This is a genomic window from Psychrobacter faecalis (genome assembly GCF_016107575.1).
Classification (GTDB): domain Bacteria; phylum Pseudomonadota; class Gammaproteobacteria; order Pseudomonadales; family Moraxellaceae; genus Psychrobacter; species Psychrobacter faecalis.
On sequence record NZ_JABAST010000024.1, the window covers coordinates 1 to 46,293 of the forward strand.

Annotated in this window: 39 protein-coding genes; 24 read left to right on the top strand and 15 right to left on the bottom strand. The window is 44.0% G+C overall.

The features are described 5' to 3' along the window. Positions 1 to 216: 216 nt before the first annotated feature. Complete coding sequence (locus JFC07_RS08565; RefSeq protein WP_068403769.1) at positions 217 to 456, top strand: DUF2789 domain-containing protein; 240 nt, start codon at positions 217 to 219, stop codon at positions 454 to 456. A gap of 105 nt (positions 457 to 561) precedes the next feature. On the opposite strand, the gene ribF is transcribed toward JFC07_RS08565, so the two are convergent. After that, positions 562 to 1,575, bottom strand: coding sequence for a riboflavin biosynthesis protein RibF (ribF, locus tag JFC07_RS08570; RefSeq protein WP_068403847.1), 1,014 nt, complete (start codon positions 1,573 to 1,575; stop codon positions 562 to 564). Between the two features lie 253 nt (positions 1,576 to 1,828). Between ribF and JFC07_RS08575 the strand changes: the two genes are divergently transcribed. After that, positions 1,829 to 2,464, top strand: a complete 636-nt coding sequence (locus JFC07_RS08575) for a GNAT family N-acetyltransferase (protein WP_082894233.1) — start codon at positions 1,829 to 1,831, stop codon at positions 2,462 to 2,464. 81 nt (positions 2,465 to 2,545) lie between these two features. Here JFC07_RS08575 and JFC07_RS08580 read toward each other — a convergent pair whose 3' ends face one another. The 3 genes from JFC07_RS08580 to ampD all read right to left on the bottom strand — a co-directional run bounded on the left by JFC07_RS08580 (position 2,546) and on the right by ampD (position 5,665). Next, positions 2,546 to 3,202 (bottom strand): hypothetical protein, encoded by a 657-nt coding sequence (locus tag JFC07_RS08580; protein WP_068403771.1) that lies wholly within the window; start codon positions 3,200 to 3,202, stop codon positions 2,546 to 2,548. A 143-nt stretch (positions 3,203 to 3,345) separates the two neighbouring features. Beyond that, complete coding sequence (murJ, locus tag JFC07_RS08585; protein ID WP_068403772.1) at positions 3,346 to 4,896, bottom strand: murein biosynthesis integral membrane protein MurJ; 1,551 nt, start codon at positions 4,894 to 4,896, stop codon at positions 3,346 to 3,348. A 154-nt stretch (positions 4,897 to 5,050) separates the two neighbouring features. Then, entirely contained in the window at positions 5,051 to 5,665 is a 615-nt protein-coding gene (gene ampD / locus JFC07_RS08590) for a 1,6-anhydro-N-acetylmuramyl-L-alanine amidase AmpD (protein ID WP_068403774.1), read from the bottom strand. 208 nt (positions 5,666 to 5,873) lie between these two features. On the opposite strand from ampD, the gene JFC07_RS08595 reads away from it, so the two are divergent. The 12 genes from JFC07_RS08595 (at position 5,874) to lpxC (ending at position 21,606) form a co-directional block, all read left to right on the top strand. After that, positions 5,874 to 8,135 (top strand): Lnb N-terminal periplasmic domain-containing protein, encoded by a 2,262-nt coding sequence (locus JFC07_RS08595; RefSeq protein ID WP_227514908.1) that lies wholly within the window; start codon positions 5,874 to 5,876, stop codon positions 8,133 to 8,135. A gap of 81 nt (positions 8,136 to 8,216) precedes the next feature. Beyond that, on the top strand, positions 8,217 to 9,074 hold the full coding sequence (locus tag JFC07_RS08600; protein WP_068403776.1) for an NAD-dependent epimerase/dehydratase family protein: 858 nt from the start codon (positions 8,217 to 8,219) through the stop codon (positions 9,072 to 9,074). Between the two features lie 61 nt (positions 9,075 to 9,135). Then, entirely contained in the window at positions 9,136 to 10,122 is a 987-nt protein-coding gene (locus tag JFC07_RS08605; RefSeq protein WP_068403778.1) for a hypothetical protein, read from the top strand. A gap of 76 nt (positions 10,123 to 10,198) precedes the next feature. Continuing rightward, positions 10,199 to 10,930 (top strand): orotate phosphoribosyltransferase, encoded by a 732-nt coding sequence (pyrE, locus tag JFC07_RS08610; RefSeq protein ID WP_068403780.1) that lies wholly within the window; start codon positions 10,199 to 10,201, stop codon positions 10,928 to 10,930. A 134-nt stretch (positions 10,931 to 11,064) separates the two neighbouring features. After that, entirely contained in the window at positions 11,065 to 12,036 is a 972-nt protein-coding gene (gene gshB, locus JFC07_RS08615) for a glutathione synthase (protein WP_068403781.1), read from the top strand. Positions 12,037 to 12,436: 400 nt separating this feature from the next. Next, the gene (murG, locus tag JFC07_RS08620) at positions 12,437 to 13,522 is read left to right on the top strand and encodes an undecaprenyldiphospho-muramoylpentapeptide beta-N-acetylglucosaminyltransferase (protein WP_068403783.1); all 1,086 of its coding nucleotides are present in this window, start codon (positions 12,437 to 12,439) and stop codon (positions 13,520 to 13,522) included. 77 nt (positions 13,523 to 13,599) lie between these two features. After that, the gene (gene murC / locus JFC07_RS08625) at positions 13,600 to 15,057 is read left to right on the top strand and encodes a UDP-N-acetylmuramate--L-alanine ligase (RefSeq protein ID WP_068403785.1); all 1,458 of its coding nucleotides are present in this window, start codon (positions 13,600 to 13,602) and stop codon (positions 15,055 to 15,057) included. An 11-nt stretch (positions 15,058 to 15,068) separates the two neighbouring features. Beyond that, on the top strand, positions 15,069 to 16,190 hold the full coding sequence (locus tag JFC07_RS08630; RefSeq protein ID WP_227514909.1) for a D-alanine--D-alanine ligase: 1,122 nt from the start codon (positions 15,069 to 15,071) through the stop codon (positions 16,188 to 16,190). A 479-nt stretch (positions 16,191 to 16,669) separates the two neighbouring features. Beyond that, a complete protein-coding gene (locus JFC07_RS08635) occupies positions 16,670 to 17,467 on the top strand; it encodes a cell division protein FtsQ/DivIB (RefSeq protein WP_068403787.1) in 798 nt (265 codons plus the stop codon). Between the two features lie 195 nt (positions 17,468 to 17,662). Further along, complete coding sequence (ftsA, locus tag JFC07_RS08640) at positions 17,663 to 18,955, top strand: cell division protein FtsA (RefSeq protein WP_197488851.1); 1,293 nt, start codon at positions 17,663 to 17,665, stop codon at positions 18,953 to 18,955. Between the two features lie 242 nt (positions 18,956 to 19,197). Beyond that, positions 19,198 to 20,394: a cell division protein FtsZ gene (gene ftsZ / locus JFC07_RS08645; protein ID WP_068403791.1), complete on the top strand. Its 1,197-nt coding sequence runs from the start codon at positions 19,198 to 19,200 to the stop codon at positions 20,392 to 20,394. 294 nt (positions 20,395 to 20,688) lie between these two features. Continuing rightward, the gene (lpxC, locus tag JFC07_RS08650; RefSeq protein ID WP_068403793.1) at positions 20,689 to 21,606 is read left to right on the top strand and encodes a UDP-3-O-acyl-N-acetylglucosamine deacetylase; all 918 of its coding nucleotides are present in this window, start codon (positions 20,689 to 20,691) and stop codon (positions 21,604 to 21,606) included. 298 nt (positions 21,607 to 21,904) lie between these two features. Here lpxC and JFC07_RS08655 read toward each other — a convergent pair whose 3' ends face one another. Next, complete coding sequence (locus JFC07_RS08655) at positions 21,905 to 22,420, bottom strand: hypothetical protein (protein ID WP_068403795.1); 516 nt, start codon at positions 22,418 to 22,420, stop codon at positions 21,905 to 21,907. 164 nt (positions 22,421 to 22,584) lie between these two features. On the opposite strand from JFC07_RS08655, the gene JFC07_RS08660 reads away from it, so the two are divergent. Beyond that, positions 22,585 to 23,310: a CHAP domain-containing protein gene (locus JFC07_RS08660; RefSeq protein ID WP_068403797.1), complete on the top strand. Its 726-nt coding sequence runs from the start codon at positions 22,585 to 22,587 to the stop codon at positions 23,308 to 23,310. A gap of 125 nt (positions 23,311 to 23,435) precedes the next feature. On the opposite strand, the gene JFC07_RS08665 is transcribed toward JFC07_RS08660, so the two are convergent. Continuing rightward, complete coding sequence (locus JFC07_RS08665) at positions 23,436 to 24,266, bottom strand: DOMON domain-containing protein (protein WP_068403799.1); 831 nt, start codon at positions 24,264 to 24,266, stop codon at positions 23,436 to 23,438. 158 nt (positions 24,267 to 24,424) lie between these two features. Then, positions 24,425 to 24,736 carry a YhbY family RNA-binding protein gene (locus JFC07_RS08670; RefSeq protein WP_068403801.1) on the bottom strand — a complete coding sequence of 104 codons (312 nt, stop codon included), beginning with the start codon at positions 24,734 to 24,736 and terminating at the stop codon, positions 24,425 to 24,427. Between the two features lie 400 nt (positions 24,737 to 25,136). Here JFC07_RS08670 and JFC07_RS08675 point away from each other — a divergent pair, with 400 nt between their 5' ends. The 7 genes from JFC07_RS08675 to JFC07_RS08705 all read left to right on the top strand — a co-directional run bounded on the left by JFC07_RS08675 (position 25,137) and on the right by JFC07_RS08705 (position 33,009). After that, positions 25,137 to 25,769: an RlmE family RNA methyltransferase gene (locus JFC07_RS08675; RefSeq protein WP_068403803.1), complete on the top strand. Its 633-nt coding sequence runs from the start codon at positions 25,137 to 25,139 to the stop codon at positions 25,767 to 25,769. A gap of 450 nt (positions 25,770 to 26,219) precedes the next feature. Then, complete coding sequence (gene ftsH, locus JFC07_RS08680) at positions 26,220 to 28,115, top strand: ATP-dependent zinc metalloprotease FtsH (RefSeq protein ID WP_068403805.1); 1,896 nt, start codon at positions 26,220 to 26,222, stop codon at positions 28,113 to 28,115. Positions 28,116 to 28,306: 191 nt separating this feature from the next. Next, positions 28,307 to 29,212 carry a dihydropteroate synthase gene (gene folP / locus JFC07_RS08685; protein WP_068403807.1) on the top strand — a complete coding sequence of 302 codons (906 nt, stop codon included), beginning with the start codon at positions 28,307 to 28,309 and terminating at the stop codon, positions 29,210 to 29,212. Between the two features lie 153 nt (positions 29,213 to 29,365). Continuing rightward, entirely contained in the window at positions 29,366 to 29,659 is a 294-nt protein-coding gene (locus JFC07_RS08690) for an FAD assembly factor SdhE (RefSeq protein ID WP_068403808.1), read from the top strand. 82 nt (positions 29,660 to 29,741) lie between these two features. Continuing rightward, the gene (locus tag JFC07_RS08695) at positions 29,742 to 30,113 is read left to right on the top strand and encodes a hypothetical protein (RefSeq protein ID WP_227678281.1); all 372 of its coding nucleotides are present in this window, start codon (positions 29,742 to 29,744) and stop codon (positions 30,111 to 30,113) included. A gap of 383 nt (positions 30,114 to 30,496) precedes the next feature. Next, complete coding sequence (locus JFC07_RS08700; protein WP_068403810.1) at positions 30,497 to 31,225, top strand: YidB family protein; 729 nt, start codon at positions 30,497 to 30,499, stop codon at positions 31,223 to 31,225. A gap of 326 nt (positions 31,226 to 31,551) precedes the next feature. Then, positions 31,552 to 33,009 (top strand): anion permease, encoded by a 1,458-nt coding sequence (locus tag JFC07_RS08705; protein ID WP_068403812.1) that lies wholly within the window; start codon positions 31,552 to 31,554, stop codon positions 33,007 to 33,009. Between the two features lie 49 nt (positions 33,010 to 33,058). Here JFC07_RS08705 and JFC07_RS08710 read toward each other — a convergent pair whose 3' ends face one another. The 3 genes from JFC07_RS08710 to trmB all read right to left on the bottom strand — a co-directional run bounded on the left by JFC07_RS08710 (position 33,059) and on the right by trmB (position 37,154). Continuing rightward, positions 33,059 to 34,147 carry a regulatory protein RecX gene (locus tag JFC07_RS08710; RefSeq protein WP_068403814.1) on the bottom strand — a complete coding sequence of 363 codons (1,089 nt, stop codon included), beginning with the start codon at positions 34,145 to 34,147 and terminating at the stop codon, positions 33,059 to 33,061. Between the two features lie 40 nt (positions 34,148 to 34,187). Then, positions 34,188 to 35,246, bottom strand: coding sequence for a recombinase RecA (gene recA / locus JFC07_RS08715; RefSeq protein WP_068403815.1), 1,059 nt, complete (start codon positions 35,244 to 35,246; stop codon positions 34,188 to 34,190). Between the two features lie 1,092 nt (positions 35,247 to 36,338). Beyond that, the gene (trmB, locus tag JFC07_RS08720) at positions 36,339 to 37,154 is read right to left on the bottom strand and encodes a tRNA (guanosine(46)-N7)-methyltransferase TrmB (RefSeq protein WP_068403853.1); all 816 of its coding nucleotides are present in this window, start codon (positions 37,152 to 37,154) and stop codon (positions 36,339 to 36,341) included. Between the two features lie 389 nt (positions 37,155 to 37,543). Here trmB and JFC07_RS08725 point away from each other — a divergent pair, with 389 nt between their 5' ends. Continuing rightward, entirely contained in the window at positions 37,544 to 38,473 is a 930-nt protein-coding gene (locus JFC07_RS08725; protein WP_068403817.1) for a DUF2628 domain-containing protein, read from the top strand. Between the two features lie 24 nt (positions 38,474 to 38,497). Here the strand turns inward: JFC07_RS08725 and JFC07_RS08730 are convergent, their stop codons facing one another. Both JFC07_RS08730 and JFC07_RS08735 read right to left on the bottom strand, forming a co-directional pair. After that, positions 38,498 to 40,384, bottom strand: coding sequence for a monovalent cation:proton antiporter-2 (CPA2) family protein (locus JFC07_RS08730; RefSeq protein ID WP_068403818.1), 1,887 nt, complete (start codon positions 40,382 to 40,384; stop codon positions 38,498 to 38,500). Between the two features lie 75 nt (positions 40,385 to 40,459). Then, positions 40,460 to 41,164, bottom strand: a complete 705-nt coding sequence (locus JFC07_RS08735) for a hypothetical protein (RefSeq protein ID WP_068403819.1) — start codon at positions 41,162 to 41,164, stop codon at positions 40,460 to 40,462. Positions 41,165 to 41,344: 180 nt separating this feature from the next. Here JFC07_RS08735 and JFC07_RS08740 point away from each other — a divergent pair, with 180 nt between their 5' ends. Then, the gene (locus JFC07_RS08740) at positions 41,345 to 41,659 is read left to right on the top strand and encodes a hypothetical protein (RefSeq protein WP_068403821.1); all 315 of its coding nucleotides are present in this window, start codon (positions 41,345 to 41,347) and stop codon (positions 41,657 to 41,659) included. Between the two features lie 164 nt (positions 41,660 to 41,823). Here JFC07_RS08740 and JFC07_RS08745 read toward each other — a convergent pair whose 3' ends face one another. The 3 genes from JFC07_RS08745 to JFC07_RS08755 all read right to left on the bottom strand — a co-directional run bounded on the left by JFC07_RS08745 (position 41,824) and on the right by JFC07_RS08755 (position 46,093). Further along, positions 41,824 to 43,029, bottom strand: a complete 1,206-nt coding sequence (locus JFC07_RS08745) for a cation diffusion facilitator family transporter (protein ID WP_068403822.1) — start codon at positions 43,027 to 43,029, stop codon at positions 41,824 to 41,826. A gap of 235 nt (positions 43,030 to 43,264) precedes the next feature. Continuing rightward, entirely contained in the window at positions 43,265 to 45,562 is a 2,298-nt protein-coding gene (locus tag JFC07_RS08750; protein ID WP_198328866.1) for a primosomal protein N', read from the bottom strand. Positions 45,563 to 45,712: 150 nt separating this feature from the next. Further along, on the bottom strand, positions 45,713 to 46,093 hold the full coding sequence (locus JFC07_RS08755; protein WP_068403824.1) for a RidA family protein: 381 nt from the start codon (positions 46,091 to 46,093) through the stop codon (positions 45,713 to 45,715). Positions 46,094 to 46,293: the final 200 nt, after the last annotated feature.

The window sequence follows — 46,293 nt, forward strand, 5'->3', positions numbered from 1 at the left end:
AAACCACAAAAATATCCCAAAAAAAATACCAGTCAGCGTTAACTGACTGGCATTACTCTTATTAGAGGGCTTTTTTGTGGCTTAAATAATAGACAATACAATTGATAACGTTAGCTAAACGTTGATTTACAGCTATTCAAATAAAGCTTGCTACAATAAAGTGGTAAATCCAAACAATAAACACAATTAAATCTGTATCATTTAAGGAGAAAAGGTATGTTGGGTGAACCTGAATATAGTATGAATGAACTTTTTGCGCAATTAGGGCTGGATAGCTCGGACGAAGCAATAGATGCATTTATTGAAAAGAATCAATTAGCCAAAGAAGAAGAGCTCACCGATGCGCATATTTGGAACGACAATCAACGCGCTTTTTTAAAAGAAGAATGGTTTAAGGATGCCGCTTGGGTAGAGACTATTGACGAATTAAATGTACGTCTGCACCCTGACGCCTAAAAACAATAAAGTATAGACATAAAAAGTAGTACCGTAAATAAAACCCACAAACGTTATGAACGCTGTGGGTTTTTTATTATCGGTCTGATAATGATAGCTATCTATTTAATCAGGCTGCTGGGCACGCCATTCGAGTAAATCAATCACGTCATTATGAATGCCTGCTTTTAACGCCTCTAAACTTTCATAATGGCGCTCACCATGCAAATAATGCAAAAAGCGTACCTGCAAGGTTAAGCCGTATAAGTCTGCTTGCAGCTTAGGAAAGTGTACTTCTAAGCGCCAATCATGTTCTTTATCTACCGACGGTCTGATACCAAGATTGGCAGTACCAAATAAGCTATGCGGACGTAGACCTTTCACCCCTGGATTTTCATTATCAGTGAGTGCGGTTAGACCATTTGGTATGACATTGCCATTGTCATCGAGACTAACAACATCGACAGCAAAAATACCATGTAAGGCAGGTTTGATGCGTTTTAAATCGACATTGGCAGTGGGGAAGTCCATGGTACGACCGATTTTATCACCACCAATGACGACGCCTGTCATCGCATAGTCGCGTCCCAGTAGGGCGTTAGCTGCGTCAATATCGCCAGCCATCAATAAGTCTCGGATACGCGTCGAGCTAATGCGCGCGCCTTTACCTTTATCGTCGATAACGGTGTGCAGATTGGTCACATCTAAGCCATAATCGCGTAGAAACTGACTGTCACCAGTACGGTCATGACCAAATTTAAAGTCATCACCCAATACCAAAGCTTGGACGTTTAAGCGCAGTGCCAAAATATCGGCGAATGCCTGCGCTGATAGGGAGCGAAAATCGCTATCGAAGCTGGCGACAATTAGTGTCTCGATGCCGTATTCTGCCAGTAAAGCTTGCTTTTCGGCAAGGTTGGTGAGGCGAGCAGGCGCGGTCGCTGGCGCAAAGAACTCACGCGGCTGTGGCTCAAATATCATGACAGCTGAGCCAAGATTTTGCGCTTTGGCAAGCTCACGCACTTGCGACAGCATCGCTTGATGACCTAAATGGACGCCATCAAAGTTACCGATAGTCAGTACGCAGGGCGGCAACGCTACTGGGATAGTATTGGCCGGTAAAGCGTTTGGCGACGCCATCAGTTGCTCAAGAAAATAGGTGTTCATAAATGTCAGCTATGATAGATAAGACCAATAAAAAATGAAAAACACACTGCGATTAAAACAAACTTTTAAAACAGATGTGTTTAAAAGCAGCCATTATAAAGTAAAATAGCCCTACTAACATCCTATAGTCTGTTGTTAATCAAACAACCATGCTAACAGCTAAACGTCTATTAATCACTTATCCCTATTTTTATTATTATCTATGAATATTCATGATGGAAACGCTATGCCTGCTGCTATCTCTACGACGGATTATGATAATGGCTATGACTCTATACAGCCTACATCATCCGTCTATAAACTTAACGAGCGCTTTATAGTGCAGCGTGCCATTCAAGACGACTTACCCGCAATTTTAGCCATTTATAACCAAAGTATCGCCGGCAAGCAAGCAACCGCCAATCTCACACCCGTGACTTGCGCAGAGCGGCAAGATTGGTTTGATGAACATCTAAATAGTGACACGCGGCCGATTTATATTGTTAGAGCTGTGCTTGAAGATGCAGATATGAGTGTCGAAAAAATGGTTTTGCCAATCGTCGCTTGGGGTAGCTTTAGCGATTTGTATACACGGCCCGCTTATCATATCAGCACGGAGATTAGTATCTACTTGCATCAAGAGCATCATGGTCAAGGATTGGGCAGCTTATTGACCCGCTGGATGCTGACGCAAGCGCCGAGCTTAGGTATCCATAACGTGGTTGCGCTTATCTTTGCCCATAATCAGCCAAGCTTAGGATTGTTCCGTAAACTTGGCTTTGAGCAGTGGGGCTATATGCCAAAGGTTTGCGATATGCAGGGATTTATCGCCGATGTCGTGATGCTTGGTAAAGCGGTCATTGCCGATAGTAATGATCAATGAAGATAGCGATGACTAATAAAAATAGTAATGACCAGTAATAACGCCAAATGAAGCAAGGTTAGAGAATGGCAGCTAGATGCCTTATCCTAAAATCTTCCATTTGCCGTCGATTTTTTGTAGCTCATAAGTCAATGGCGCAGGCTTACTTTGACCTCTTAACATAATCTCACCCATGATGGTGGCACGGGTTTTATCATCGTTGTATTTAGTATCAGTAAAAGTCACCCCATCAACGGTTTGCTGAAACGCGGATTGCGTTTTGGCAAGCTCTTCCTCAAAGTTTGTCATATCAACTTTATAATACGTTGCAGCTTGTTTGGCGTCGCCATAATACAAACTGTCTAACGCTTTTTTAACCGTATCTTCTGGCGTGCCATTTTGAGTTGGATTGGTCACCAAGCTTTTTTGCTTAGCGTCATCGTTCACTGAGGCCACTGGATTGATAGTATCGCTCGTGATGATGGTTTTATCTTGAGTGCTATCTGTTACTTGCGCATCTTCACTCATATTATCCGTACCCACTGATTTTGCTTCGTCAGTCACAGTGTCATTAGATGTTTCAGCGATTGCTGTAGTGTCTTCATTATTATTGACAGCAGTCTCAGTGTCGCCCTTATCATTATTGCTACAACCACTTAAAAGTAGTCCAGTAGACAAGATGCCAACAGTCAGTAGGCTTGGTAAGCGTGACAAGGTTGTTGATAAAGCTGTCTGTGAAGCTGATGATTTAATCGTCATGTTAGTCCCCAAAATTATGTATTTAGTAGTAATTATGGCAACTATCAGCCGCATTCACTGTCAATTCTCATACCTAGCTTGTTTTGGTTTGGTAAGTTACAGCCCTACTCAGGGCTTAACAATAAATGCTTAATAATAAGTGCTTAACCATGCTTTAGCTGGCGCGGCCGGAAACCTGTTGCTAGTAGCACGACGCCATAAACCACCGCACCAACGACGCACATAATCAGCAGCGCAACGATACGTTTCCACTGCGCATCATTGGTTGGGAAATAGGGCAGCATGACATAAAGCACCGCAACCATAGAGGCGGTAGAAAGCCCAAACTGGCCAAACAGCTTTTTCCAATGACTGCCAAAGCGGAAAATCTCGCGCTTATGCAAGAAGTAATATAACAAGCCTGCGTTCACAAATGCCGCACCCGTCGTTGCCAATGCCAAACCACCATGTAGCGGCATATCTAAGAAATAAAAGATACCGATAAAAATCACACTAAAAATCATATTGGCAAAGACGGAGATAATACCGATTCTGACTGGCGTTCTGGTGTCTTGACGGGCAAAAAAGGCGGGCGCGAAGATTTTAATTAACATAAAACCTAAGATGCCGCCTGCCATGCTTTTTAGCGCCAGTGAGCTCATTTGTGCATCGCGTAGGGTAAATTCGCCACGTAAAAACAGCGCTTGCATGAGTACGTCAGAGAGTATAAACAGTGCTGCCGATGCCGGTACGCCGACCAAAATAATTAAGCGCGCTGCCCAGTCGATGGTCTTTTTGAAGCTGACGTCGTCTTTTTGCGCTTCACTTTTCGATAGACTTGGTAAAATAACCGTACCGATTGCCACCCCAATTAAGCCAAGTGGCAACTCGCTCATACGCTCAGCAGCATATAACCAAGAAACCGAACCGCCAATCATTAATGAGGCAAATACGGTGTTGAGCAGCAAATTAATCTGGGTGACAGAAACGCCAAAAATAGCCGGCAGCATCAATTTCAAAATACGGCGCACGCCTTCGTGTTGAAAGTCTATTTTTGGGGCGACCAGTAGTTTTTGTTGCGAGAGCTGTGGTAGTTGTATCAATAACTGCAATAAACCTGCGATAGCGACGGAATAACCCAGCGCCATAATAGGCACATCAAACATCGGCGCAAACACTAGAGCACCACCAATCATACATAGATTTAGCAAAACAGGCGCAAAGGCGGGCGCGGCAAAACGCCCGTAGCTTTGTAAAATACCGCTGGCAAAAGCGGTCATAGAAATAAACAATAAATAAGGGAAGGTTAGGCGCAGCAATTCAGCAGTGATAGCAAATTTATCGGGCTGATCAGCAAAGCCTGGGGCAAATAAGGTCACTACCCAAGGGGCGATTAATATCACCACGACCGTCAGCATTGATAATACTAGCAATAGCGCCCCTGACGTGCGACTGACTAAAATCTGTACCTGCTCTAAACTATATTTTTCTTTATATTCAGACAGTACAGGAACAAACGCTTGGCTAAAGGCCCCTTCGGCAAATAGGCGGCGTAAAAAGTTGGGAATCTTAAAGGCGACCAAAAAGGCGTCCATCAGACCGCCGGCGCCAAAGACGCCTAACAAGACGACATCACGCACCAAACCTAAGATACGCGACAGCATGGTCATACTACTGACCACCATGGTTGAACGAAATAACCGACTTTTTGCCATGAGAACCTATTTTGCTAATTTGTTTGCTGATGGTTGTTTGCTAATGTAGCATTGTTGAAAAACTGACGGATTATAGCACTTTCATTGTCCTGATAAATGGATTGAATGTGGAATAACATCTGTCGTTTACAGAAATTTTAATAAGAGTGTTTACTCAATCTTGGTTGTAAAGTGATGACTGACTTGCAATATGGCGGGTAACCATCTCTCGCAACTTTGTCCATTCAAAATAATCACCGGGGTCAGTTTTGCGACCGGGCGCGATATCACTATGACCAGTAAGATGCCTACGAGTTTTTGGATAAGCGTCATAGATAGCGACGATAACTTTGGCAAGTGTTTCGTATTGAGCCGCGCTAAAGGACACAAAATCTGAGCCTTCAAGCTCAATGCCAATGCTATAATCATTACATTCAGGGCGACCCAAGTAGCTGGAGCGCCCAGCATGCCACGCGCGTTCGTTAAAATCGACAAACTGGGTAATCGCGCCATCTCGCTCTATAAATAAATGTGCTGAGACTTCTGCACCTTTAATAGTTTGAAAATATGGATGCGCCTCCCAGTCTAATTGATTGGTAAACAAGGCTTTGACATAATGTAGACCGTCAGCATCACAAGCGCCAAACTCATTGGGCGGCAAGCTAATATTGTGAATAACGATAGCATCAATCGCGATATTTTCAGGACGTTTATTAAAGTTGGGCGAGGCAAGCCAAGTCGCAGCGGATAATCGACCGGCATGGATAGTCATTGGCGATGCTATGGACATAATACTCTCTTCTATAATGTGATAATAAGTGCGCAGTAAATACTATTAGTTATATTTTATTATCAATAAATGGCGCATTTAACTAAAAATAACCTTTAAAAAAAGTTGTTTAAAATGTTTTAAGACAGTGATACATCATATCACTCTAATAATTCGATAGAATTCTAACGCGTTACGCGTCTGACCCCTACAGTGCGAGATGTTACTCATGTCCATATATTCAAAATATTCGAACCTTTTGGCGCTAGATTGTACGCCAACAAACACGCCAACAAACATTGGCAGGCGAGCGCATTTGCCGCTTACCATAGCTGGACTGCTACTGACCTCGCAAGCACAGGCGTTTTTGCCAACGCCCGCGTCTCTTGTGACGACAGGGGAGTTGGCGCTGGATGCCAATGAAACTATTGATAGCAACTTGGTCACTACATCACAAAATGCTGAGCCAATATTATCGACTTATACGAAGCCCATTGTTGCCAAAGCAAATGCCGAAACAAATAATATCATCGAAGAAAGTCACAGCCCAAAGATAGAGGTAGCTTCTTCTACATCTCATACTAAAAATATTAATAACGCCGATACAGAGCAGCTATTAGCATCATGGCGCGCGCACGCACAAGTAAAAAATCTTGCCCAACATATAACATGGCGACGGTTATTATATTTCTTTGATGATCAAAGGAATCTAATCGGCAAGAAAAAAGACAGCAGTATCGTTGATGATGATGCATTTTACTTAAGTAAAAATGGACAGCATGATTCAGCGGCCGAGCTTGATGCCTTGCTCGTTGCCCTTGCTGACGAAATGGCTACGACTCCGGATAATAGGACTGCTAATAGCAAGCTTTCTAATCCTACCGCTCAAAATTCAGTACAAAGCTCAGTACTATGCCGTTTTCCCGCGCGCGTACAATGGCTGACTGATACACTCAATATCGACAAAAGCGGCTTGCAAACCGACTGTCCAGAGCTGAATGACTGGATGCAAAAGCTGGCACCTGAGCAGCTGTCTATTATGTTTGCACAAGAATATTTAGACAATCCTATTTCAGCCTTTGCTCATACATTATTGCGTATTGACTCTAAAGCCAGCGTTGCCGATCCAAGCCAAATTCATCATGCGGTTGCGTTAAATTATACGGTAGGTGGCGACTCAAGCGATAACTTTTTGGTCTATGCCATCAAATCGATGAGCGGTGGTTATGACAATTTGATTGAAATTGACCCATATCCGGAGAAGCTGGCGAAATACCTGCAAGAAGATGAGCGCGATGCGTGGACCTATCAATTGGATTTGACCCCAGCGGAAGTGCAGCAAATTATGCTGCATGTTTGGGAGATCAAGGATTTGAAGTTGCCATATTACTTTACCACTGATAACTGTGCGTCTGAGATTTTACGCTTGATTGATGTAGTACGCCCGCAGCAGCATTTATTAAGCCGCCTGCCTTATGCGGTTATTCCCTCAGATGTCGTGCAATTGCTCGATAGCGAAAATCTACTTGCCAGCACCAATTATACGCCCGCCGATAGCACCTTGCGTCAAGCGCAGTTAAACAAGGTTAAAGAGCAGCGTGCGCAATTGGGCTATCATAATAGTGCTAAGCAGACGCTGAATGAGATTAAATCTGCTCAGTCTAATGCTGTCTCAAGCATAGCCGCTGACGGTCAGACATTGCTCCCACGGCTTATTACAGTAGCGGATAACAATCCGATAGACAGACATCCCTTGCAACTGGGATTTATCGGGCTAGGGCAGCGCGGTGATAATAATTATATTGATTTAGGCGTGCGCGCAGGTTATCACGATACCCTTGACCGTCCGTCAGGTTTCCCGCAGTTCTTTGATTTAGAAGGCGCGGCTGCAACCTTGCGTCTGTATGACAGCGATAATGATAAGGCCAATCATCCAAGTAGTGTGGTCTTGCAAAATGTGACCTTGGTGCGCGGTCGCTCGTTCAATCCAGTCAATTCTGCCAAAAAAGGTAAAACCTGGGGCGCAAGTATCGAAGCGACACGCGTAAATGACGGCTCACAGCAAGAGGGTAGCGATCATTTAGTCGGCAGTTTGGGCTATGAGACGGGTTGGTCATGGGCGTTTGGCACCCCTAGCGCGGGCACAGGCGAGATGCCGCCGCAGCTATGCTATACATTCTTGGCAGGTACGGCGCAAGCAGGCCGCGGTATTAATAAAGGCTATCGTGTCGGCGCAGGCGTCAATGCTGGTTGCCGTTATCAGATTAACAATCAGTTACGTGCGCAGGCTGAATTGCAACTGCCATATTGGTATCATGGCAGCAGCGACGAGTCTAATGCCCGTGGGCATTATTGGCAGCCGATATCGACGTTAGGGCTGCAATACGATATTGATAAAAAACAAGCGTTACGTATCAATGCCAACTACGAATGGCAAGATCGTATCGATGCCAAAGAAGACATACAGCTGTCGTATAGACGCTATTTTTAGCATCTTTTATGAAAAGCCGTTTTATTAATAAAGGTTTTAATAGACAGTCCTCACAAGCAGTTATCGAACAAAGGATAAATGATGAGTACGCAAAATTTACTAATTATTGGTCAAGGTGATATCGGCTTACCCGTCACCAATAAGCTCGCTCAAGACGGCCTAAACGTCATGGGGCTGGCACGCCGTGAGCGTCATCATTATGATATCCATGATTCAGCTAAGTTTTTGCAAGCCGATGCGTTAACGCTCAGCGCTGAGCAGCTGCAAGACTTTACTGCGATAGCGATTATCGTCACCCCTGATGACTATTCGACCAGCGGTTATCATGACAGTTACTTAGCCATCAGCCAGCATTTGGCAACATTGGCGGATAAACTAACCAACCTTACGCGCGTTGTTTTTATCTCATCAACGGGTATCTATGGGCAGGATAATGGCGCATGGATTGATGAAAATACCGCCCCTGTAACGCCAGAGCGTGAAGCTTCGCAAGTGATATTGCAAGCAGAACAAGTATTGCAACAAGGTTTCGGTAATAAGGCGATTATCATTCGCCCGAGTGGTATTTATGGACGCGAGCGCCTGATGCGGCTGTGTAAAGCCCGCGAGGAACAAAAAGAGCCAGTGGCAGCAGCGCACTGGAGCAATCGCATTATGGATCGTGATTTGGTTACTATTATTGCCAATGTCATGACCATAGGCACGCCAAAACCACTTTATATCGCTACTGATTATGCACCAGTCACCACTTTTGAGCTGAGCACTTGGTTAAGTGAACAAATAGATGCAAAGCCGCCTGCTATGGATAATTCAAAAACGAAAGTAACGGGAAAACGTTTGCATAGCAATATTTCGTTAGCGTGGCTGGACTATCCTGATTGGCAAGCAGGTTATCGAGATATTTTGCAGCATCAAGAGCAAAAACAACATCAAAAGTAAAATGACTGTTTGATTGCTTTTATTTTTACATCTTTTAAATTGGTAAGCCTAGGGAACATCTATGACTCAGCATTCTACTTCTGACGATGGTTTATCCAGTGCTGATTCTATGGCAGAGGAGCAATTTGCAGAAGGTTATGCTGAGCAGTCCGCTCATTTAGCAAATAGTCAGCAGCCGGCGATTGTCCATCCTAATTTTGATCCTAAGCGTTTGCCACTCGATCCTGCTCGGCCATTGACTGATATTCCAGAGCCTGCGCGGCGCTTAAATGGTCAGCTGCGCCGCTTATATGGCAGCTCGGCACGTTTTTATCAGCCTAAGACGGACCGCTTATCGAAATGGGCGCTAGTGGCTTCAGAAGCATTGGCCGAGCATTTATCACTGCTCAGTGCGGCAAAGCTGATTGAGTTGCCCGAGAGTTTTTATCACAATCATAGCGATCAGCCGTTATTATCGCCATTGACTGATATGACGTTGCTTGATATGGCAGATATTCAGCGCGCGCTACAGGCATACCCAAAGCTGACACGTTATGGGTTTGCGAGTGTCGATAGCATAAATATTGATAATAATATTAATAAGCCTTTAAAGACAGAATCCCTACGAGCATTGACCAGACGTTATAATCCTGATGAGCTGCTTAATAGCGTCTATGCTGACGATTGGCAAGTGGTATTGCAGCCGCAGCAATTTGACAGCGGCGCGGGCAGTTTGGCGACCGATATTATGGCTTGTAGTGTCGCCGTCCATGCTTTAAAGCAATGCGGTACGCGCAGAACCATCAATCACAGCTACAGCGCGGCGCAAATTTGTCAGCATCTGCGTAGTTATTTGCTCAGTCAAATAGTGTTTGAGCCCGCACAGCGCCATGCTTATCGTCAAGTGCGCTTATTTACGGGGCATATTATCGTTGCTGCCTATCATTTAGGCTGGGACATACAAGTCAGTCACGATGGGCAATGCTACTTTACTATCTCATCGCGCTGCGGATTATTGACGCGTTATGCGAATATGCAAGATTATGATATCAACGGTTGGTCAAGTTAAGCCGACGCGACTATAATGCCTTGCACAACTTTTTGATTGTTCAATTTTCATTTTTCTTTGCTGATAGGAAGACCCTATGCTGAATGCCGCCACGCTTAATAACGCTCAACATGCACAAAACGCCTCATTTTCATCGCATCAATTTATCCAATTGGCTTTAGACAATCAGGTCTTAAAATTTGGCGAGTTTGTGCTTAAGTCTGGACGTATTAGTCCATACTTTTTTAATGCAGGTTTGCTGGCGTCAGGTGAGATGTTATCGTTATTAGCCCGTGGTTATGCCGATGCCTTAGCGGAAAAGATGGCTGAACAAATGGCAGCTAGTGATAATGGTACAAATGAGCAAGAGCTGGTCATTTTTGGAGCGGCTTATAAAGGCATACCCTTTGTCGCCGCAACCGCACAAGCGTTATGGCTACACCATGGCATCAATGCTAAATGGGGCTATAACCGTAAAGAAGCCAAAACCCATGGCGAAGGTGGTAATTTAGTCGGCGCTGATGTCAGTGGCAAGGCCGTCTGGGTGCTTGATGATGTGATTACCGCTGGTACGGCAATGCGCGAAGTGGTTGAGATTTTGGAGCAAGCGGGCGCCAGGGTGGCTGGTATTATCGTTGCGCTTGACCGTAAAGAAAAAGGTTTAGCGGAGCGCTCTGCTATTCAAGAGTTGGCAGAAACCCTAGACGTGCCGGTACGTGCCTTGGTCGATATTGACGATTTAATCAGCTACTTAGCAGGAAGTAGCACAGATAAAGATGCTGCCCAGCTTGCAAAAATGCAGCATTACCGCGCCCAGTACGGCGTATAATTTATCGCAAATGTGGCTGCACTCAGGTCATGTTTAAATAAAGTTTAAGTGACATTTGAGCCATACGCTATGTCCTCAATGTCTTTGAGATGTTTGCTTAAATAATTAATACTATAACGAAAGTGAGCCTTATCATGAGCCAAGAACAACAAAAAAAATCGTTAAAAATACTGGTCATTATGGATCCAATTGAGCTGGTCAATTATAAAAAAGATACCACGCTGGCGATGATGTGGTCGGCGCAAGACCGTGGGCACAGCCTTGGCTACTGTCAGATTCATGATTTATGGCTAGACCGTGGGCAATTGATGGTCGATAGCCAGCCGGTGACAGTCAAGCGTGACCCCGAGGATTTTTATGCGTTAGGGGATAAAGCGACAGCGCCAGTCAGCGACTATGATGTGATTTTGATGCGTAAAGATCCGCCGTTTGACATGCGCTTTATTTATGCCACTTATATGCTTGATCATGCTAAAGCCGCAGGCGTGTTGGTGGTGAATGACCCACAAGCGATTCGTGATTGTAATGAGAAGCTGTTTGCGACGTGGTTTAGCGATTATATGAGCCCAACGATTGTGACCAGTAAACAGGCGCATATTCGTCAATTTATCGCTGAGCAGCAAGACGTTATCGTTAAGCCATTAGATGGTATGGGCGGTACGGGCATCTTCCGTTTGACCGCTGACAGTCCGAATATCGGCGTGACGCTGGAGATTTTAACGGAACTTGAGACGCTACCTATTATGGCGCAGCGTTATTTGCCAGAGATTAAGCAAGGTGATAAGCGTGTGTTAATCGTCGATGGTGAAGTGGTCGATTATAGCTTGGCGCGTATCCCGGTAAAAGGTGAGACGCGCGGAAATCTTGCCGCCGGTGGTAGTGGGGTTGCGATGCCGCTCACCGATATCGAGCGCCAAGTAGCAGAGGTAGTGGCACCGATTGTCAAAGAAAAAGGGCTAATGTTCGTCGGTTTAGACTTAATCGGTGGCCGTATCACTGAAATTAACGTCACCAGTCCAACCTGTGTGCGTGAGATTGATGACCAATGCGGTACTGATATTGCAACTGACTTTATTGTCGCTATCGAGAAAAAACTGGCTGTTTAAGCTATTTATTCTAAAGTATTGGTCTAAATAAAGCCTTTAAACGATAAGTTTAGGCAACGCCGTAAGGATAGAGTAATTTATCACTAAGCTATGTGCACAATACTTAAAAAACAGTGTGCTAAGCTATAATGATAGACCGTATCTCTTAATAGCACTTTTAAAAAGTGATAAAAAATCATGAAAAATGATTTTTTGACCTGTTAAGTGAATTTATAAAAGCCAAGCCGCGATGAATCACGGCTTGGATTTTTATTATTCATACGGCACAAAATGCTGTCTATCCGGCAGCGATTTACACTATACTATGCGGGCTTTTATAAGGCTGTTTTGGTTCGATAGATAGCGCAATCAAAAGATAATAAGTCTTTCATATACATAAAGAAAAGATAGGCAGACGTTCATGAAAACACCGCATATATTAATGATGGCTGCGGGGACAGGCGGGCATGTATTTCCAGCGCTAGCAGTTAGCGAAGAATTGACCAAGCGCGGCGCTGTTATTCACTGGCTGGGTACGCCACATGGCATGGAAAATCGCTTGGTTGCACCGACTGGCTATCCTTTTCATGCGATTGATATGCAAGGGCTGCGCGGTAAAGGCGTAGGGCGCTTGCTTAAGTTACCGGTTAATTTGTTGTCAGCGACGATGGCGGCGATCAAAGTCATCCGTGGCAATCAGATTGATGTGGTTGTTGGTTTTGGCGGATATGTCACCGCGCCCGGCGGTATTGCGGCGCGCTTAACCAAAACGCCGCTAATTATCCATGAACAAAATGCCATTGCAGGCATGAGCAATCGCTATTTGGCCAAGATGGCGACCAAGGTCATGCAAGCGTTTGAGAATACCTTTGCGAATAGCCAGCATGATAGCAAGATTGAAACGGTGGGAAATCCCGTGCGCAATGCTATTAGCGGAGTTGCCGAGCCTAGTGTGCGTTACGATGTTAATGATAACTCGCCGCTTAAACTGTTGGTGGTTGGTGGTTCGCTTGGCGCGCAAGTGTTAAATGAGACGCTGCCAAAAGCATTGGCTTTGCTTGACCGTCCGTTTGAGGTGCGTCATCAATGTGGACGCGATAATGAAACCGCTACGCAAGCGGCGTATGATAGTGAAGCGTTAAGCGCTCATCAGTTTACTGTGCAGCCATTCATCGATGATATGGCAGCGGCGTATAATTGGGCTGATATCGTGGTTTGTCGAGCGGGGGCATTGACGGTGACGGAAATTCAAAATGTTGGGATAGCGGCAATATTTGTCCCGCTACCAAGCGCCGTTGATGATCATCAGACCGCCAATGCGCGCACCTTGACCGAGCACCAAGCAGGGATTTTGTTGCCACAAAGCGAGCTAACTCCTAACAAGCTGAGTAATGAGCTCAATATGCTAGATAGACGCGCTTGTTTGGAAATGGCAGAAAAAGGCCATGCGCTTGCCAATCGTCAAGCTTGTCAGCGAGTTGCCGATATTATCTGGCAAGCGTTATAAAAACTGATTGTTTTGTTTATTATTTTTATTACTTATTATTAACCAAATTTGTTCGTCTTCAATAAAGAGAAAACCCTATGCCGACCTCTGCTAAATCTTTAACCAAACGTTTGATTGAAATACCAGAAATGCGCCGTATCCAGCATTTGCATTTTGTTGGCATTGGTGGCTCGGGGATGTGTGGTATCGCTGAAGTGATGAACAATCAAGGTTATACAGTCAGTGGTTCGGATATTGCTGAAAGCTTGGTGACGAAGCGCCTAGCACAGATTGGTATTGATATCGCGATTGGGCATGATTCCAAAAATATCGCCAATGCCGATGTCATCGTCGTCTCATCTGCCATCGACCGTAGCAACCCTGAAGTAAAGGCAGCGCTTGAAGCGCGTCTGCCTGTGGTACGCCGTGCAGATATGCTCGGCGAGTTGATGCGCTATCGTCATGGTATCGCTGTAGCGGGCGCGCATGGTAAAACCACCACCACCAGTCTGCTGACGACGATGATGGCAGAAGGTAAGCTCGATCCGACTTATGTCATTGGTGGTAAATTAAATGCTTCTGGTAAAAATGCCGCGCTTGGTAGCAGCCGTTATTTAATTGCCGAAGCCGATGAATCTGATGCGTCGTTTTTAACTTTGCATCCGATGGCGGCGATTGTCACCAATATTGATCAAGACCATATGGAAACCTATGGCAACAGTTTTGATAAATTAAAAGCCGCTTATATCCAGTTTTTACAAAATATGCCGTTTTATGGTTTAGCGGTGGTCTGCGGTGACGACCCTGAATTGTACGCTATGATTGATGACATCGGGCGTCCGGTATTAACCTTTGGGCTTGAGCCGTTTAACGATGTACAGGCGGTTGATTTGGTCAGCGAAGGTACAAAAACTCACTTTACCGTGCTACGCCGTGATCGCGAGCCATTACGTCTGACTTTGAATATCCCCGGTGTACACAACGTTTATAATGCACTGGCTGCTATTACCATGGCAACCGACGAAGGCGTCGACGATGAAGCAATTACCCGCGCCCTACAAAAATTTGCCGGTGTCGGTCGCCGCTTTGAGCAGCAAGCGTCTGTAGAGATAGACGATGGTAACGTCTTGCTGATTGATGATTATGGTCACCATCCAAGAGAAGTCGATGCCACTATAAAAGCGGCGCGTCAAAGCTTCCCTGAGCGCCGCTTAGTCATGATGTTCCAGCCGCACCGCTATAGCCGTACGCGTGATTGCTTTGATGATTTTGTCGAAGTGCTTTCAAGCGTTGATGAGTTGTTGTTATTGGACGTTTATCCTGCTGGTGAAACTCCGATTGCGGGCGCTGATACCAAAGCCTTGGCACGCAGTATCCGTTTGCGCGGCGCCGTTGAGCCAACGATTATCGATAAAGCTAATATCGCCCCGGTCATGCAGCGTTTGCTCAAAGCCAATGACATGCTAATCACCCAAGGGGCAGGAAATGTCGGACAAATAGCAGTCGAATTGGCCGCTAATAATCTATATATCAAACAAGCCGCAAAAGAATTTTAGGAATAAGACTCATGACTATTAATAACCAAGAAAACATTAAACAAGAAAACAATCAGCAAAAAAATGAAAGCAACATTGATAAAAGTATCAATGCAGACGCTAAAGCTACGATTGTCAATCCAGATCTGGCGTTAGCAGCGGCGGCACAAGCACAGCAAGATAATGCTGCAAGTCATGAGCAAAACGATAAGGCCGTTCCTAGCATCGCAAACAGCAAAGTCAAAGACGCCAGTCAGTTTGGTAAAGTTGCCGTCATTTGTGGCGGCAGTAGCAACGAGCGCAGCGTGTCATTAGACAGTGGGGCTGCCGTATTAAAAGCGCTACAAAACCAAGGTGTTGATGCCACTCATTTTGACCCAAAAGATCAAGATATTACCGAGCTACGTAAGTTTGATCGCGTTTTTAATGTCTTGCATGGTCGCGGCGGCGAAGACGGTCTGCTACAAGGCGTGCTGCAATGGTTTAATATTCCGCAAACTGGTTCAGGTATTTTGGCATCAGCGCTTGGAATGGATAAAGTCCGCACCAAGCAGCTTTGGCAAGGCTGCGGCTTATCAACCGCGCCATTTTCATTGTTAACCGCGGATACCGACTGGCAGCAAGTGGTGAATATGCTTGGCTTGCCGCTGATTATCAAACCAGTCCATGAAGGCTCAAGCATTGGTATGACCAAAGTCAATAACCTCGATGAATTGCCTGCCGCTTATGCAACGGCGGTGCAGTGCGGTGACGCGGTGATGGCTGAGCGCTGGATTACTGGGCGCGAATTTACCATTGTTATTATCGATGACGAAGCTTATCCGGTTATTCGCCTTGAGCCTGCTGATATCACCAACTTCTATGATTTTGAAGCCAAATACAATCGTAACGATACCAGCTACTACATACCTTGTGGGCTAAGTACTGCGGATGAAAAGCACTTGCAAGATTTGAGCTTGGCGGCATTCCGTGCTGTCGATGCTAAAGGCTGGGGACGTATTGATGCGATGCAAGACGAAGCAGGCAACTTTTGGCTACTCGAGATTAATACCGTGCCGGGTATGACCAGTCATAGTTTAGTGCCAATGGCTGCCAAAGCTCGCGGTATGGATTTTGATGCTTTATGCTGGCATATTCTAGCGCAAACTTTATAGTTAGGCATTTAGCCACATATAAAATTGTGTGAATGGTTTTTAAATTGACTATATAAGCTCTATTTGATCATAAGTTCTATTTGATCAGCGATATATTTAATCATTAATAGCGCTGTCTAATACAGACAAATGTATCGCTAGCCCTGCTATAACACAGCTTCGTGTAAACTTGTGTAAATTCGTTGTTAGTAGTAAGGGTTAGGCTATTGTTTAAACGTAAAATACGTTAATATTGTAATTATTGGTCTATATTAGTGATATTTATGGTTATTTATGCAAATTTCTTTAAGTTATTCATTAAATAAGAAAAATGTTACGTTTTAATGCGCCTAACTGAGCTTTATCGCTCGTTTTAGACAAATAAATTGATAATATGGCAGTTTCATCGATTGCTGTACCGATTAGCAGATTTACCATTAATAATAAGCACTATTGGCGTTATGCAAATAGTTTAAGCAAAAATAGGGACGACGTGTATTATGACTCAAACTGTCAATGACATCGCTGACTTGATGAGTGATAACACCTCGCGCCCTAAATCTAATTTGCAAATACCCTCTATGCTCAGATATTTTTTCACAGTGTTGGTGTTAGGTTTGCTGGTGCTGATATTGGTCATGGGCGGTAAAGCATTGCGTGATGCACCGCCTGCCGCTATTCATGTCGACGATAGAGGGCTGACCGTAGCGCAATATCGTGCGTTACAACAAGTGATGAACCAACAGAGCGTGAGCAGTTTTTTTACCTCTGATTTGCAGGCGCTCAGAGATATCTCTACCGGTCTTGCTTGGGTTGACCAAGTCAGTATCAGCCGTGACTGGCAACAAGGTATTGTCGTGAAAGCGCTACCAAAACAGGCCGTGGCAAATTTTGGTACCGAGCGTTTAGTTGATGCGAAAGGCGCGGTTTTTGTGCCGGCTGATAGTAGAGAGCTGACGCAAGAGCAATTTGCGACGCTGCAAGGCGATATAGCGCAAGCGCCAGTTATTATGCAACAGATGCAACAAGTTAACGACTGGTATGCACCGCTCGATATGCAAGTTGAGGATATCATTTTATCGCCAAGAATGACGTGGCTGATTCGCTTTGATAATGGCTTACGTGTTATCGTTGACAATGAAAACACTGCGCAAAAACTGTTGAATTTAAGTCAACTGCTTGGTAATCAATTAAGTAATCGCCGCGATGAAATGCAGTCCGTCGATCTTCGTTATAAAAATGGATTTACTATCGCATGGAATTTGGCGCCCCCAAAAGATGGTGAAACACCGCCATAAAATAGCATCGTAAAATCATACTAAGCAATAAAAATAAAGCACCATAAATTAAGAAAGCAATCGATTTCCAATACCCGTTTGCTTCTTGATAAAGAGAGTTTACTGATAATATGACCGCGTGATCATAACGCATTTTTCAATGATTTAATGGAGACATCATTTGCTCTCCTGTTTAGCGATAATTTGTCTGGTACCATGAAAAATACTGAAAATCTGGTTGTTGTCCATTTAAGTGCCACGGCAGTCTATGTCGTTATTGGTAATGTTGTGTCTGCAAAAGACATACGTATTATGGGTGTGGGGCAAGTTAAAAATAACGACTTCTATCAAGGTCAGATAAAGCATCGCGAACGCTTACAAGGCGCTATCAGACAAGCGATTCAAGAAGCTGAAGACACTGCCAATTGCCGCGTGCATAGCGTTTGGCTGACCTTAGCGACTCCTGAGCTGTTAAGTAAAAACAGTGCCGGAGATGTTAGAGTAGAAGACGAAGTTGTCCGTGCCCAAGATATGGTGCAAGCGTTATCCAATGCTAAGTCACAAGATTTGTCGCCTGATTATTATTTGATGCATTGTTGCCAACAAGGTATTTATATCGACAATCAAGAGTTTATGGTTGACGATGCCATTGACATGGTCGCCCACAATATCACCGTCATGTATCATATGATGATGATGCCTGTCTCTAGCCGTCAGAATATTCAAAAACTTTTGCAAAGCTGTGACGTCGGTATCGACCACATTGTTTTTGATGCGGTGACCAGCGCAGAATATAGCTTGATGCCCGATGAGCGCCAGCAAGGGGTTTGTTTGGTCGATATTGGTGCCAGTACCACCAGTATTTGCGTCTATAAAGAAAATAAGCTGATTTTTACCCATTGTATTGCCACGGGTAGCCATGAAGTGACGATGGACATTTCAGCCGATGTTGGTATCTCAATGATAGAAGCTGAGCGCCTTAAAAAAACGCACGGCACGGTCGATGTCAATAGCGTCGATCCCAGCTCGTTCTTTCTTTTTAAGCCGCAAGGCTCAGGTGACGAGATTAATATCGGTACTTATAATCTAGCGCGCATTATCGAAGCGCGCTATGAGCAAATATTTACCGAAGTGGTACGCCAATTACACGACGCCGACTTGTTAGGCTATATTGATAAAGGGTTGGTACTCTCAGGCGGCGGCAGTTCTATTAAAGGCATGATACCTTTTGCCAAAAAATTGCTAAAAATGCCAGTAGTATTGACCAATACCCATCCTGCGATTAGCGCTTATAATCACTTTGACAATGATGAATCGTTCAAACAGCTGAATATGCAGGTCAATGATCGCGCTTATCAAACCGCATTTGGTACCTTACTATATAGTCAGAGCGAGCAATTTCGTCGTAGTGAAAAAAGTGAGCCAGAAGCGATTCAAAAAAGTCGCGTGAAGGGTGTTTTTCAAAGTGCCGGACAACGTTTTGCCAGTGTACTCAAAAAGATATTATAATTCTGCTGGCAAATTTGCTTCTGTTAAGCGTTAAGCAGAGAAGAGTAAGTCACAGCATAATAAGCAAACAGATTAATAGCAGCACCCTGTACCATAACGGCATACATTGGCAACGCATGACTATTTAAGCCATTGCCCTGTTTTAATTAAATACGTTTATATATAGTAAGTCGATAGCGCGCCCTATGAGTGTGTTACTACGTATCGACCATCACGCTATCTGCAACTGGAGAAATCTTTTTATGTCAAAATACACCATGCCAGATGATAATCAGCTTCAAAGTAACGGCCAGGCAAGCTTCACTGTATTCGGTGTGGGCGGCGGCGGCGGTAATGCGGTTGAGCATATGGTACAACAAGGGATTAGAGGTGTAACATTTGTCTGTGCCAATACCGATAAACAAGCGCTCGATCGTCTTACAGCGCCGCATAAATTGCAGCTTGGTGCCAAAACCAACCGCGGTCTTGGCGCAGGGGCAAACCCAGAAGTCGGCCGTGAAGCGGCAGAAGCAGATGAAGAAGCCATCCGTGCGTTACTCGAGCATTCAGATATGGTGTTCATTACCGCAGGTATGGGCGGTGGTACAGGTACGGGTGCGGCGCCAGTGGTTGCGCGTATTGCCAAAGAAATGGAAGTCTTGACTGTAGCGGTTGTGACGACGCCGTTTAAGTTTGAAGGTGGTAAGCGTATTAAGGCTGCCAAAGCAGGTATTGAGCAGTTGACCAATTTCGTTGACTCAATCATTACGATTCCTAATGATAAGCTTATGAGCGTCTACGGCAACATCTCTATGCAGGATGCTTTCAAAAAGGCCGATGACGTTTTATTGCATGCGGTACAAGGTATTGCAGAAACCATCGCTAGCGAAGGTATGATTAACATTGACTTTAATGACATTCGCACCGCAATGACTGCTAAAGGTCATGCTATGATGGGGATTGGACGTGCTAGTGGCGATGATCGTGCGCGTCAAGCAACCGAAAAAGCCATTAGATCGCCGTTACTTGATGATTTACGTTTAGAGAATGCCAAAGGCTTACTCGTTAACGTTATTTCATCTGAGTCATTATCACTCGATGAGATGAGCAAAATCAGTGTTATCGTTGAAGAAATCACCGATATCGACGATGCCCATATTTTCTACGGCTCTGTTATTGATGAAAAAATGGGTGATGATTTGCATGTGACGGTTATCGCAACGGGTCTGACCTTAGATGAAAATGCGGGTCAAGAGCCTGAAGTCGTGGAGCAGCCAGTACCTTCTGTTAATAGTACCCAGCCTGTTGATCCGAACTTGCATACCAGTGCGCTAAACAGCCAAAAGCAAGCCCAAGCGCAGTATCAAGAAAGCCCCGTACGCGCAAATGTGACGCAAGAACAGCCTAAAACTAAAACCAACAGCATTCAAGACTACCTTAAGCGTCAACAGAATAAATAGTCTTTAACAAAGCAATCGTTAGATAGTTTGGATAAAAAAGCCAGTATTTCGATACTGGCTTTTTTGTTTTTTAAAAAAATAAAAAAATATAAGGTTGATGGTTAATAAATAGGCTTTAGTCATAATTTAGCTAAGATTGAGCATTTGTTACGTTATAAAAATAAACGTTAAAATAATGACGATAAGTGTTATCAATCAAAGAGATAAGCAAATTAACGCTTTTTAGCGCTAGCGAAATAGGGTCGGGTAATGCTACACTATGGCAATTGTAACAAAATATGTGAGAAGACAGCCATGAACCAACGAACCATAAAAACAGCAATAGCCGTTACAGGTACTGGTCTTCATAGTGGTCAACCTGTTGACTTAGAGTTTCATCCGCAGCCTATTAATACTGGCATTATTTTTGAGCGTTCTGATATAGCAGGTAGCGAACCGATTCCTGCCAGTGCCTTTTTGGTACAAGATACCATGATGTCATCGAATCTAGTATTTGGTGGCACGCGTGTGGGTACCGTTGAGCATCTGCTCAGTGCGATAGCAGGGCTTGGGGTTGATAATCTATTAATTCGCGTGTCAGCGTCGGAGATACCGATTATGGACGGTAGCGCCGCGCCATTTGTAGGTTTGCTGCTGCAAGCAGGTTTCTGTGAACAAGAAGCAGCAAAGCGCTTTATTAAAATTGTACGTCCTGTCCGCGTCAAAGTTGACGACAAATGGGCAGAGCTGCGTCCTTATGACGGCTTTGAGTTAAATTTCGAGATTGATTTTGACCATCCTGCTATTAATAAAGATTTTCAGCATGCACAATTGCAGTTCTCGACGCAAAATTTTATTGAACAATTAAGCTCAGCGCGTACTTTTGGTTTTTTACGAGATATCGAGGCTCTACGCCAAAATAACTTGGCGTTAGGTGGCAGTATGGACAATGCGATTGTTATTGATGATGCCAATATTCTTAATGAAGAGGGGCTACGTTTTAATGATGAATTCGTGCGTCATAAAATTCTCGATGCTTTAGGCGATTTATACCTCATTGGCTATCCTATTTTAGGCCGTTTTAATGCTTATAAATCTGGTCATGCATTAAACAACATGTTGGTACGCGAGATATTATCCGATCCTAGTAACTTTGAAATTGTAACTTTTGATGACAATGTAAGTTGTCCTATCGAATATTTACCTTTGAATCGTATAACAGTCGAAGGATAAATACACGAATATACACGAAGTATCGAAACATTTACGCAATATTACATAACTTGGTTATAAGCAGTACTAAATAATATTCATTTAAATAGATATTTTCTCATCTATTTTTGAAAAAATGAGCTACAACTTCGATAGAATAAAAGCTGTAGGAGATAAAAAAATCATCTGTCAGTACGGTTCACATTATGAATCACACTGACAGATGATTTTTTTTGTTTGTAAGATTACAAAAACGCAGCTTTATCCGGGTCGAATATGGGTCTAGTTTACATAACTTTACATAGCAAACCGTACTTTTTTAGGAATTAATTAAGCGCAAAAGTGCATTTTTAAGATTTTTATCGGTGGTGACATGCTCTGCAGCCTGTGATATAGTCCGCTTTGTGTTTTGGCTAAGGGCCTGATTTTCATGGGCTTTACGAGGCTTTGATGAGGTCGCTGATAACGCTTTTGATGATTTAGAATAATTATTATGAGCGGGAATATTGGCTACGACGACGCGAATTTGCTTGAGTTGTTTAAATGTAATCGACTGCTCTGTTAATACCTGCAAATAGGCGTTCTGTAAATAGCGAATATGATTGGCAGCGGTTATCGAGCCCACACTGAGTATAAGTTGCTCAGCGGTTAAGCCCACGACCCAGCAGTTATTGAGGATTTCCTCAGGTAGACAATCTACCAAAAGCTCTTTTACCTCGGTCGTTGCTTGTAGATATAAACGCATATTGTCAGCAAGAGTTTGTGGTAGTGCGCTACCGGCAAAAGCTTGATGATCAATCAGTTTAGCAAGTCGGTTAGGTTGTTTCTTTGACATCGTAAACACTCATCTTCTAGGTGACAGCAGCGATATTCATCATAAACAGCGAGCTTTTGTACTACGGATTTTATCATGTTTATTTCATGGTCATCTTCCCTAAATTAATTCATGCTTTGTCACGGACGGCGAGCAATCCTGTATTTACAATAGGTAGTAAATTTATGAAACAAGCTTTATTAATTTTGTCAGTATTGGGAATGGGTATAGCACAGACGAGTGGTGCTGTCGAAACAACCTTTCAACCAAATAATACCTTGAGTCATACCATTACAAATATCTCTACTTCTGCGAACTACGGTTCAAGTCGCAATATCTATAGCACCAATAGCGGTGCTTATGTTTCTAGCAATGACGAAATCAGCCAAGCGATTGACAATCTTAGTGCGCATGCAAAACAGAAAGAATATCAGCTTGCTTCGCTAACCAGCCGCTTATCTTATGAGCAGCGTCAGCAGCAAGCAAAATCAGTACCTGATCGTTATTCTGCTCCTGCTATCGCCGCCGCCAATGCGTCACGCGTTGCGCGCTCAAGCAGCACAGGTTACTGTGCCCGTTACGTCCGTAAAGCATTACAATCAGCAGGTTACGAGTTTACGCCAAATCCGTCAGCCTATCAGTATGCCTCTCGTGGTACGCTAGCCCAAGCTGGCTTTGCTAAGATTAGTAATAATACACAGCCACAAGTAGGCGATGTTGTGGTTTATGATCGCAGCTCAAAGCATCCGCATGGTCATATTCAAATCTTTGATGGCAATGATTGGGTATCTGACTTCCGCCAGAGTAGCATCAGCCCATATAGCGGTGTATACAGTTATACCACTTGGCGCGATTCTAAATACGTTGACGATGCATCGAACCGCGGTATCTATCTTGCTATGGCTGACTAATCAGCAAGCGTGAAATAACGATTATAGATTTTAGAATTCAGTGTTTTCTCCGAACCCAGTAATGCTCTTGATGGCATTACTGGTTTTTTTTTGCTCTAAAGCATGAGAATAAAAGGTAAATATGATTAAAGAATAGAATGAGGTTTGAGCATTGCCACTTTTTCATCAAATACTGACCAATACTGCGTGTCGTGAAAATCGGGCGGGGCGGCGTGATTGGGCGCGAAATATAACGCCGTCTTACCGAATTTAGTATCAAAGCTTAAAATCACACAAGGATGGATGTATTCAATGCCAATCTCATCGTTGGTAGTCTGTATTTGGGATAATTGGTTTAATGATAAATAAAAGCTACGCTCGAAATGATAAGTTTTAGCGCCAGCTATTAATGGACCATTAAAAGAGGAGGTTGGCATCGAACCCGATTGCAGCGCTGCGTTGTCAGCGGCGTTACTCACTGAGAAGGGAGGAGCTGTCCAATTAATAGAAGCCCGTGTTTGCCCATTTCCTTGTAACAGCGGCGTTGGCGGTAATGTCGCAGGCTTACGATAGTCGGCAAATTGATAAAGCGCATAACGGCCGTCAGGACTGGCGTTAATTTCCATATAAGGATTTGTTTTGTTATTATTTTCATTTATCGAAACGGCGCTGTTTATCAACTTGCCTGCTAAAAAGCACTCAAGACAAGTCTGCTCCCATAAATAATCTGCAAAACCCACTTGTTCAGCTTGCCATGTTGGCCAGTACAATTGCGCTGCTAACGATTTAAGCGGTAACGTGATGCAGTAATCAAGCTGTAATTGCCATTCTGTAGGCTGGGCAATGACAGCCCTATTGACCAAAGTTGCGACCACTTCTATTTGAATGCTTTTTAAGTCTCCTATGGTGACACCTAGCTGCTCGGCATCAGCGGCTAGCGTATCAGTTGCTAAGCATAAATTAAAAATTTGGCTCATAGGTCGATAATATCCAGAGTTTAATAACAGTAGCGCATTATGATACTTGTAGTATTTTATTTAAACTGACTATAAATAGCATAAAAGCCGCGAGCAAATGCAGCGCGGCTTTTATTCAATAAGATAGAACATAAGCTAAAATTAAATAGGTAGCTTATTTATTGGGCGTGACGCGCAAGGTTTGACAGCTTTGGATTGGCGTTTGGGTTTTGACGCAGTAACAGTGCCATACGGCCAATTGAGTGTATCAAAGTCGCATTAGCCGCTGCGGCAAGCTCAGCGCCAATGACATCGCGCTCTTCTTTGCTGCCAGCTGGCAATTTTACTTTGATAAGTTCATGATCGGTCAAAGCACGATCAATCTCTTCAGCGATACTTGGGGTAATGCCTTTATTGCCAATCATAACAATCGGTTTTAGGTCATGACCAATGCCTTTTAGGCGTTTAACGGTAGCGTTATCGAGTTGCATACTATTCCTAGATGTTGGTAAAAATAAAAGCAGGTACTATTGCGAGCAGATAATGACCATTATAGATAATCTATGGTCACCTTGCATGAGATCAGCAGGATTTTGCACGATTTTACGTGATGAAAATGTTAAACTGAAAGTATGAGTACATTATAAACGCTACAGGTTTATAAAGCAGTGTTTTTGCCAAGAGAATTTCGCGGTTAAAGGGTAATGAGACAGATACAAGATTTCGTTGTTCAGCACTAGCGTAATCATATGCTGATAAAAGCGCTTTTATAGATAATTAGTAGACACTTATTAAAATTGTCATAAATAACCCCTTTATAAACCGCCAGTCGTGTTTTACAAACGATGTATTTGCAAGCAGGTATATTACCAGACAATAGGAGCAGTCATTTTGGTCACGCGTATTGAAAATAAAAAATTGTCAAAAAGTAGTAGTGCTTGGATGCAAGAGCATATTGACGATCCTTATGTGAAAAAAGCCCAAAAAGATGGCTACCGTGCCCGCGCTGCTTATAAATTGCTGGAGATAAATGAGAAAACCAACCTGATTAAAAAAGGCATGACCGTCGTTGACTTGGGCAGTGCGCCCGGCAGTTGGTCGCAAGTCGCTGGCAAATTGGTCGGTGAAAAAGGCGTCTTGATTGCCTCTGATATACTGCCGATGGATACTTTGCCCGATGTGACCTTTATTCAGGGTGATTTTCGTGAGGCAGATGTGTTCGAGCGTATCATGGCAGAAGTCGGCAACCGAAAGGTCGATGTGGTGCTATCGGATATGGCACCTAATACCGCTGGTAACAGTGCCATTGATCAGCCGCGCATGATGTATTTATGCGAGCTGGCGGTCGATTTCGCGCTGACAACCTTACCCGAAGGTGGCGCGCTTATTATGAAAGTGTTTCAAGGCGAGGGTACGCAAGAATTACGCAAGCAGATGCAGGCGGATTTTAGTAAAATTCGTAGTATCAAACCGGGTGCTTCACGACCACGCTCAAAAGAGATGTTTTGGATTGCCATTAAGTAGTAGGTCGTTTAACTATTTAATAAAAAGGTTTTAACGTCAAGCAGTTGCGCAAATCATCCATCCTATAAAGTGTGATAAAAGGTCACCATAAAGGCTATGGTTAATGAGCGTAAAAACGCTACAATCCGTTAACTGAATAAATGTGATTGCTGCTTGAATTATACAGGTTAGCACCACATATCATGATATATTAACTTTGTTTTAAATCTATATTTTTACATCTACGTATCAAGCCTATGTTTTAAGCAAAGTCGTCTGAGAGTAAACGCTTTAACCGCTCAGTTATTCATTTTAGTTCGTTTATTTATTATTTTGCTCAGGTTTTTAGAGTCATTAAATCTAAGTAAAAATAATAATTTGCAGCTAGGCATTGAATAGTGAGACATACGTTTATATATAGACGTCACGTGTTTAGTAAACACACCAATAAGTAAGGGATGGGAATAACTAGTGAGCGACATGGTAAAAAATACCTTATTGTGGCTGGTGGTGATCGGTGTTTTAGTGCTGGTGTTTAGCGGCTTTGACAAATCATCTGAGCCGGATAATCTTAACTACTCGGAGTTCGTGACCGCCGTGTCAGAAAACCAAGTAGCCAGTGTTGAAATCGATGGCGAGCAAATCACCGGCGAGAAGAAAAATGGTTCATCATTTGAGACCATTCGTCCAGCTGTGACTGATGATCAGCTGATGCCACTATTGCGCGAAAACCAAGTTGAAGTTCAGGGCACCGCGCCTAAGCGTCAAAGTGTTTTGATGCAACTGCTAATAGCCAGTTTCCCAATTTTATTGATTATTGGTCTGTTTTTATTCTTTATGCGTAATATGCAGGGCGGTGCTGGCGGCAAAGGCGGCGGTCCAATGAGCTTTGGCAAATCAAAAGCCAAAATGCTGACCGAAGACCAAATCAAGGTGAACTTTGATGACGTTGCTGGCTGTGAAGAAGCCAAAGAAGAAGTCGTCGAGGTTGTTGAGTTTTTACGCGACCCTGATAAATTTACTAAGCTTGGCGCGACGATTCCACGTGGAATCTTAATGGTTGGTCCTCCAGGTACGGGTAAAACACTATTGGCAAGAGCCATTGCTGGTGAAGCCAAAGTACCCTTCTTCTCGATTTCAGGTTCTGACTTTGTTGAGATGTTTGTCGGTGTTGGTGCCTCACGTGTGCGGGATATGTTTGAGCAAGCGAAGAAGAGCGCGCCTTGTATTATCTTTATTGATGAGATTGATGCGGTCGGTCGTCATCGTGGCTCTGGTATGGGCGGCGGTAACGACGAGCGCGAGCAGACATTGAACCAATTATTGGTTGAAATGGATGGTTTTGAAGGTAACGAAGGCGTTATTGTCATCGCGGCAACTAACCGTGCAGATGTCCTTGATAAAGCATTATTGCGCCCAGGTCGTTTTGACCGTCAGGTGCAAGTAGGTCTGCCCGATATTAAAGGTCGCGAGCAAATCCTAAAAGTGCATCTACGCAAATTACCAAATACTATTGGTGTTGATGCCCATGCATTGGCACGTGGTACGCCGGGCTTCAGTGGTGCGCAGCTTGCCAACCTTGTTAACGAAGCGGCGTTATTTGCCGCGCGTCGTAACAAACGTAGCGTTGATATGAATGACTTTGAAGACGCAAAAGACAAGCTATATATGGGTCCTGAGCGCAAATCTATGGTTATCCGTGAAGAAGAGCGCCGCGCGACAGCCTATCATGAAGCGGGTCACGCGTTGGTTGCAGAATTGCTACCAGGCACCGATCCTGTTCATAAAGTGACGATTATGCCGCGTGGCTTTGCCCTTGGTGTGACTTGGCAGCTACCTGAGCATGATCAGACCAGCATGTATAAATCAAAAATGCTTAACGATATTGCGATATTGTTTGGTGGCCGTATTGCTGAAGAAGTCTTTATCAATCAAATGTCAACGGGCGCTTCAAACGACTTTGAACGTGCGACCAAAATGGCACGCGCGATGGTAACCAAATATGGTATGTCAGATGCGCTAGGCATCATGGTTTACGAAGACGATGATAGCTCACAAGGTTACTTTGGTGGTGGCGGTCGGACGATCTCGGAAGCCACGCAGCAAAAAGTTGATGAAGAAGTACGCCGTATGCTAGAAGAGCAATACGATATCGCCCGCGAATTGATTGAAGGCAATCAAGACAAAATGCATGCGATGGTAGATGCGCTGATGAAATGGGAAACCATTGACCGCGATCAGTTGCAGGATATTTTGGCAGGTGAAGAGCCTCGTCCGCCAAGAGTCTATCAGCCTAATGAAGTAGACTTATCGAAAACTGATATTAAACCGACGAACTCTACACCGCCGCCATTACCAGCGATGTAGTTTCTCGTTTATTACAATCTCATAGATAGTCGATAAAAAGCCCTTTTTGATAAAGGGCTTTTTTGTGGGCGTCATTTGACGAAGGCTTTAGGACGGAATAAGATTTGCTGCTATCATGGACGTTTATAATCTTAAACAGTGTAAATACCGCTAACACAGTTCTTTAAAATACAATTTATAATGGATAAGTTATGTCATTATTCCAGCATTTACCCAGCTATAAAGTAACGAGCCGCGATAAAACTTTAGATTTATCACAGCCGCATATTATGGGGATCTTAAACGTCACACCTGATTCCTTTTCTGATGGCGGACGGTTTACTGCGATTGATAGCGCCATCATTCACGCTAAAGACATGATAGGCGCGGGTGCAACCATTATTGATATTGGCGGTGAGTCTACGCGGCCCAATGCCGCTGCTGTGTCTACCGAAGAAGAAGTGCAGCGTGTCGTGCCAGTCGTCAAAGCGATTCGCCAACAGCTAGGTAGTCTAAACAAGGATATTTGGTTATCTATTGATACCAGTAATCCTATCGTTATGCAGGCAGCGTTTGAAGCGGGCGCTGATATTTGGAATGATGTTCGCGCGCTGAAGCGTGAAGGCGCAGCAGAGATGGCAGCTAAGCTTGATATTCCTGTCATGCTGATGCACATGCGCGGTGAGCCTACGACGATGAACAATCTTGCTCAGTATGATGATGTGATTAAAGAAGTCAGTACCGAGCTAACAGCGCGTATCGCTGAAGTGACAAACGCGGGCATCAAGCGCGAAAAAATCATTATCGATCCAGGTTTTGGCTTTGCAAAAAACTATGAGCATCATTGTGCGTTATTAAGTCAGCTCGAACGTCTGCAAACGCTCGGATTGCCAATGATGTTTGGTATTTCACGTAAGCGTTTTTTAGCTGAAGTATTAAGCAAAAGCGGAGTCGAAGCGTTTGCCAATACTCAAGCGCTAGAGCGTGACGCGGTAGGAACGGCGGCGGGGATTTTTGCACTACAACAGGGCGCTAGTATTATCCGCACCCATAATGTCGCTATGATGCAGCAAGCGGTGACGCTATGGCAGCAATTATCGGCGTATAATCAAAGCTGATAGGCTAATAGCTTTTTATAAGCTGGCTGTTGCTAGATTGCCTTTTATAGACGAGGCTTTTATAAGCACGGCTGACTCCTGTTATTTATTAATCTTACTATTTATTTAACGTCTATTTAGTTAAATACCATTTAAACCTATGGGAATATTTTTATGACAATTAGCAATCAACCAGAGCCAAACAAGCAACCAGAACCCACCCTCGAGCAACGCCGCATTATTTATCAAGCACGCCGTGGCTTAAAAGAATTGGACTTTTATATTGATCCTTATATTAAAGAGTTATATTTAACTGCCGACCCGAGTGAACAGGCGACTTTCGCAGAAATGCTGACCCATGAAGACCCAGATTTATTGGATTATTTTACCAACCAAAGCCGTCCAGAAAATGCAGCGATATGGGATTTGGTTAATAAAATTAAAACATGGCGTCATAGTAAAAGTTAAACGTAACCATTAAGGTTTTTTCAAAGTACCAGCCTTTTAGATAGAGGCTTTGAATACATAAAATCCTGCTTGGATGCTAACGATGACATTGCTAAGCTCCTTACGTATCGACGCGCCAATCCAGCCTGCGAGCCGTATACGTTTGATGTTTTATCTGCTTTTGGTCAGTGCGCTGCTGATATTGGCAGCGCTTGCGTCATTGGCGTTGTGGCAGTATGTACTCATATTGATTGTAAGTGCCGCTACCCTAAGCTATTTAGCGCTATCGCGACCGATTTTACTGCATCTAAGCCAGCCGCCCTTAAATAAGAGCATCTATCAACATTGGCAACTTCTGATGCGGAGCAGTCGCGGCGATAACTTGTGGCAAGCTGAGCTGGTCGCAGTCAGCAGCTATTCTTGGGTGATATGCTTTAAATTTTTATTGTCAAAGAACCTTATCAGCGCCCTTTAGCAGTCGCGATATTTCGGGATCAAGTCAGCGCCGAGCAATGGCGCAAATTGTCTATTTTAGCCAATAGCGTTTCTGCTAAAATGGCGTAAATAAAGACCACGCGTTAAGAAAATAATACAAGTAGCGTCATCTATATGGTGCAATTCTTTATATATCTTTTCCTACCTCTCATTTCATCCTTTCAATCACTAACATGCCGCTACATGCCATAACAAAACGTCTATCTAGGCTAAGTAAGGGTTTTGCTATAGTAATCATAATCGTCAAAATCTTATTTGTTTTATTATTTAAGGATTTGCCATATCCGTGGCGAATAGATTTTTAGATGAGTAAAGAAGATCAGATATTTGACGATACATTATTTATAATAAAAGGACGATATCATGAGCTTATTAGGAAACTTAGTCAGCCAAGTGGCGCGCAGTGCGATGGACCCAGAGGATAGACAACGCAACCCGGTCAACCAACGTATTAATCCACGCCGCACCGGTGGTTTAGGCGATATATTGGGCAGTGTATTAGGTGGTGGCACCCAGCCAAGTGGCTACAATCCACAGCAGTATGAGCGCCGCAGTGATAATGGTTTTGGTTTAGATGACATCATCGGCGGGCTTACGGGCGCAAACCAGCGCGGCGGTATGAGTGCAGGCGCGGGTGGACTTGGCGATATTTTAGGTAGCGTCTTAAGTGGTCAAATGGGTGGCGGTCGAACCTCGCGCGCGGGATTTGGTGGTAAAGGTATGCTGATCGCTGCATTGATGCCGATGGTACTCAGTTGGATCAAACGCAATGGTGGTTTGAGTGGCGCTTTATCAAAAATCACTGGCATGGGTTACGAGAATCAAGCGCGTTCTTGGATGAGTAACCAAGAGGTCAATGATAATCTTGATCCTAATGAGATTACCCGTCTATTTGATGAAAGTGAGATTCAGCAGGTAGCGGCGCATACCGGCGCAAATGAGATGGAAGTTCACCAAGGTCTGGCTGAGCTACTGCCTGAGGTTATGAACCAATTAACGCCAAATGGCAATTTGGAAAATGAACCTGAAGCCAATGAAGAGATTGACCAAATTATCAATCAGTTATCAAATCGATTAGGCACATTAAAGTAAAATAATTGTCCTTTATAAATCTTCCTTTCCGTCATTAAGAAAAGAGTGCATATACATGCGCTCTTTTTTTTGTTTTAGCTTAGCAAAAATACTTACATTCTAACGCGATAAGGGCGCAGAGTTTTCTATGTGAGTCGAGTGCTAAAAAGATAGATATGTTAAGAACCGTGACTAAAGTCGCTAAGAAGATTCAAAAAATTTATGATAACGGTATAATTTATTTAAGGCTACTTCATAGCTTTGCATGTTATTACCCAGTTTCTTTAAAAAGCTTTATATAAAGTCATGCGATATAAAGGTATAAGTATTTTACAAGGATATTACTCATGCCATTTAAGCCTATCCAAGCAGCAATTGCCATCTTAGTTGGTTTGATTATCTGGTTTGTGATTCCTGTACCAAATGGGGTAACACCAGAAGCATGGCATATGCTGGCCTTATTCATCGCCACCATTGTGGCCATCATCGGTAAAGTCTTGCCCATCGGGGCGATTGCCATTATCGCCGTTATGTTGGTGGCGCTGACTGGGGTGACTAATGACAGTCCAAAAGACGCCATCGCTGATGCCTTATCGAGCTATTCAAGCCCGCTGATTTGGCTCATCGGTATTGCGGTAATGATATCGCGAGGACTTATAAAAACGGGTTTGGGGCGGCGTATTGCTTATTACTTCATCTCGATATTTGGAAAAAAGACCATTGGCGTTGCTTATTCGTTAAGCGCAGCGGAGCTGATGATAGCGCCGATTACCCCTTCTAATACCGCTCGTGGTGGCGGTATTATTCACCCCATTATGCGGTCAATTGCGCAAAGCTTTCATTCAACGCCAGAAGAGGGCACGCAAAATAAAATTGGCCGTTATCTAGCGATGGTTAATTATCACGCTAATCCGATTACTTCTGGTATGTTTATTACCGCCACCGCGCCAAACCCACTGGTGGTAGATTTGGTCAATAAAGCCACAGGGAGTGAGATTCAGCTGTCATGGACGACGTGGGCAGTGGCCATGTTTATACCGGGGATGCTCTGTTTATTATTGATGCCGTTGGTTATTTATCTGATTTATCCGCCCGATGTCAAAGTCACCCCAGATGCCAAACAGTTTGCTAAAGACAATCTAAGCGAGATGGGGCAGGTGAGCACGCAGGAAAAAATCATGTTGGGCGTCTTCGCTTTAATGCTGATATTGTGGGCCAATATTCCAGCACTAATCTTTGGTGAACAATTAAGTGTCGATGCGACAACCACTGCTTTTATCGGTTTGACGGCGCTTATACTGACAGGCGTATTAACTTGGGATGACGTGCTTAAAGAAAAATCAGCATGGGATACCATTGTATGGTTTGGGGCACTGATTATGATGGCGTCTTACCTCAATAAATTAGGCTTGGTTGGCTGGTTCTCAAGCAACATCGAATCAATGATTGGCGTGATAGGCGTCGGCTGGATCGGCGCTGTGGTGATTTTGACGTTGGTTTATTTGTATATTCATTACTTTTTTGCCAGTACCACCGCCCATATTACCGCCTTGTTTGCTGCTTTTTATGCAGTAGGGTTAAGCCTAGGCGCGCCGCCGATGTTATATGCGCTTATTTTAGCAGCGGCAGGCAATATTATGATGACGCTGACCCATTATGCAACAGGTACGGCGCCGGTTATTTTTAACTCGGGCTATGTGACCCTAGGAGAGTGGTGGATTATCGGCGCCATCATGAGTGTGGTCAATCTTGTGGTATGGATAGGCGCAGGTTTGATTTGGTGGAAACTGCTTGGTTATTATTGATAAATAGACTGATAATATTATGAATCATCGATGATTTTGCTCAAATTGGTTAGAAGCGCTCATCTAAGGTATCTAACGTATAATTTAACGCCTCAAAGCAGATATCGGTATTGAAGCCACGATATTGCAAAAATCGTAGCTGGCGAGCCTTGTCTTTTTGCTCAGTTGGGATGTTATCGCCATATTTTTTGGTACGGGCGGTGACGGCAAGTTTTAGCCAATCGACGCCTTCGACCAAGTTATCGGTATCTTCCTCGATAAATTCACTAAACTCTTCAGATTCGACATTAGCCATGTCTATCAGCTCATCAATATTGCCGGGCATGGCTATCTTTTTATGATAGAACTCTTGCTTAATACGAGCGCGTCCGCGTCCTTTACGGATATTTTCTCGTATCAACATCAGCGTGGTACGATAATCGCTTTGATAGCCTTTTTCTGCAAACTCATCAAGTAGGGCATCAATTTTATCGGGGTCTTGTTCTTTGTCTAGCAGCTTTTGTTTGAGTTCAGCTTTACCGTATTCACGGCGCGATAGATAATAAAATGCCAACCAGCGCAAACGGCTTTCGGCTTTGATGGCGTCGATATCCGCTTGGCGTTGCTCAGGCGTACGCAAATAGGCTTTAAGCGCCGCAGGTAGGTTGTCTGTTTGATTATTAGCTTGATGGTTTAATTCACTATGACCTTTAGCAGTGTTACTGTCTGTATGGTCATTATCTTCGCTACTATGAACATCGTGTTTGACCTCGGCAAGTAGCTGTTTAATACTTTGCGCTTCTGGTGGCTGATAGGCAGGTACGTTATTAGGCTCAGGAATGAAATTTGCCGCTGGATGAAAGTTTTTTTTGCGCTTTTTGTTTTTAGAAGGTTTTTTATTATAAGAGGAAGATGAGACAAGCGAGTCTATATCCGCTATAGCATCGTCCTGTAAAGGTGTTGCTTCTTTTTTTGTATAAGTCGTATGTTTAGCCCTTTTCCTGGACTTTTCTTGATAGGGCTGCTGAGAATTTTTAGCAGACTCAGAGGATTTGGTAGACTTTTTGGATTTGGTAGACTTTTTGGATTTGGCAGGAGTAGCACTCGCTGAATCGGCTTCCGACTCAGCGAGTATTTCAGCTAAGGTTTTAATTTTCATAATCAATCATGATAGACAATCATATTCTACAAAAAATCTATTATTGCACAGGCTCAGGAGCAAAGTCTTGTTCAGGCTCTTCCTTGTCTGGAGCTTTATTAGGGTCGACTACGCCAAGTTTTTCAGCCCGAATTTTCGCTTCGATCTCTTCAGCAATTGCAGGGTTTTCTTTTAAAAACAGTACCGAATTGGCTTTACCTTGGCCGATTTTTTCATCGCCATAGCTATACCACGAGCCTGCTTTACCAACTGCGCCAATCTCAACGCCCAAATCAATCACTTCTGCTAGATGGTTGGTACCTTCACCGTAAGTGATTTCAAATTCAGCTTGACGGAATGGCGGCGCCATCTTATTTTTGATAACTTTGACGCGGGTTTGGTTACCGATGATATCATCGCCATTTTTTACCGCCCCGATACGGCGGATATCCATACGTACGGACGCATAGAATTTTAGTGCATTACCACCGGTTGTGGTTTCAGGGCTACCAAACATAACGCCGATTTTCATACGAATCTGGTTGATAAAGACCACCATACAGTTCGAGCGTTTGGCATTACCGGTGATTTTACGCAGCGCTTGGCTCATCAAACGTGCCTGCAGACCCATGTGCGAATCGCCCATTTCACCCTCGATTTCTGCTCGCGGGGTTAGCGCCGCGACGGAGTCGATGACAATCATATCAACTGCCCCTGAGCGCACTAACATATCGGTAATCTCAAGCGCTTGCTCGCCATTGTCTGGCTGTGACACGAGTAAATCGTCGGTATTTACCCCAAGTTTACGGGCGTAAACTGGGTCAAGAGCGTGCTCGGCATCGATAAAGGCACAAACGCCGCCTTGCTTTTGACATTCGGCAATCGCTTGCAAGGTCATGGTGGTTTTACCAGAGCTTTCAGGACCGTAAATCTCAACGATACGACCTTTTGGTAGACCGCCAATACCAAGCGCGATATCTAGACCCAATGAGCCGGTAGAGACCACATCGGCGTCAAGCGTGGCTGAGTCGTCACCAAGATGCATAATGGTGTTTTTACCAAATTGCTTTTCAATTTGACCTAATGCCGCTTTGAGGGCTTTGGCTTTATTTTCGTCCATGTAGGACTCCTTGTGAAAAATAATAAATATAAGATGGTCTGGTTATGTCAAACGTGGCATTTAAAACGATAGGTTTAAAGCGTTTGTTAAATAACGACTTGCTCAGTGAAATCACTCACGACTTTCATCATCAGTAAACGACACGTTTGGCAAGTTTGAGGTAGAGGGTTATAGTGGGTTTAAGACAGTGATATCGGCTATATCACCTTACTATACAGTAAAAACGAATCATGATAAAAGCAAAAAAAAGTTCATAGATGCGAATGCTCATTTGCCATAATAATGGCTGTAGGTTTATCTTTGCGATACTGGTCGCGCTATTCTGTGTTATATCGCTGTTGTTTAGATAAGGCTATTATAACAAAAGCCAAGCCCAATATTTAGCGTAGCAAGCGGCTAAACGACAGTGAATGTCGCCTATTATTCTACTGATATTATGACGAAGTAGTTATGCTTTGCCCTATATTTTGAACTTAATAACAGGGCGGTTTGTCAATAGTTTTGTAAGTTGTCCACAATAAAAAAAGTATTTTTATTTGTAGGTTGTGAAACATTGATAAGCTTTAAATTAATTTGAAAAAAATTAAAAATATATTATTTATCTTTTAAATATGTCGTAAGTAATTGATTTATAATGCTTTTAAAATTGTACAAAAAATGAACGATTTTACCTAACCCTTTAAGCTATCTAAGGAAATGCTTGTCAAGTAGCGACTTATACACAGGGTTATCCACAGCTTATGGGGAGAACTCAGCAAACCCTTATGTTACCGATGTTTGCGCAGACATAAAAACTTAGAGACAGGCGAAATATTGATGATTTCTATTTTTGCAACTTTAAATTTAATAAAGAAATTGTTCTGTTACGCCTATGTTTCACATAATGCCTGCGCCTACAGGGCGTTCAATAACAGCCTTGAATGGCTCAATATCTTAAAAACGACATGCAAAGCCTTATATGTCAAGGGCTATGCTAAAAGTAGCAAAATTCAGCTAAAAGCGGAAAAATGAATTGGCATAAAAAAACGGCTAAGTACGTTATTAGTATCTTAGCCGCTATCGTGCAGGAATGCTAGGGTTACGCTACCAAGCCTAATCCTTGATATAGATCAAATCCCAAACGCCGTGTCCGCGCTCTAAACCGCGGCGCTCAAACTTAGTCATTGGACGAAAGTCAGGACGGACGGTGAAATTACCTGCGCCTGCTTGATTGGTCAGTCCAGCAAAAGCATCTAAAACCTCAACCATCCAAAAGGCATAATGTTCCCAGTCGGTCGCCGTATGGAACCAGCCGCCTTGTTTTAAGCTGCGCGTAACAATTGTCATGCGCTCAGGACTGACAAAACGGCGTTTATAGTGGCGCTTTTTTTGCCACGGATCAGGGAAGTAAAGCTGAATGCGGTCGATATGATTTTCTGGTAGCTGCTTGAGCAATTGGATGGCATCACCGTTGATGATTTTAACGTTGGTTAACCCTTGCGTCCCTGCCATATAGGCGCATTTACCGATGCCTGGCTCATGGACTTCAACACCAACAAAATTGCGCGTCGGCTCTGCGGCGGCCATCTCGATAAACGAATCGCCTAGACCAAAACCAATCTCTAAAGTCAGCGGCGCATCACTGCCATTCGGGCTATCTGCAAATAACGCGCGTAAATCGTTAATGCCCTCAAGATTGCCATCACCGAAACTGTTATTGACCAAGTAATGCGCAAACTCTGGCGCAGTCAATGCCAGTTCGGCATTTTTATTCATGTGCGTCCGCCGTTTCATAAAGGTATTAACGATACGAATGTGCTTGTCCGTTGACTCTTCAGTCTGACTGCTGGCATCAGTATCCACATCCACGTTATCAGTATTAACGCTATCAGTGTTAATGTTAGAAGCGGTTTGCATTTCTGTGTTCATGGTATCAGCGGTATTGGGGTTTTGCGCATCAGTCGTATCGTTACCACTACTATTGATGTCATTGTGCTTAGGATGTTGACTCATAGGATTAACAAAGCTTAATTAAGTAGATAAAGTTGCCTCATTATAAGTGAAATCGTCACCACTGTGAACGCACAATACAGTTTTAGCGCACCCGCTATAACGCTTATAACTTTATAGGCTGTTTGTATATATAGGTTTCATATATATGGGTTTTCTACGCAGGGCTTTTGGCGTTATCATATAGCCAGCATGTTTTAAAAATAAGGGTTTAAAAATAACCACTTAATCAGAAACGTTGGATAAAAAAACGATATACAAATCCGCGCGTTAATATTTATGCTTAATAATCAGTAAGGCCTATCACCATGTTATTTATCGAGACGGATTCGCCGCCACCGTTTTATCAAGAACAGCTGAGCGCTGCTAAACGCGAACAACTGGATAAATGGTTTATCAGTCAGCGTAGCCAGTCGTATTATCTTAAACGCTTTAAGGAGTTTGATGAGCAAGGCTACCTGTCGCCTAAATGGCACTGGGCGGCGTTCTTTGTCACCTTTCCTTGGCTGTTGTATCGCAAGCGCTATATGGATGCGATTGTATATAGCGTCGCAGGTTGGTCATTTATTCAACTGAATGTGGCGCTGATATTGGTAGCGTTTGAGTTTGTGGCGATGCCTTTTATTGCCGATGCGTATCAGATGGGCATACGTATCGCTATCGCGGCGCTGATTTGGCTGTTTTGGTCGTTTATGGTGGCACGCTGGACAGATGCTTATTATTACCGTATGGCACGGCGCGAGATTGCAGATGCTATCAATGATTATCCGCGCGATGAAGCGGCGCAAAAAGCGCATTTAAAAAAGGAAGGCGGGGTCAGTTTATTTGGCTTAGGCTTAGGCTTTGGATTTTTTGCTTTTGCATTAATGGTAATCAAGCTACAGTTTTTGCCCATTGTCGCCAAGCCTAAAGAAAATGAAATATTATTTGATGCGTATGATACTGCTAAAACGGCACAAAATCGTGTGGCGCTTAGCTATCGGCAAACAGGACAGTGTCCGCTTAATCTGCCTTTAGATATGGGCACGCAGCAAGTCAATATCGCGGTTGATACCCAAGCTGCTGGCGTGACAAACACCGATTGCGCAGTTATCGCTACCATTCAAAACGTCAAATTTCCATTACGTTATTTAAATGAGCAGACGCTGGTTTTTTATCATCTGCCCGATAGTGATAATTGGCGCTGTACGACCTCGCTAAATAAAAGGCAAGCGCCTAAAGGCTGTAGCGAGGATTAATAAACGATAAAACTATAATAGCCGTTAGTTTTTAGAGTCAGCGGTCAGATCGTCTTTTTCATCGGCGGGTATGGATTGGTTTTTTAGCGCGTCATAAAAGTCCGTCAAATCCATTTTACGGGCTTTATCGATATCTTCATCAAATAAGCTCTCAAGCTCCGCTATGGCTGATTGTGCCGATTCAATCATACTGGCTTCGTCGTCATAGATCGCTTGCTGGCGTTCAATCAAATCATCATCATAATCGCGGAAAGTTTGGACGGTTTCGCGTGCTTTTTCTGCTGAGATACCAAGTAGTTGTAGCGACTCACGTGACATATCTAAAGACGATAAATAGGTCTCACGCCAAATATGACGGACGCCGACTTCACGCAAACGGTAATAATGCTGGCGGTCACGGGCGCGTGCTAAGACAATCATATCAGGATAGTTTTTACGCAAATATTGAGCGGTGGTAATAGAGCGCTCTACATCGTCGATGGCAAGGATAAAAACGCGTGCTTTTTTGATACCGGCGGCGCGTAGTATCTCGGGGTTTTTTGGATCGCCATAATAGACTTGGTTACCAAATTTACGCACGAAATCGACGCGATTTGCCGAGCGCTCAATCGCTGTAAATTCGATGTTGTGCATACGCAGCACCCGACCGATAATCTGCCCCACACGCCCAAAACCGGCAATAATCACCTGATGCTCATCGTCAGGAATGGTATCGTACTCGCGGCTGGGTTTTCTTTTGGCAAAGAGCGGCTCACCGATTTTTTCTAAGAGTAAAAATGCCAGTGGCGTCAGTGCCATAGAGATGGTGACGATAAGGTTTAAAGTGTTGGCAAGCTCAGGACGCAATACATTTTGCACGCTCGCCACACTGAATAATACAAAGGCAAATTCACCACCTTGAGCGAGGGTAACCCCCAAACGAATACTGGTCGGCCAGCGATTGCCCGATACTTTTGCAATCGCAGTAATCACCGCAAATTTAATCACCATCAACGCCATAGCGCAGCCGATGATAAAGATAGGCTTTGCTAAGATGAGTTTGACATCGGTGAGCATGCCGACCGACATAAAAAACAGCCCTAACAGCAAGCCTTTAAACGGCTCGATACTGGCTTCTAGCTCATGACGATATTCAGAATCCGCCAGCAATACGCCAGTCAAGAATGCACCTAATGCCATCGATAGGCCAATTTGTCCCATTAAAATAGACACGCCCATGACGATAAATAAAGCGACGGCGGTTAAAAGTTCTGAAGCACCGCTAGATGCCACAAATTTAAAGAAAGGTCGAATGATATAACGGCTGGCAAAGATAAGTCCGGCAAAAACGGCAAATACTTTACCAAAATAAATCAAATCGTAGCTTTGCTCGCGCACCCCTGATAAAAACGGAATGACGGCTAATAAAGGGATAACGGCGATATCTTGGAATAATAAAATGGTAAAGGCTTCACGGCCATGGGTACTAGAAAGCTGCTGTTTCTCTGTTAATATTTGCAGGACAAAAGCAGTGGATGACAGCGCCAAACCAAAGCCGACGATAAAAGCAGTATCGAGCGGCAAGGTAAAAAACTGGTGTAACAGCCACATCAATAGCGTGCCTGTCAGACCGACTTGTAATCCCCCGAGGACAAATATCGAACGCCGTAGCGCCCATAATCGTGAAGGCTGCAACTCAAGACCGATAATAAACAACAGCATGACCACGCCAAACTCGGAAAAGTGCAATAAGCTCTCGGCGTCGCCTGCAACGTCTAAACCACTGGGGCCCAATATTAAACCAGTAATCAGATATCCTAACACCGTCGCAATACCGAAACGCTTGCCAAGTGGTACAAACAGCAGCGCTGCCCCCAAGAAAATTGTAGCTTGTAACATCAAGTTTGGTGAGCCGGCGGCGGCAGCGAGCATCTGGAATCCTTAGCGGTAACGATAAAATAAGCAGTAAAACGGGGTAGATCAATAGTCAAAAATTTTGAACATCGTTTATTTTTTACGATAAATCTTCCATACGCCATTGTCTGCCAGCGGATTGCTATAAGCATCGTTACGGCGTTTCCGCGGGGTCTGACGACTGTCGACGATTTTAAAATCAGGTAGGGCATGAACGATAAGCCCCGTGCGGTAAAAGCGTACGCGCTCAGGCTCTAGCATCTCGCCCTTGGTATCGCGGCAAAATACATATGCGCGCAAATCAATAAATTCACGATGCGCCACCAAACGTGCCTCATCATCATTGTCAAATACGGCACTCATACGGGCGATTTCATCGGCACTATAATCGCCACATTTATCGGTCAGCGCTCCGACCGAGCCAAAACTTTTGGATTCTTTGGCGCGGGTCTTGGTCAGATGTAACCTTTGCACATGATAAATAAACTGCGGTATCTCAAGGCTGGCGGGCAAAGGCAAATAGTCGGGTGGCAGATTGGCCGCCGGATAAAATGCCATCGCGCGCTCAAGCAGACTGTGCCAACGCTGCTGATAAGCTTGGACTTCGGCTAAATTGCCTTCATAAATCGGCATATCACGAATTTGCCGCAAAATATCAGGCGGAAACTGCTCATCTCGAAAGCTGGCAATATCTTCTTGCAGCGTCGATAGCAATGCTTTGGCATGCTTTTTACCCTCGCTTGAGATAGGGTCATCAATGTAGCTTGGAGCAACGAAAGGAGCTGAGCGTCTTGACATGGCAGAAAATAATCCAGTAGTGGCAAATTGGGCGTTTCAGCTTTAAGTATACAGAATTTAGATAAAAAATATGGCGACGCGGCCAAATTTCCCATGATTTTTAACATCCTATTACAATGAAAAAAGTCACCTGATATAAGCTTGTTTAAAATTAACTCTCTTTCTTAGGCGCTTTTTTTTATGGATAATGGCTCTAAATACTTCCTAAATCATCATAATCGGCGGAGCTTCTTAAGAATTTTTAGTAGAGTGATTTTAAAAATTACCGGTGCAGGATTGGCGCTAGTATTTGGATTTTGGTTGCTACTGGCGTCAAATATGGGACCGGTTTATCTGCCACAGTTTATGGACGGCGCGCTAGATTTTTGGATTCGCATGACGCTGTTGGGGCTGGGGCTAAGTATTTGGCTCATAACAGCAGTTTGGTTCATTTGGTTTGTGCTGCGTTATAGCCATTACTTGATAAAGTACTATTTGACAAAACGTCGCTTATAAATGAAACATAAATAGACGACGTTTTAATGGATAGTTGGTTTTAATGGATGGTTAGTTTTAATTGATTGTTATAAGAAGGGCACTGTTTTTGATATGTCGTATCTGGCTTATTAATGGCTAATGTTTAAAGTTTAGTGTCTTAGAAATCTTACCTAAAATCATGCCTAATGGTTGTGACCAATATGACTATTGCTATTAGTCGCCTGCTGGGAGATATCGCAGACTAAGGCGTCGCTATGGGTTTTGGTTTGCGGATGCGCTAAGCTTTCAACCTGTATCGTTGCGTGATGAATATCAAGCTCAAGAAGGCTCTGCTCTAAACTGGCAATCAAGATACTCGATTCATAAATACTCATTTCACCATCGACGACCACGTGACAAGATAGGGCGTTGAGACCGCTGGTGATACTCCAAACATGTAGGTCATGGACTTTTTGGACTTGTGGATGGGTAAGTAGTTTATCTTCGACCTCTACCAGTGAGATGCCTTCTGGCGTGCCTTCCATCAAGATATGTACCGAATCACGTACCACGCGATAACCACTAAATAAAATCAATATGGCCACAATGACCGACGCTGCCGCATCTGCCCAAACCCAGCCAAAGCTCATCATCAAAAGCGCGGCAACGATAGCGGCAACCGAACCCATTAAGTCACTTAATACGTGCAAATAAGCACTTTGCATATTTAAATTAACTGGTGCTTTAGCTTCAGTTTGTCCATCTTGCTGTGCATGGTTGTCGCCATGGTTATGATTATGTGCATGCCCATGCGTATCAGTGCCGCGACTGCCGCGATGCATCAGCCAAGCGACCACAATATTGACCAGCATACCAATGGTCGCAACGATAAGCATCCCTTGGGTCGCAATCTCAGGCGGCGAGTTAAAACGTTTAATCGCCTCATAAAAAATCATGATGGCAATAATAACCAGCGTTGCACCATTGACCGTCGCCACCAAAATCTCAAAGCGTTTATAGCCAAAGGTTTTTTGATGGGTGGCCGCTTTTTCACCAATTTTAAAGGCCATTAACGTCGCGCCAAGCGCTACCGCGTCACTGAGCATATGACCAGCATCAGACAGCAGCGCCAAACTACCCGTGAGCCAGCCGCCAATGGCTTCGACAAACATATAGCCTGTAATGATGATAAAGCTAAACAGCAAAGTGCGCTGATAACCCTTGGTATCGCGCGGTGCAACCGTCTCTTCTAGATGCTCATCGTGGTCATGATGGTGTTGATTATCCTTGGTATACCTGTCTTGAATATTACTATTATCTGCATGATTTTGAGCATGTTTATGGGTATCAATCGCCGCATTCTGATGAGAATGGTCATGTTGTTTAGATTTCGGGCGCTCTTGATTCATAACAATACTCGGGATAATAAAAGGTGAAATAGAGGATTTATAAAGCTTTGATTGCTTATAAAGTTGGGCTTGCGATGCATAACCAGACAGTTATAGAGAATTTAGCACATTTACTAAAGGCTTGCTGTATCTAGGCAGTAAACGATATAAGGCGAATTTTGGCTAGCGTTCTTTATTGACGCTAATGTATAGAATGACGATTAAAACTGGCGCGGTGTATTCTAAGATTGAACGTTTACCAGCCGACAGGGTCGATATCTAAGGTCAGTTTTAGATATTTGGCGCTTGGCAAAGCAAGTACAGGTTGCCACCAGTGATTGAGTACCCTATGTAATTGCTGTCGGTCTTTGCCTAATAGCAGTAATTGCGCGTGGTAGCGGCTGTTCTTTTTACTCATCGGCGCATCGATAGGGCCGAGAACAGCAAGATTATGAGCGTTTGGAAGAATACCAACGGCATCTTTTAGCGCTTGCGTGGTGGCAGCTAACGTTTTACCTTCGCAGCGTATTAGGGCAGCATAACTATGCGGTGGCAAGCCCATCATTTTACGCTCTTGCAATAGCTCACGTGCGAATGATAAGTAACCGTCTTTTACCAATTTTAATAACAGCGCATTATCAGGTTGCAGCGTTTGAATAAGCACGCGCCCCGATTTGTCCCCGCGACCAGCACGGCCTGCCACTTGAATCATGAGCTGGGCGGTATGCTCCGGCGAGCGAAAGTCGGCGGACAAAAAACCGCGATCGGCATTAGGCAAGCAGACAAGCGTGACGTTGGGAAAATGATGACCTTTGGCGACCATTTGCGTACCGACTAAGATGGCAGGCTTGCCTTCATTGATACGCTGATAAATATTCTCCCAGCTGTCTTTACGTCTGGTGGTATCGCGATCGATTTGGATAATAGGATACAGCGCTTTACTGGTTTGCGGATTGGCAAAAATTGCATGCAAATTTTCACTTAGCCTCGTCGTTCCGATACCTTTGGCGTCCAAATTTTGACTACCACAATCAGGGCAAACCGTCGGAATATAGGCCTGCCAGTCGCAGTGATGACACTTTAAATAAGAGCTGTTTGAATAGGAATTGGATTGCGATTGGCTATTATAATGCACGGTTAAATGCGCATCACAGCGCGGGCAATCGGCTTGCCAACCGCACGCTTCGCAGAGCAAAACTGGCGCATAGCCGCGGCGATTTAAAAATATCAATACTTGGTCGCCCGCTTCTAGCGTTTGCCGTATCGCGCCGATAAGCGCGTCGGTCAATCCGGTATCATAACGTGCACCGTCGTCTGTCGTCTGTTGATGGGTGCTTTGCTGGCGCGCGTCAATCAGCTGCATGGTTGCAGGTTTGGCGTTACCAGGGCGAGTTTGCAGTTGGTATTCGATAAGCTTGCCATCATCGACCAGTTTTAGATGTTCAAGCGAAGGCGTCGCAGTACCAAGTACGACGGGAATATTGGCTTGGAGTCCGCGATACAGCGCGACGTCAGCGGCATGATAGCGCAGCGTGTCTTGCTGTTTATAAGAACCATCATGCGCTTCATCGACGACAATTAAGCCCAAATTCGCAAACGGATACAGCACCGCCGAGCGTGTACCGATGATAATTTGCGCGTGACCAGTACGGCAATCTTGCCAACCTTGCAGGCGGTGGGTATTGTTCATACCCGAATGTAATAAGACTATATGAGCGGCAAAGCGACTGGCAAAGCGCGCGCGCGTCTGCGGCGTCAATCCAATCTCTGGCACTAGTATCAAAACTTGTTTGCCCGCTTCCAAGACCGCTTGCATCGCTTGCAAGTAGACTTCAGTCTTACCACTACCGGTAATGCCATTTAATAAAAACCCCGTATATTGCTTATTTTCATGCGCAGCAATAATGCCATCGACGGCAAGCCGTTGCTCCTCATTTAGGTCAAGCGGCATTTTTGCTAAAGTAACGGGCGCGGGCGCAGATTTCGCTTCAATATAGCGCTCGATAAGCCCTTTTTCTTCTAGCATCTTTAAGAAGGGTCGCTGCATACCTTCTAATAATAGGACGTCTTCACTAGCGCCGTGCTCACCGTGTAGCTTAAGCATCTCAAACTGCTGCTTTTGTTTTTTGGCATTGCTATGAAAGTCAGCATCAGTGACGTGCGGTAAAATCCGCCAATGGGTAGTGAGTAAATCCAGCGGCTTACCTTGGCGTACGAGGGTTGGCAACATCACCGCTAACACGTCACCGAGCGGATAGTGGTAATAACGCGCCAGCCAATGCGCGAGCTTTAGCATATTGCTGTCTAAAATGGGCTCAGCATCTAAGCATTTATTAATAGGTTTGAGCTTATTCGTCGGTACGTCGCTAGCCGCTTCCTCAATATGAGCAATGACAATACCGATTAAGGTTTGACGACCAAAAGGTACCTCAACACGGCTACCAATCGCTGGTAGCGCCATGGCAGCGCCATTTGCTAATGACGGCGTGTTTGCCGGCAAGCGGTAGTCAAATACCCGATAAAGGGGCACGGGCAGGGCAACTTGTAGCAACATAACTGGGCTTCGCAGTCTTTTATCGAATGAATAGAGGATAGAAACAACAACGCAAATCTAAACAGGCACAGACAAATAAGCTTAGCATGAAGCTAAGCTTATTATCATTTACTATAAACCAGTAATGCTCAGTAATGCTCAATAATCGTCTTATTCAATATACATGATAGATTCGATTTCAACCACACCGCCTTTAGGTAGCGCCGCCACTTGTACGGCAGCGCGGGCAGGATATGGCTCGCTTAAGTTGGCGATAAATACGTCGTTTAGCGCGGCAAAGTCATTTAAATCGGTTAAAGAGACGTTGAATTTAACCACATCATTTAAACTGCCACCGGCTGCCTCACAGATGGCTTTGATGTTTGCAAATACTTGCTTAGCTTGTGCTTCAAAGCCTTCTTTTAGCTCCATGGTATCAGGGTCAAAGCCCAGTTGACCGGAAATATAAACAGTATTGCCTACTTTTACCGCTTGTGAATAGGTGCCAACGGCGGCTGGCGCTTTATCGGTTTGAATGGTTTGACGGGTCATATGATTTCCTTATGATGTTTTTGATGTTTTTTGGTTAAAAAATTGGCCAAAAAATTTCAGGCGATATTAAATGCTCAATATTGAATGGATTTAAAAGGGATAGATTTTAACATGTATTTTAACGGCTTTTATAATTGATAAAGCCTAGGGCGTGTCCTCAATTCATCTTGCAATGAATGATAGTACACGCCAGATAAAGC

Bases quoted from the DNA above. Each gene is read 5' to 3' on its own strand.
- JFC07_RS08565 (WP_068403769.1), top strand. From the start codon at position 217: ATGTTGGGTGAACCTGAATATAGTATGAATGAACTTTTTGCGCAATTA.
- ribF (WP_068403847.1), bottom strand. From the start codon at position 1,575: ATGGCGTCGCCAAACGCTTTACCGGCCAATACTATCCCAGTAGCGTTG.
- JFC07_RS08575 (WP_082894233.1), top strand. From the start codon at position 1,829: ATGCCTGCTGCTATCTCTACGACGGATTATGATAATGGCTATGACTCT.
- JFC07_RS08580 (WP_068403771.1), bottom strand. From the start codon at position 3,202: ATGACGATTAAATCATCAGCTTCACAGACAGCTTTATCAACAACCTTG.
- murJ (WP_068403772.1), bottom strand. From the start codon at position 4,896: ATGGCAAAAAGTCGGTTATTTCGTTCAACCATGGTGGTCAGTAGTATG.
- ampD (WP_068403774.1), bottom strand. From the start codon at position 5,665: ATGTCCATAGCATCGCCAATGACTATCCATGCCGGTCGATTATCCGCT.
- JFC07_RS08595 (WP_227514908.1), top strand. From the start codon at position 5,874: ATGTCCATATATTCAAAATATTCGAACCTTTTGGCGCTAGATTGTACG.
- JFC07_RS08600 (WP_068403776.1), top strand. From the start codon at position 8,217: ATGAGTACGCAAAATTTACTAATTATTGGTCAAGGTGATATCGGCTTA.
- JFC07_RS08605 (WP_068403778.1), top strand. From the start codon at position 9,136: ATGACTCAGCATTCTACTTCTGACGATGGTTTATCCAGTGCTGATTCT.
- pyrE (WP_068403780.1), top strand. From the start codon at position 10,199: ATGCTGAATGCCGCCACGCTTAATAACGCTCAACATGCACAAAACGCC.
- gshB (WP_068403781.1), top strand. From the start codon at position 11,065: ATGAGCCAAGAACAACAAAAAAAATCGTTAAAAATACTGGTCATTATG.
- murG (WP_068403783.1), top strand. From the start codon at position 12,437: ATGAAAACACCGCATATATTAATGATGGCTGCGGGGACAGGCGGGCAT.
- murC (WP_068403785.1), top strand. From the start codon at position 13,600: ATGCCGACCTCTGCTAAATCTTTAACCAAACGTTTGATTGAAATACCA.
- JFC07_RS08630 (WP_227514909.1), top strand. From the start codon at position 15,069: ATGACTATTAATAACCAAGAAAACATTAAACAAGAAAACAATCAGCAA.
- JFC07_RS08635 (WP_068403787.1), top strand. From the start codon at position 16,670: ATGACTCAAACTGTCAATGACATCGCTGACTTGATGAGTGATAACACC.
- ftsA (WP_197488851.1), top strand. From the start codon at position 17,663: ATGAAAAATACTGAAAATCTGGTTGTTGTCCATTTAAGTGCCACGGCA.
- ftsZ (WP_068403791.1), top strand. From the start codon at position 19,198: ATGTCAAAATACACCATGCCAGATGATAATCAGCTTCAAAGTAACGGC.
- lpxC (WP_068403793.1), top strand. From the start codon at position 20,689: ATGAACCAACGAACCATAAAAACAGCAATAGCCGTTACAGGTACTGGT.
- JFC07_RS08655 (WP_068403795.1), bottom strand. From the start codon at position 22,420: ATGTCAAAGAAACAACCTAACCGACTTGCTAAACTGATTGATCATCAA.
- JFC07_RS08660 (WP_068403797.1), top strand. From the start codon at position 22,585: ATGAAACAAGCTTTATTAATTTTGTCAGTATTGGGAATGGGTATAGCA.
- JFC07_RS08665 (WP_068403799.1), bottom strand. From the start codon at position 24,266: ATGAGCCAAATTTTTAATTTATGCTTAGCAACTGATACGCTAGCCGCT.
- JFC07_RS08670 (WP_068403801.1), bottom strand. From the start codon at position 24,736: ATGCAACTCGATAACGCTACCGTTAAACGCCTAAAAGGCATTGGTCAT.
- folP (WP_068403807.1), top strand. From the start codon at position 28,307: ATGTCATTATTCCAGCATTTACCCAGCTATAAAGTAACGAGCCGCGAT.
- JFC07_RS08690 (WP_068403808.1), top strand. From the start codon at position 29,366: ATGACAATTAGCAATCAACCAGAGCCAAACAAGCAACCAGAACCCACC.
- JFC07_RS08695 (WP_227678281.1), top strand. From the start codon at position 29,742: ATGACATTGCTAAGCTCCTTACGTATCGACGCGCCAATCCAGCCTGCG.
- JFC07_RS08700 (WP_068403810.1), top strand. From the start codon at position 30,497: ATGAGCTTATTAGGAAACTTAGTCAGCCAAGTGGCGCGCAGTGCGATG.
- JFC07_RS08705 (WP_068403812.1), top strand. From the start codon at position 31,552: ATGCCATTTAAGCCTATCCAAGCAGCAATTGCCATCTTAGTTGGTTTG.
- JFC07_RS08710 (WP_068403814.1), bottom strand. From the start codon at position 34,147: ATGAAAATTAAAACCTTAGCTGAAATACTCGCTGAGTCGGAAGCCGAT.
- recA (WP_068403815.1), bottom strand. From the start codon at position 35,246: ATGGACGAAAATAAAGCCAAAGCCCTCAAAGCGGCATTAGGTCAAATT.
- trmB (WP_068403853.1), bottom strand. From the start codon at position 37,154: ATGAACACAGAAATGCAAACCGCTTCTAACATTAACACTGATAGCGTT.
- JFC07_RS08725 (WP_068403817.1), top strand. From the start codon at position 37,544: ATGTTATTTATCGAGACGGATTCGCCGCCACCGTTTTATCAAGAACAG.
- JFC07_RS08730 (WP_068403818.1), bottom strand. From the start codon at position 40,384: ATGCTCGCTGCCGCCGCCGGCTCACCAAACTTGATGTTACAAGCTACA.
- JFC07_RS08735 (WP_068403819.1), bottom strand. From the start codon at position 41,164: ATGTCAAGACGCTCAGCTCCTTTCGTTGCTCCAAGCTACATTGATGAC.
- JFC07_RS08740 (WP_068403821.1), top strand. From the start codon at position 41,345: ATGGATAATGGCTCTAAATACTTCCTAAATCATCATAATCGGCGGAGC.
- JFC07_RS08745 (WP_068403822.1), bottom strand. From the start codon at position 43,029: ATGAATCAAGAGCGCCCGAAATCTAAACAACATGACCATTCTCATCAG.
- JFC07_RS08750 (WP_198328866.1), bottom strand. From the start codon at position 45,562: ATGTTGCTACAAGTTGCCCTGCCCGTGCCCCTTTATCGGGTATTTGAC.
- JFC07_RS08755 (WP_068403824.1), bottom strand. From the start codon at position 46,093: ATGACCCGTCAAACCATTCAAACCGATAAAGCGCCAGCCGCCGTTGGC.